Annotated in this window: 41 protein-coding genes and 2 pseudogenes; 20 read left to right on the top strand and 23 right to left on the bottom strand. The window is 38.8% G+C overall.

Features of this window, described 5'->3' with window-relative positions:
* A partial coding sequence (locus L1272_RS15855; RefSeq protein ID WP_235373829.1) for an IS30 family transposase occupies positions 1–457 on the top strand: 457 nt, incomplete at its 5' end.
* A 222-nt stretch (positions 458–679) separates the two neighbouring features.
* Here the strand turns inward: L1272_RS15855 and L1272_RS15850 are convergent.
* The 7 genes from L1272_RS15850 to L1272_RS15820 all read right to left on the bottom strand — a co-directional run bounded on the left by L1272_RS15850 (position 680) and on the right by L1272_RS15820 (position 7,812).
* Positions 680–1,114, bottom strand: coding sequence for a hypothetical protein (locus tag L1272_RS15850; RefSeq protein WP_235373828.1), 435 nt, complete (start codon positions 1,112–1,114; stop codon positions 680–682).
* Between the two features lie 3 nt (positions 1,115–1,117).
* Positions 1,118–2,506 (bottom strand): TraB/VirB10 family protein, encoded by a 1,389-nt coding sequence (locus L1272_RS15845; RefSeq protein ID WP_138534003.1) that lies wholly within the window; start codon positions 2,504–2,506, stop codon positions 1,118–1,120.
* Positions 2,507–2,517: 11 nt separating this feature from the next.
* Positions 2,518–3,651: a TraK domain-containing protein gene (locus L1272_RS15840; RefSeq protein ID WP_235373827.1), complete on the bottom strand. Its 1,134-nt coding sequence runs from the start codon at positions 3,649–3,651 to the stop codon at positions 2,518–2,520.
* The gene (locus tag L1272_RS15835; protein WP_036973924.1) at positions 3,652–4,362 is read right to left on the bottom strand and encodes a TraE/TraK family type IV conjugative transfer system protein; all 711 of its coding nucleotides are present in this window, start codon (positions 4,360–4,362) and stop codon (positions 3,652–3,654) included. It lies immediately after the preceding gene.
* A 9-nt stretch (positions 4,363–4,371) separates the two neighbouring features.
* Positions 4,372–4,668 (bottom strand): type IV conjugative transfer system protein TraL, encoded by a 297-nt coding sequence (locus tag L1272_RS15830; RefSeq protein WP_036973922.1) that lies wholly within the window; start codon positions 4,666–4,668, stop codon positions 4,372–4,374.
* A 3-nt stretch (positions 4,669–4,671) separates the two neighbouring features.
* On the bottom strand, positions 4,672–5,037 hold the full coding sequence (locus tag L1272_RS15825) for a hypothetical protein (RefSeq protein WP_036973921.1): 366 nt from the start codon (positions 5,035–5,037) through the stop codon (positions 4,672–4,674).
* Positions 5,038–5,289: 252 nt separating this feature from the next.
* Positions 5,290–7,812 (bottom strand): putative bifunctional diguanylate cyclase/phosphodiesterase, encoded by a 2,523-nt coding sequence (locus L1272_RS15820; RefSeq protein WP_235373826.1) that lies wholly within the window; start codon positions 7,810–7,812, stop codon positions 5,290–5,292.
* A gap of 306 nt (positions 7,813–8,118) precedes the next feature.
* Here L1272_RS15820 and L1272_RS15815 point away from each other — a divergent pair, with 306 nt between their 5' ends.
* Complete coding sequence (locus L1272_RS15815) at positions 8,119–10,566, top strand: PAS domain-containing hybrid sensor histidine kinase/response regulator (RefSeq protein ID WP_235373825.1); 2,448 nt, start codon at positions 8,119–8,121, stop codon at positions 10,564–10,566.
* A 496-nt stretch (positions 10,567–11,062) separates the two neighbouring features.
* On the opposite strand, the pseudogene L1272_RS15810 reads toward L1272_RS15815, so the two are convergent.
* The 9 genes and pseudogenes from L1272_RS15810 to L1272_RS15770 all read right to left on the bottom strand — a co-directional run bounded on the left by L1272_RS15810 (position 11,063) and on the right by L1272_RS15770 (position 22,716).
* Positions 11,063–11,485 (bottom strand): annotated as a pseudogene (locus L1272_RS15810) (class I tRNA ligase family protein).
* Between the two features lie 474 nt (positions 11,486–11,959).
* Positions 11,960–12,646 carry a DUF4400 domain-containing protein gene (locus tag L1272_RS15805; protein ID WP_235373824.1) on the bottom strand — a complete coding sequence of 229 codons (687 nt, stop codon included), beginning with the start codon at positions 12,644–12,646 and terminating at the stop codon, positions 11,960–11,962.
* Positions 12,643–13,230: a hypothetical protein gene (locus L1272_RS15800; protein ID WP_235373823.1), complete on the bottom strand. Its 588-nt coding sequence runs from the start codon at positions 13,228–13,230 to the stop codon at positions 12,643–12,645. The genes L1272_RS15805 and L1272_RS15800 overlap by 4 nt, the downstream gene beginning before the upstream one ends.
* Positions 13,227–15,248 (bottom strand): type IV secretion system DNA-binding domain-containing protein, encoded by a 2,022-nt coding sequence (locus L1272_RS15795; protein ID WP_063528343.1) that lies wholly within the window; start codon positions 15,246–15,248, stop codon positions 13,227–13,229. Before L1272_RS15795 ends, L1272_RS15800 begins: the two co-directional genes overlap by 4 nt.
* Positions 15,232–17,475 carry a MobH family relaxase gene (gene mobH / locus L1272_RS15790; protein ID WP_235373822.1) on the bottom strand — a complete coding sequence of 748 codons (2,244 nt, stop codon included), beginning with the start codon at positions 17,473–17,475 and terminating at the stop codon, positions 15,232–15,234. The genes L1272_RS15795 and mobH overlap by 17 nt, the downstream gene beginning before the upstream one ends.
* Before the next feature lie 42 nt (positions 17,476–17,517).
* Positions 17,518–18,261, bottom strand: a complete 744-nt coding sequence (locus tag L1272_RS15785) for a hypothetical protein (RefSeq protein WP_063528494.1) — start codon at positions 18,259–18,261, stop codon at positions 17,518–17,520.
* Complete coding sequence (gene mobI, locus L1272_RS15780; protein ID WP_118845363.1) at positions 18,251–18,742, bottom strand: conjugative transfer protein MobI(A/C); 492 nt, start codon at positions 18,740–18,742, stop codon at positions 18,251–18,253. The genes L1272_RS15785 and mobI overlap by 11 nt, the downstream gene beginning before the upstream one ends.
* 2,083 nt (positions 18,743–20,825) lie before the next feature.
* Positions 20,826–21,599 (bottom strand): hypothetical protein, encoded by a 774-nt coding sequence (locus L1272_RS15775; RefSeq protein ID WP_199524914.1) that lies wholly within the window; start codon positions 21,597–21,599, stop codon positions 20,826–20,828.
* A 103-nt stretch (positions 21,600–21,702) separates the two neighbouring features.
* Entirely contained in the window at positions 21,703–22,716 is a 1,014-nt protein-coding gene (locus L1272_RS15770) for a hypothetical protein (protein WP_199524913.1), read from the bottom strand.
* A gap of 300 nt (positions 22,717–23,016) precedes the next feature.
* On the opposite strand from L1272_RS15770, the gene L1272_RS15765 reads away from it, so the two are divergent.
* The 5 genes from L1272_RS15765 (at position 23,017) to L1272_RS15745 (ending at position 26,841) form a co-directional block, all read left to right on the top strand.
* A complete protein-coding gene (locus L1272_RS15765) occupies positions 23,017–23,349 on the top strand; it encodes a hypothetical protein (protein ID WP_138558826.1) in 333 nt (110 codons plus the stop codon).
* A gap of 2 nt (positions 23,350–23,351) precedes the next feature.
* Entirely contained in the window at positions 23,352–24,005 is a 654-nt protein-coding gene (locus L1272_RS15760) for a hypothetical protein (protein WP_138558825.1), read from the top strand.
* A gap of 10 nt (positions 24,006–24,015) precedes the next feature.
* Positions 24,016–24,999 (top strand): conjugal transfer protein TraF, encoded by a 984-nt coding sequence (gene traF, locus L1272_RS15755; protein WP_235373821.1) that lies wholly within the window; start codon positions 24,016–24,018, stop codon positions 24,997–24,999.
* Complete coding sequence (locus L1272_RS15750) at positions 24,999–26,357, top strand: conjugal transfer protein TraH (RefSeq protein WP_235373820.1); 1,359 nt, start codon at positions 24,999–25,001, stop codon at positions 26,355–26,357. The genes traF and L1272_RS15750 overlap by 1 nt, the downstream gene beginning before the upstream one ends.
* A 181-nt stretch (positions 26,358–26,538) precedes the next feature.
* Entirely contained in the window at positions 26,539–26,841 is a 303-nt protein-coding gene (locus L1272_RS15745) for a hypothetical protein (protein ID WP_036973894.1), read from the top strand.
* 34 nt (positions 26,842–26,875) lie between these two features.
* Here L1272_RS15745 and L1272_RS15740 read toward each other — a convergent pair whose 3' ends face one another.
* Both L1272_RS15740 and L1272_RS15735 read right to left on the bottom strand, forming a co-directional pair.
* The gene (locus L1272_RS15740; RefSeq protein WP_036973893.1) at positions 26,876–27,298 is read right to left on the bottom strand and encodes a hypothetical protein; all 423 of its coding nucleotides are present in this window, start codon (positions 27,296–27,298) and stop codon (positions 26,876–26,878) included.
* Positions 27,299–27,544: 246 nt separating this feature from the next.
* Positions 27,545–28,307, bottom strand: a protein-coding gene (locus L1272_RS15735; RefSeq protein ID WP_235373819.1) for an IS5 family transposase whose coding sequence is annotated in 2 segments (ribosomal slippage) — positions 27,545–27,838 and positions 27,840–28,307 — 762 coding nt in all. Because the reading frame shifts where the segments join, the coding sequence is not laid out codon by codon here.
* Between the two features lie 355 nt (positions 28,308–28,662).
* Between L1272_RS15735 and L1272_RS15730 the strand changes: the two genes are divergently transcribed.
* The 9 genes from L1272_RS15730 (at position 28,663) to L1272_RS15690 (ending at position 37,485) form a co-directional block, all read left to right on the top strand.
* Positions 28,663–29,388, top strand: a complete 726-nt coding sequence (locus tag L1272_RS15730) for a hypothetical protein (protein WP_036973892.1) — start codon at positions 28,663–28,665, stop codon at positions 29,386–29,388.
* Positions 29,385–30,287 carry an LPP20 family lipoprotein gene (locus tag L1272_RS15725; RefSeq protein ID WP_235373818.1) on the top strand — a complete coding sequence of 301 codons (903 nt, stop codon included), beginning with the start codon at positions 29,385–29,387 and terminating at the stop codon, positions 30,285–30,287. The genes L1272_RS15730 and L1272_RS15725 overlap by 4 nt, the downstream gene beginning before the upstream one ends.
* Positions 30,288–30,295: 8 nt before the next feature.
* The gene (locus L1272_RS15720; RefSeq protein ID WP_036973889.1) at positions 30,296–31,426 is read left to right on the top strand and encodes a hypothetical protein; all 1,131 of its coding nucleotides are present in this window, start codon (positions 30,296–30,298) and stop codon (positions 31,424–31,426) included.
* Positions 31,423–32,790: a hypothetical protein gene (locus tag L1272_RS15715; protein WP_235373817.1), complete on the top strand. Its 1,368-nt coding sequence runs from the start codon at positions 31,423–31,425 to the stop codon at positions 32,788–32,790. The genes L1272_RS15720 and L1272_RS15715 overlap by 4 nt, the downstream gene beginning before the upstream one ends.
* Positions 32,791–32,799: 9 nt before the next feature.
* Entirely contained in the window at positions 32,800–34,095 is a 1,296-nt protein-coding gene (locus tag L1272_RS15710) for a hypothetical protein (protein WP_036973886.1), read from the top strand.
* Positions 34,095–34,808: a hypothetical protein gene (locus L1272_RS15705; RefSeq protein ID WP_036973884.1), complete on the top strand. Its 714-nt coding sequence runs from the start codon at positions 34,095–34,097 to the stop codon at positions 34,806–34,808. Before L1272_RS15710 ends, L1272_RS15705 begins: the two co-directional genes overlap by 1 nt.
* A gap of 18 nt (positions 34,809–34,826) precedes the next feature.
* The gene (locus L1272_RS15700) at positions 34,827–36,044 is read left to right on the top strand and encodes a murein transglycosylase domain-containing protein (RefSeq protein ID WP_036973883.1); all 1,218 of its coding nucleotides are present in this window, start codon (positions 34,827–34,829) and stop codon (positions 36,042–36,044) included.
* 1 nt (position 36,045) lies between these two features.
* Positions 36,046–36,615: a hypothetical protein gene (locus L1272_RS15695; protein ID WP_036973882.1), complete on the top strand. Its 570-nt coding sequence runs from the start codon at positions 36,046–36,048 to the stop codon at positions 36,613–36,615.
* A gap of 108 nt (positions 36,616–36,723) precedes the next feature.
* Positions 36,724–37,485 carry an IS5 family transposase gene (locus tag L1272_RS15690; protein ID WP_036973881.1) on the top strand — a complete coding sequence of 254 codons (762 nt, stop codon included), beginning with the start codon at positions 36,724–36,726 and terminating at the stop codon, positions 37,483–37,485.
* Between the two features lie 46 nt (positions 37,486–37,531).
* Here L1272_RS15690 and L1272_RS15685 read toward each other — a convergent pair.
* From L1272_RS15685 to L1272_RS15670, 4 genes and pseudogenes are all read right to left on the bottom strand, one after another.
* Positions 37,532–37,960: pseudogene (locus L1272_RS15685) on the bottom strand (transposase); the annotation flags it as partial.
* Positions 37,961–38,139: 179 nt separating this feature from the next.
* Positions 38,140–39,147, bottom strand: coding sequence for a zinc-dependent alcohol dehydrogenase family protein (locus L1272_RS15680; protein WP_036973880.1), 1,008 nt, complete (start codon positions 39,145–39,147; stop codon positions 38,140–38,142).
* Positions 39,148–39,169: 22 nt separating this feature from the next.
* Entirely contained in the window at positions 39,170–40,177 is a 1,008-nt protein-coding gene (locus L1272_RS15675; protein ID WP_235373816.1) for a zinc-dependent alcohol dehydrogenase family protein, read from the bottom strand.
* Positions 40,178–40,251: 74 nt separating this feature from the next.
* Positions 40,252–41,010 (bottom strand): SDR family oxidoreductase, encoded by a 759-nt coding sequence (locus L1272_RS15670; protein WP_235373815.1) that lies wholly within the window; start codon positions 41,008–41,010, stop codon positions 40,252–40,254.
* A gap of 155 nt (positions 41,011–41,165) precedes the next feature.
* On the opposite strand from L1272_RS15670, the gene L1272_RS15665 reads away from it, so the two are divergent.
* Positions 41,166–42,059 (top strand): LysR family transcriptional regulator, encoded by an 894-nt coding sequence (locus L1272_RS15665; RefSeq protein WP_235373814.1) that lies wholly within the window; start codon positions 41,166–41,168, stop codon positions 42,057–42,059.
* Positions 42,060–42,231: 172 nt separating this feature from the next.
* On the opposite strand, the gene L1272_RS15660 is transcribed toward L1272_RS15665, so the two are convergent.
* Complete coding sequence (locus tag L1272_RS15660; protein ID WP_062564760.1) at positions 42,232–42,741, bottom strand: helix-turn-helix transcriptional regulator; 510 nt, start codon at positions 42,739–42,741, stop codon at positions 42,232–42,234.
* Positions 42,742–42,938: 197 nt separating this feature from the next.
* Here L1272_RS15660 and L1272_RS15655 point away from each other — a divergent pair, with 197 nt between their 5' ends.
* The 3 genes from L1272_RS15655 to L1272_RS15645 form a co-directional block, all read left to right on the top strand.
* A complete protein-coding gene (locus L1272_RS15655; protein ID WP_055022336.1) occupies positions 42,939–43,928 on the top strand; it encodes a hypothetical protein in 990 nt (329 codons plus the stop codon).
* A 3-nt stretch (positions 43,929–43,931) separates the two neighbouring features.
* The gene (locus tag L1272_RS15650; RefSeq protein ID WP_235373813.1) at positions 43,932–46,325 is read left to right on the top strand and encodes an efflux RND transporter permease subunit; all 2,394 of its coding nucleotides are present in this window, start codon (positions 43,932–43,934) and stop codon (positions 46,323–46,325) included.
* 128 nt (positions 46,326–46,453) lie between these two features.
* On the top strand, positions 46,454–47,327 hold an 874-nt coding region (locus L1272_RS15645), incomplete at its 3' end, for a DUF4158 domain-containing protein (RefSeq protein WP_235373812.1).

Below are 47,327 nucleotides of genomic sequence, written 5' to 3'. Positions count from 1 at the left end.
CGGTGACTGGGAAGCTGATACCGTACTGGGTAAGCATGGAACGGGTGCCATAGTCAGCCTAGTTGAACGCCAAAGCAAGCTTTATTTAATACGTAAAGTGCCAGCAAAGAGCGCGGCAGACGTAAGCCGAGCTATGATAGGCATGTTGTGGCGATATCGCCGCCATGTGCATACGATAACCGCTGATAATGGCAGCGAATTCTGTAACCACGAGTTAGTTGCAGATAAGCTCAATACGGATATCTATTTCGCTAATCCGTATTCCTCATGGGAGCGCGGGTTGAATGAAAACTTCAACGGTTTACTGCGCCAGTACATACGCAAAGGCACGGATTTAAGAACGGTCACGGATAAGCAGGAGGCCGATGTAGAACGTGCGCTAAACGCCAGACCTAGAAAGTGCCTAGGTTACAAACAGCCTGTCGTTGTGTTTAACGAATTACGCAATGCGGCCTAATTTAGCGAGTGGTGCACTTCGGGGTTGAATTCGCGATTAGTGAATCATAATTATTTTTAGAATTAATATTATATATCAGTAGAGAAAGCTATCGCGTTGTTTTTTAAATTGCTCTCGTGGTTAATTAACACCTGATGTAAATCCAATGAATTTGATATTAAGAATAGGACATAGATCAAAAAAAACCGCCTACAAAATGATGAGGCGGTTTTTAGTTGGGATCTAATTTGTGTAATTCTTGGCGCTTTTAATTGTTTTATTGAATTCACTAAGGAGTGAGTCATAATCTATTTCAGTTTTAATATTGTACTTTTCACTAAGGTTATTTAGCTCGCTCATAGTAAGCGTAGCAGATGATGAGAAATTAGGCTTTGCAACTACATAACTTTCATCAATAAGCATTACCCCTTTGAGCTGATGGAGCTTAATATAACGCTCGATATAAGATGCCAGCTCTGCAGGTGTAGCCCCCTCTGATGTAATGCGCTTTGAAATTTCTTCTGGATTAAACGTTTGAACTTTCGCATAACCTGCAATTAAATCAGTTACTTCAATCATCGATTTTTCGCTTACTGCTTTTGTGTAAGATACACCAGCAAAAAATGCTAAGGCTGACATTACTAGGCTGATAAGAATCATTTTTATATAGTCATTCATTGTTTAATCACCTAATTTTAGTTTAGTGCCAGATAGCACAGCGAATGTAATTGAACGTCCCGGTGATATCTCAATTACTGGGTGAATCTGTTCTGCTAAAGCGATGTAGTATTCAGCTAGTCTATCCATAGCATCAGCTGAGCCTTGGAACACACCAGCGGAAGCAACGGAGCCTAAGTCTACTGATTCCCATACCGCTCTATCACCACCAGACGTATTGATTGATGTAGTTCGTTGAGGTGCAACAGCTTCAGAAATGCCACTCATAAATCCAGCTGCCATAGAGCCTGCTAAGAGGTTACCATTTTTGCTTACAAGTCTGCCGGCTATACCAAGTTTGCCATCAAAGTCAGAAACTGCATTCGCTTGAATCGCGCTTTCAACACTCTTACCGTCATTACGTACACATGTAATTGATTGTGCGCGTATATGCGCTCTTTCGCTTGATAAATCCCCGATTGCTTGGCCAATAACGTGACACTCGCGAATATCTAAAGTGAAATGGTTAGGCAAGATAGCTTCTTTTTTAACTCGGATAACAACCGGCATAGGAGAAGACTTGGCTGCAAGCTGTGTTGGAGCATCCAAACCAGTAAGTAAAACACCAGAGAAAAATGAGCCTGCAGGCAAGTAAACAACACCCTCGTCAGAATCAATTAGTCCACCTTCATTTGGATCGCTTTTCTTTTGGACCTCTTTTTCAGGTTTTAGACTTTGTTGTGTGATCAATAAATCTTTTTGCTGTTTTTCTTCAACAACACCCGAACTCTTAATACTTCGAACGCTGCGTTGGGTGATAGTTCTAATAACACGGCCTTCGATTTGTGGTTTTGCAGTAACAAGCTGAGTAGGGGTTCTGTCAAAGACCCTCTCATCGTACTGTTGTGGTGCATCAGCTATAGCTTGTTGCCCTTGCTCTGCACCAGAGTATGAAGTGTTGTAATTTGAGCGTGAGCCACCATTTGATTGTCTATTATGTTGGGTATTTGCATATGCTCTATCGCGAACTTCCAGTTGGCGCTCGTAATCTTTCAATTTTAGCGTCAGGTCATCGATGCTTTGCTGCTGTTGCTGAACCATCTCAAGTACACGCTCTTTTTCTGTATATACCTCACGCTCTTTTCTGCGAATTGAGTCTACAGACTTGTCATAGATTTCGTCGAATTCGTTTTTATCGATGTTAGCAATGCTTTCAGAATCAAATAGCCCGCGTACTTTACCCTTTCCATCAAGGCGGTCTTCAGCTTGTCTTGCTGCAATTCTGTCCTGCAGACTGGTTTTATTATCACTCGAAGACATCGACTTATAACCAAAGAACGCAATAGGAATAATCACCAGTATTGCTGCAAACTTTCTAACTTTGGGATTTTCCCATTGTTTTTTAATGCTCATTTCCACCAGCCTTAGTTGATTACACGAGGACGTTTAGAGTTAGTGTTAACAATGCTTTGGCGCAATTTGTGTCGCAGGATATAAACTTCTGTTGCTTCGCCAGGTTGAAGTAGTGATTTGTTGTAAATGGCAACGGCCATAACATCACGTGACTCGCACATTTGTTCACGAATTGTATAGGGGCGAGTAGTTGTATTTTGGACTCTGACTACATCAACAACTTCTCTTGGACCGACAATTCGCTGTAGTACTTGCTGACTAATGGTTAAGCCGCAAGGTTGGTGCATCGCTTTTGATACATCATGAGAAAGTGAGAAACCTTGTGGTATTTCACCTTTACCAACAGGTTTTAGAATTTGCTTAATACGCGCCACTCGATCTGTTTCAACATTTGCGACGTGGCCTTCAGTTAAAGACGCTTCAGTTAACGCTTCTTGCTCTTTTATTTCCGCTCTGTGATTTGCGCCTTTGTATTGCATCGTTTTTGAAAGATTCACATCGATATTTACAACAACGGGCATCGCTTCCATTGGTACCAATGTAAGATTAATCATTGACTCTGGCACACCTTCTTCAAACAACATTAAAGCAACAGGCTTAAGTGAGTTTAAAGTGATGTATAAACGGCCATCTTCTAATTCAATGACTGATTCTTCGTCGTGGGTTCTAGCGGCAACCATCTTAAAGTTAGTTATGATTGGGTTCGTCAAGCCGACGGCTACAGGTATAGCGATATTAGCACCCGGTTCAAGGTTGCTAAGGTTTTGGGTTGGCTTGTATTTTGATTTAACGATATCTAGGAATGAGTACCCATTTCCTGAGCGAATTGACTGTGCAGTTTGTGGCTGCTGGTATTGGTTAAAGTCAGCTTCATTCATCATTCCGTTTGGTTTTACGTTATCGGCAATTTGATTGATTTCATCTTGAGGTGAGACTGTTTTCATTGCAGGCTCACTTCGACTATCTAATTTAATGCCGCTTTTAGTCGCTTCAAATATGGCTTGTTTTGTAACCGGAATAGGTTGTTCATTTACTACTTCTGTTGGTAGCTTGAATGTATTGCTTGGATTTTCAGTTGCATCATTAGCGAAGATGAATGTACTAGACGCACAACCAATGGCTAAAAGTATTGATTTCATTTTCATCTAGTTGCTCTCCTGTTGTTCTTTCACTTTCAGTTCTTTTGCCGCTTCTAGTACCCCTATCTCCAGCTCACTGTCATAGTAAGGTTGCGACTCTAAAGTTCCCGGTTCAGCATCGCCACGCGCTTCCATCGCTTGTTTTCGCTTTCTTGGGGTGCCCGGATATTGATCTAAGTGGGTGATTTTAGGTCTTCCATTTCTTGCGGTGATCTTAAATTCGTAGCTCCACTTCGTATCTGCTTTGGGTTCTCCACCAATGAAAGTGATTTTTTGGCCCCAAATGGTGATTAAATCAGTTTCAGGTTCATGAATTAGGTCGTCGGCAATAAAAACTTGTCGTATATCACGCATTTTTATCATTTCAGCTTGTTTATCTAGCATTGGCTCGATTTCAACTTGTAGTTGTGGAGATAACATTTTCATCATTATCTTTTTTACAAAATCGATGTTTTGCGAGTTAATGTTGCCTATTAGAGTAGAAACGCTGTAGGCCCATGCTTGTTGGTAATTCTGGTTAGCTTTATCGCCTTGAATTGTAAGCTCACCAAAGTAATTCTGTTCTGGGATAACAACGACTTCACTGTCTTTGAAAAACAGTGTTAAAGCGCTTAGAGCAACTGTAATGGATAAAAATAGGTTAGCTACTCGGCTTATGTTGTTAGATGCAACCATCGATTTGAAGCTTCGAACTGAAGCGGATTTATCATCAAGCATTTTCTTGCCTTAGCGGTGGTATGTACGTTTAACTGGATCTGCAATTGATTTGCTTTGATTGGTTAAGATGAACCCATAAGACCAAAGCTTGTGTTTAACATAGGCTTTAGGGAATCGGCCTTTAACCTTTTGAGAGATATAAATGTATGCCATGGCTAGGCATACAAGGATAAAGGTCTGTTTGGTCACCATGCCAATCGCTACTGCGGCCATCAACGGTATTACTTGCTCTTTAGTAAATACAAACAAGATTAATAGCGGTTGGTTGATGTGGGTCTTGCAGCGGTAGCGATTGGGCGTTTCCATGGTTTAAAGCACTCCAACTGAAGCCGTTAGGAAGTACTCAACAGCATCTTGTGCATTTGCAAATAGCAGTGCTATAAGGAATGCGCCCACACAAGTAGCATAGTTCTGCTTCATAATGCCTTGGAAAGCAGCAAAGCCAAATGTGAAAATTGAAATGATGATGCCAGGTGCGCCGGTTAACCAGCCAACTACTTCATTGTAAACTCCGTATAGGAAGTCACCAGAAGTTGGGGCCGCAGCCATTACACCTTGTGAAATTAACAGAGCTAAAAAGAATACCATCAGTGCGATGGTCGCTTTTTTAGCTGTAGACATTTTTTTAGTGATTGTTGGTGCTTCAACAATGCTTGATTGGTTGGTTAGTTCCATTTTTAAACCTCTTAAGAGTTAATGTTCAACGTTAAAGTCGAATTAATCTTAAACTCTTAAAAACAGCATAAAGCCGGATTTTTATTTAAATTTGAATAAAAATAGTGGAAATTGATATTTAATTGGCGTGTTTTATTTTTACGTTAGTTGGTCTCACTTCATGAAAGAATGAGAGAAAGCTTAATTTTAAAATTAAGCTATGTGTTTAAGATTACGTGAAATTTGTAATTGTTGAAATAAATGGCTTGTTGCCTATAGTTTTTTTACTTTATGGTTGTGGATGTATTCGATTAATTCTTCCAAAGGTAAGGGCTTTGAATAAAAATATCCTTGGATCCTAATCTCTTTAAACTTTCTTAAATAACTAATCAATTCTCTACCTTCGACACCTTCCACTACGACAGCTTTATCTAAATCGATACAGGCATTGATTATTGTATCTAATAGGCGTTGCTCTTTTGAAGGTATCTCTGCGCCAAAGGTGAATTCTCGATCAATTTTAATGATGTTTGATGGCTGGTTCGCAAGAGATGATAAGCTAGAGTAACCAGTCCCAAAGTCATCAATAGCAATGTTAATTCCCTTGTTCATAGCAGCCTGAAGAGTTTGACTTACAAGTGATTTATCCTGAAGAGATGATTCAGTGACCTCTACTGTAAAGTTATTAAATTGAGCAGCGCTATTTGCTATTTGATCAATTAAGTTGTTTAGAAAATCAGGCTTAATAATTTGTTTAGCTGAAAAGTTTACAGCAACTTTGATTCTTTGAAGTGCAGGTGAGCGATTAATATCACTAATTACACGCTGTAAAACTAAATCTCCTATCTGGACTATTTGCTCGGTTGTTTCTGCGATAGGTATGAATTTTGCGGGTGAAATCCATTTATCATTGTGCTCCCAGCGAATTAAGGCTTCAACACCAACAACGCTTTCGTCCTCAAGCTTGTGGATTGGTTGATAAAAAACAGAGAACTGATTGTCTTTAATAGCCCCAAACAAAGCATTCCTTATGTCAACAGCCTCCTTGTATTCATCCTCCATTGCTGCTTGGAATAAAACGGGTTGATTTCCACCCCTTTGAATAGCTTGAGCCAAAGCTATATTAGCTTGATGGAGGTTATGTTTTATGTCTATATCAGCTGGAGTGGTATAACTAACGCAGCCTGCACTAGCTGTAAGATTAATTTTTAAATTATTGACTTCATATGTTCTAGATATTTCATTCAGTAATTGTGTTAAACATTCACTGTTCTTGTCACTCGGTTTTTCAAATAAGTAAATAACAAATGAATCCCCAAAGCCTTTAGATAAAACAAAGTTACCTCGCATGGTTGCTTTGATCCTACAGGCAACTACTCTTAAAATTTCATCGCAAACTTCATGTCCTAAGGAGCTGATAATTGATTCAAATAAATCTATTTTCAAAATAAATACTGAAAATTGCTCAATGCCTTTAAATTCTCGTAATTCATCGCGAAGAGAGTTCAATCTTAATAAGCCAGTGACTTCATCAAATTTAGCTCTTAAAGCGGATTCTCTTGATGCGTCGGCTATTAAAATAACTACAAATAGAAATAAAAACGTAAGCCATAGTGTCAGTTGAGTAATAACAGTATTGAAATGGATTGTTTGATAATTACTGATAAAGCTAAATACCCGGTGTGTGATAAGTTCCTTAATAGTAATCTTATCGGTAATGAAGTGATTATACTTCGCTTTGATATCCAGAAGTTTTTCTTTTGTGCTATTTTCAATGTCGATAGAGAAAAATAACTCTGGAGTTAATTCAATAAAAGTGTCGTATTTACTTAGGTAGTCTAGGTAATTCTTTTCGAATAGTAGATTCATGTCAACTAACATAATGATGTGTCTGACTTTATCCCCATCAAGATTAGTTATGGCATGAAACATTAGTACTGGCGTTTCAGTTTTAAGGGTCAGAGAGTTGGCCGCAAAATTTGTAACTTTTGACTTTTCTAACAACCAACTTTTTATAGTTGGCTTTTCAAGTTTACCCGTGTAGTAAAAATTTTCTGCAAATTCATTTCCGTAAACTAGTTTGAGATTATCATCTAAGACCAAGATCCCTTTTACCATTTCGTAGTCTGTAGTGTAATGGTGTGTGTCCGTTTTAATTAATTTGTTGAACTCAGTTGGATTTAAGTTTTCGGCTCTTGCTATTATTCTGCTTAAAGATTTTTGTTGATCTGTAAGTGTCTTATTTAACATTATTTCTATTAGCTTAACTTTCTCTCTTGCATTCGTTTCTTCTGTTTTAATGAGAGAAAAAGAGCTTTGATACCAAACAACTAACCCTAAAGTAAGTATGAAGAGAGATAGAGTTTGAATGCTTCTAAGTTCATTACTCCTTACGTTAGAAAACTTTAGCTTGATAAACACCCCAGAAGTAATAGCAAACATAAAGACTGGCGCTAGAGATAAAGTGAATGGACTTTTATCGATTGGGCCTAAGGGGATTGCTATATCCATATGCAGCCAAAAAGCAAGCTGAAGAAATGTAAAAACCAGGAAAAAAATTAGAGTTAGTGGTAATAAGGCTTTTAGGGCTTTTTCACTAAGCTTCGCATTTTTTAAGAGATGGAGCATTAAATAACATGTAGCAGATATAAGAGCTGTCATTGGCGTTGTAACATACATCAGCTCATTATTGCTTAAAATAGATTCCGTCAATCCTAGTACAGGCAGAATTAAGAAGAAATTCATAATGGCACTGTAAAACATGCTTGCTGCTGCCTGGGATATTTTCAATCTCATATTTTCAATAACTCATTTTGGTACTTAAGGGTTGTTTTTTATTTTAGTTTCACCCTAAATGATTATAGAGCGCATCGTTGTTGAAGTTAACCTTTTTGTTTTATTTATAGCGCCTTACTTTTAAAAAAAATCAGGAAATACTTAAATATATTTTTTACAAGCCAAGCGTTTTGAGTGTTGCATAATTTTTGCCTAGCATCATACCTGTCTTTGCAGTCGTTCGACTTAATATAGCATGTAGTTACAACTTAACTCTTATGCTTTATACATTTACATCGTACGGCTATACTGTTTTTGAACTTATCAATGAGTACAACAGGAATCAAAGTGGCTTCAAATAGATCTGATTTAGAGGCGGAAAATAAAGCGCTAAAAAAGATGCTCGATCAAATTACCAGTGAGCGTGATAAATATAAGAAGTTATTTGAAGTCTCGGGTGATGCGTTATCTATAATAGATTTGAAGACAGGTAAGTTTATAGAGTGTAATCAAGCGGCTATCGATATGCACGGTGTTGAAAGCTGCCACAATTTTATAAACTTAAGCCCATCAGAGTTATCACCTAAGTTTCAACCCTGCGGTAACTGTTCAGATGAGCTGGCTAACAAGTATATTATGAAGACAATGTCAGATGGACCACAACTATTCCAATGGACCCATGCTAGACTCGATGGCTCTACTTTCCCATGCTTAGTTTCATTAACTGCATTGTCAGTTAGGGATAAACAATTAATTCTAGCAATTGGTCGAGATATCTCTGAGCTGGTAAATACCCAAAATGAGTTACACGAAGCGTCAATCAAGAAAAGCGAGTTTGAGCTAGCTTATCTAGAAGAAAAGCAAAAGTTTGAGAAGTTCGTTAATCTTGCACCTATAGGCATTGCTATAAACTCAATTGAAGACGGTAGTTTTGAATTTGTAAACAAATCATTCAGTGATATCACAGGCTACAGTATCAATGAACTGAATCAAATGGATTATTGGCAACTCACTCCTAAAGAGTATGAAGAGCAAGAGTATTTGCAATTAGATTTGTTAAATGAGACTGGTCGTTATGGGCCTTACCCTAAAGAATACATACATAAATCAGGCGTAACTTATCCTATATTGTTATCAGGCATAAAAATTAGTCATAGCAACGGTGAAGCCTCTATTTGGTCAATTGTGCAAGATATGTCAGCACAAAAAGAAACTGAAGCACAGATACAACTTTCTAAAGAAAAAGCTGAGAGCTTGGCATTGAGGCTTCAACTTGCTAATGACTCCGCAGGGATTGTAGTTTGGGAATGGGATTTAATTTCAGGAGAGTTAGACTGGGATAAGTGGATGTATAGGCTTTATGGAACAACAGAAGCCAGTGTAAAAGAAATAGGTACTAAAGAAACTTGGATAAACAGAGTTCACCCCGACGACATCGAGTGCATTAAGTCAAAGTTAGAGGCTGTGATTGAGGGCGTTGAGGTGTATGAACCAGAATTTAGAGTGGTTCATCCAAATGGTGATATTAGGAATTTAAAAGCTTGTGCAGAAGTGCTAAGAGATAGTTTCGGTAATGCAATTAAAGTCGTTGGTGTTAATTATGATGTTACTGATAAAACCCTTGCCATGCAGATTTTATCAAGCGCTAAGGAAGCAGCTGAAAGTGCCGCAAGAGCTAAAAGCGATTTTTTAGCTAATATGAGTCATGAAATACGAACTCCAATGAATGCAATACTAGGTGGATTACAGCTACTTAAGGATGCTGAGTTACCATCTGATTTAAAGCTAGTGCTCAACAATGCTACTTTTTCAGCCCAGTCTTTATTAACTATAATCAATGACATTTTAGACTATTCAAAGATTGAATCTAATAATGTGATTCTTGAGCAGGAGCAATTTTCATTATCAGAAGTTTTAGATTCCGTAAAGTATGATATGGAAACACTTGTGATTAGTAAGGGAATTGAATTTTTAATCGAAAAGGATGATAGCTTCATTGATTATTGGGTAGGTGACTTGGTTAGGGTAAAACAAGTTCTCTTAAACCTTGTCTCCAATGCCGTTAAATTTACTAATGCCGGAGGCGTAAAAATAAGCGTTAGCAGTCATAGAGAAGGTCAACAGTCCGCATTTCTTGTTAAAGTGATAGATAGCGGCATTGGTATGAATGAAGAAGCTGTTTCCAAAATATTTGAGAGATTTACTCAGGCGGATACTTCTACAACAAGGAAGTATGGGGGGACAGGCCTAGGTATGTCTATCGCTTTAAGTCTGATAAAGATGATGGATGGTAATATTGAAATTACTAGCTCGGAGGGAGTTGGAACGAAGGTTGAAGTTACATTACCATTAAAGCCTGTTGATATGGTAAAGGTACCGAAAACACAAAAGTCACCATCAGCACCCAATTTAGCCGATAAAAAAATATTAATAGCAGAGGATAATCCTATTAATAAAATATTGATAGAGTCGATGCTGAAATCAACAAAGGCTCAATTAACAATAGTAGAAAATGGCCAATTGGCAGTGAATGCGGTTGAAAAAGGTACTTATGACTTAATTTTGATGGATATCCATATGCCTGTCATGGATGGTTCAGAAGCTCAAAGGCTTATCAGCGATCTAAAACCTAGCCTACCTGTAATAGCACTAACCGCAAATGTTATGAAACAAGATGTAGATGGCTATTTAGCTCAAGGCTTCATTTCCCACATCGCCAAGCCTATCGACATTAATGATTTGTATGGTTCGTTGAAGAATATCTTTGATAGTTGACCACTTCCTAGTTAAGAATTGGGAGAGTCTCAATACTTTGAGAACAAGTTAGGCTTTTTCAAACTAACTAAGAAAGGCATAAGATCTGAGAATTCATAAAAAATAATAAAATAAGTTTAACTTATTGATTTGCGTTGATAAAATTATAAATTCAAGCTTCGTGTAACTAAAGCGCTTTGCAAGGTAACATGAGTAATTTCTAGTAAATAACAATAATAGTCTTTTCGCTTAATTAAACAAATCTCCTCCACCTATTAAGAGTAAGTTTGTAGCAACTGCTACTACCTAAAACCAATACATTAAGACAATTTGTAGACATCTTATAAGTCATAATCGCCATATAGGTTTGATAGTGTCTGTAAATGAAACCAATTTTTCTGTATATAATGGAGGGGATTGTTGATGGTTGTTCTTCAACATCAATTACTAGTCGTTTGTGTACTGGACAGGTATTGTTATTGATCAGCTCACGTTCTGGATAATATTGTTCACATGCTTAGCAGTAGTTACCTGAATAGTGCCCTAGATATATATCATTTTGTTTTTGTAGAGTTTTCCATAAATCCTGAATATGCGCTTTGTGATCTTCAGATGTTGTACGTATAAAAACATCAGGCTTTATCCATAACTGTGGCCACAATATTTGAAAAGACTCCGAGGTCTCATCTACAAATTCTTGTATGGGTTGTTGTCGAGATAGAGCTGTGTTCGCGATTATCTACTCATGTTCATCAGTCCCTGTTATTAGTTTACTTTCAACTCCCAACAACAAAGAGAATCGGTTAAATATATCAGCGATAATTCCTGAATATGCATGCCCTAAATGTGGTTCCCCATTGGCATAAAAAATAGGGGGCGTTATAAAAGGTTTCTTGCTTGATACTGAGGAAAGAGTGTTAATTAATTGATTTAAGCTCATAATATAATCTCTTTAGATACCATCACAGTGGTCGAAAGGAGATCTTAATATCTGCTTAGTAACATCACCTTTCCAACAATATGTTCTGGAATGGTGATGCAGTGAATGAATAATTTAGAATACGCAACCCATCCCTCCCAGCATTCGCTGAGAAGGCATGTTCATCATGAAATTTTTTATAGAAAAATGAGTCATTGATTGTACTTTTTAGTGTTCACTTGCCCAAATTATCAGACTTTTTTTAACAGGCAACAGTTTCTTAGGCAAAATCGTATATATGAGGGGTTATAGCTCCAACAAGAAACTTCTGCGTTATAGTTGTGTTGCTTTGGTATCTGTTAAACAGCTGTTGAAGTTTCGCTTTAATCAGCGAGGGCGATGAAAAACTTCGCTGCTTAGAATACACCAGTAACACTAACTAAGCTGTTACATGCTCCGTTATATACAGGCTCCTTTAGAGTCCCACCCTTAGTTCTAAATATGCTTTTGCAGTGTTGCTATGTATCTAGATGTTAGGAATGATGCAAATAATAAAGCAATAAAAGGTATGTATGCCCCAGCTGTGGGGTAAAAGTTGGGTAGGGCGAAATAGACAATAATACCTACTAAAATACCTTTGATTAGTTTCTTAATAACTAACATACGAGTCTTAGTTTTGTTACCGAATGTATAAGCCCTAATTCTCCAGCTATAAAGACCAATAACTAGTTGAGCAAGTGCGAAAGGCACTAAAATATAAAGCCAAATCATTAAAAGGTTTGCTCTGTGTAAGATTTGGTATGTAAGCGTTTGTATGTTGTTTGTTACTCTTTTCACTAAAGGCAAAAGTTTTGCTGTTAGCCTGGCTAAAGGGTTTTTATCGTCTGTATCTCGATTTACTTTGTCTAAGAAATACTGCTTAAATCCTGACCTCACAATGATTGTGTTGTAGTGCCTATACGATGCATCTGTAAGGTTAAGCCAATTTTTTTCACCGATGGCCTTGTAGCTCGCTTTAACTTCATTTTCTAGCATTCTGTTAAAGCTGGTGGGGTTTAAAGCAAGAACCTGTGCTGCCAACGCAAATAGAATAAAGATGAATAACTTTGAGTATTCTTTTTTTCTATTTTGCTCTCCAGACTTATCCTTATATAGGTCTTCGCTGTCATTCTCATAAATCATGACGAAAACGCCTCCTTAAATGTAAGGGTTTTACTTTCATCGAAATTAGGAATGCCGAAATAGAACAGGTGTGAACGCTTCACAATCTTGCTCAGTAGAAAGTGTTGTATCATCAGTAATGAATCTTGATTTAACTCTTTTTCAATTAAGTTTGGTTTAGCGCGTATTGCTGAGTTCTTGTGCGTGATTAGAAACTGGCTGATTGTCTCTAAGAGTGGGTCCCATACTGCAATACACGAGCCTGACCCCCCTGTGTAGACCATAACATCGAGTACGGCTGTAAGTTCACTTGTAACCGTGAAGAGAAAGGCTTTAAAAAACTCTGCTCGGCTCAGATGTGAACTATGTACAAGAGAGTGCTGACCAGCTTTGTTAATGATGTGATTAAATAGATCTACATCTTGTTGTGGATGCTTCAATTCATCCCCAATAAAATCTAACAAATATCGAAGTGTTTCTTCCACAGCAGGTGCTTTCTTGTAGATGACCGAGTATATGTGCTTGTTATCTTCTGAAAGTGAATTATTCACATTGCTTTTTTTGTAGCATCTACTTTGAATTTTATATACTTTTTCTCTGCTCATCGTTGTATTACCGGTACTTTAGCTTTGATTGTTCTGCCGTCAGCAAGTCGTGCTACATATTGTAAAATAGGCAGCGAACCAAGTAGGCTTTCGTTAAATGCTTTGTCGTTTTGTTGTGTAAGCCTCTCAGCGTATGAAGAACCAAAGTCAGTCATGTCGTTTGTGTTCCCTGAACTTTGACCTAAAGTGATTTGTTGGCTGGTTATTGGCACTTCACCAAATTGGCTGGAAGCATATTCTTGAGTTGATGTGTCGTTTGCTCTCATAGAGAAGAAGTTGTTGCACAGACCTAATACACGGTTTGCAGTAGCTGGGTCTGTTTTAGCTTCAATATCAGCTTTAGTTTGGGTTGCAATAAACATTTGCATAAATGCTGCACGACCTTGAGCTAATAAGTTCAAAAGAGCATCATTCCCAGCAATCGCTGCATGTACTTCATCCACAAACACCGCTACTCGACGGCCTCTCCCTTCTGAGAAGTTGTATCGTGAACCTGCTACAGCAGCAATGTCAGCTAAAACAAGTTTACTTAAATAACCAGCTGTCTTTGTGTCGCTGAGAGAATCAAGCGCCATGTAAAGTAGTCCTCCATTTTCAACGATGTCTGAAGTGTCTACATAACGACTGTCTTTCTCTCTTATTTTCCCTGATTTCTTTGATACACCTTCAATGTGATTTGATGTGTAATATATATTTTCACTTTCAGCTGTATCGTATCTAGTATCCTCATCACGCGCATCTAAGCTTTCTGCTATCGCCTCTTCTGGTGATATAAGCTCATCCATAGGTGTAGATGTAAGGACGCTAAAAATAGGAAGTAAATTAGCTGTCATCTTTTGCATATGCTCGGCGTTGTGCGTAAGCAACTGAATTATGCCATCCACTTCTGGTGATTGATGTTGTTGAGATATAACTTGTTGATAGTAATTTAGCATTTGCTCTAAACGAGTTTTCCCGAAAGAGCTTATTTTGGTGCTAAGTTGAGTCTCCCAATCTTCCCCTAAGCATTTAGCGTAGTGTCTTTCAAGGCACTTTTGAGTTAAGGCGGTTTTGCCTGTTGTCACATAACGAGCAATCGATTTGATTTGTGGTTGTATGCCCGCATAAAGCATCGCGTTAACTGTTGAGTTTATGACGTTCCAGTTGAATCGAATGAAGCTATCTTCTTTACCCGACTCAACCATAATGGATGCGATACGTTCAGCTATCTCAGTCGGTCTATTCCAGTTTTTAATCGGATCTATTGTGCAAGATGTAGATGGTTTAGAAGGGTGAAAGTAGTGGAAGTGCTCGCCCTTACCAAAATGTTCCATTTCCGCTTGTAGGGCTTTGCGCCACGATGAGTCGTTTTTTGGGTCTAATACAATGACGGTATAGCCTTTGTGGATCATCGCGAGGCTAAGCAAAATGAACATTGTTGTTTTACCGGTACCAACATTGCCCATAATCATAGAGTGGCCAAAGAACGTTTCAGCATCTACGTATTGCCTTTCGGCATCCCCGACACCATCAATCCATGGCTTACCGCCAAGCTTTAACGTTTCTTTACGCCATTTTTTAACGAATGGTTTAAGAAATAGTGGAAGCTTCACTTCTTGTTTGTCAGAGTATAATCCTTGTATTTGATATGAACGATTTGCATGCTCCACGCCCCATTCAAATCCATTTCCAATGAATATCTTGTTATTTCCCTTCTTTTTGTTGTTTGGATTTAGGATATTCTCTTTAGCCATGTGCTCTTGACGTATTGCTTTTATATCCTCGAATTCAATCTTGTTGAAGAAGATTTTGCACTGGCGTTTGACTAGTGGAATTGCCTTTAAAGTATAGTGTCCACATTGAGCGGTGAGTATTGTAGTGATTCCAAAACCCACCATACCGATATGGCCTTCACTCTCAATAACGCTTGAAGTAAAGGTTACAACACCAGCGGCTAAAGAGGCGTAAGCCTTATTTAGTTCATATACAGGGCGGTATAAATTTTCGTGGAATAATGGGTTACTACGTTCCTGCGTCATGTTTCACCTTAATATGTATGTCATTCTTATCTTGTACGATTGAACTCGACAAGATATTTGTTTCGCTGGCTTTGCTGTTTGTGACGGCATTAACAAGAGTTTTCTTATCTCTTATAGGGGCAATTAAAAAGCCGTCTCTTAACTCAACTTTTTCGTGAATAATGTTTCCAAATAATAATTCAGCAGTCTTAGGGGTTAAGCCAATAGCAAGCAGAGATTCAATATCTAACTTTGCTTTCTGAGATGTATTATCAGCCGCGGTTACATCTGAACTATCCTGATTTTCATTTGATTTCGGCTTTTTTTCAGCTTTTTGGTTTTGACTTGATTCAAGCGACTTCGCTTTAACGTATTTACGCTTATTGATGATGAAGTAACGAATTAATGCTGGTGGCTTTCTTTCGATAAGCCCCGCTTTTTCAAGTTCGTTTTCTAGATTGTCGTCAAGGTTGTCTTTCCATTTATCATCAACAAGGTAGTAGTTTTGACCATCGATTAAAATCGGCTCTAAGGTCTTTATGAACTCAATGGCTTTGGTCGTTGAAGTCACCTTAATACCACTCTTAGGTTTTGGGGCTGCTTTTTTAAGTGTTGTTTCGTTAATTTGCTTTTCCGGTACCTTTGCGCTTTGTTGGTTGGTTGGAGCAAACAGCTCACCATTAGTGTTCTTTGGTTTTTCCTTTTTAGGTTTATCTTTGTTTGGGCTATCCTTTTGAGCTGCTTTTGCTTTTTCAAATGGGTTGTTAGGCTTAATGGGCTCTTCTGCAGTAGCTTCTCCTTTGGCTTTACTGGTATTAGGCTTGCCGTTTTTTTGCGGACTTTTTGTTGTCGAATGCTCAACTTTCATTTCTAGAGAATCACTATTAGCTTTTAAGTGAGCCGCAGCCTCATGAGCAATAACATTTTCTTCGCTTATGTATCGGTAACCCTCACTTGAGTAGATGACTGCGTTTAGCCCCATGTCGAGTTTTAATAGCCCGTAACGGTTTGGTGGAATAACTTCACCTTTAAGCAAAAATAAAGGCCACTCCAGACGAATAACGCCAATACCGCCCTTAAGATTTTTACTGATGAGTAAATCAATACCCTCAGACAGGTTAGTAACAGTTTCAAAAAAGAGCGCGTAATCAGTTTTTTCTTGCTTACGAAGAATGCCCCTATCCATCATTTTTTCACGCAAAAGACTTGGGTTGTTAGGAACAGTTGGATCTGATTGATGCATTTCCTTTGCTAACTCATTGAAGCATTCAGGCCACCGAAGGTATATCTCGTTATCAATAGCAATAGCTTTACCTTCTTTTAGCCATACTTTAGCTTTATCTTGCATTAGCTTGAGGATTTTCTCGTGTAATGCTGACTTCCTTGCGCCAAGGTCATTGTCCCAAGTTGTTTGAATGTCTTTCGCAGTTGAAACATAGTCAGCTGAGCGAACAGCTCTCTGTAAATAGCCATCTATACCTTGATAGTTTGCAAGCGTGGTGCTTATATCTTCAAGCAAATTGCCAGGGCATGTGCCTATGTACCTCTTTGCATCAGGTGTGAGGATTTGTTGAAATATGGGTTGCGGAGAAACTTCATGCCCCTTATGAATTCTGTCTTTTCTCCATCTAATGCCAACTTTTGTTATTTTGTTTTTTTCTTTCCAACTAACAAGGTCCTCTATAATTGGAATCCAGATATTATTTGGATTGCTTTTATCGTAAATATCCATATCAGTTTGCATCTTCCCTGCGTCGTGCACTAAGCCGCAAAGCCATGCGGCGTACTGATATCTTTTTGTTCTTTGTCTCTCGATGTCTAGAGGGAATTCTTGAGGGAGGAATTGAGACTTTGCTTGCCTTAATGCCAAATCAGCTACTTGTAAACTATGTTCAATTAAGCCGAACTCTTTAGCATGGTGATAACCCTCAGAAGCAGGAAGGTTGCCACAATATCTAGCGTAGTTTTTAATCGTATCTATAAATAGACCCTGAAAGGTTAGGTTCTCTTTTTCCCAATCATGGCAATTTCCAAAACAGTAGCGAGTTTGAGCAATTAAATATTTATTATCATCAATGATCTGATTAACTAACTCTGGGCTATTCGAACTATCAAGATCTACATTGCACTTCTTTGCGTCATCTCTCATCAAGCGAGCGGCATTTTCACTTTGAACGATTAGATACTTTTTCTGAACTTTAAAAAAAAGCTTAATTAAAATAGTAAAAGGAATAAGTAAAAGCTTCATATTTCTCTCTGGAAAAATTAGGCGGTTTCCCGCCTAGTCATTTTAAGCTGCGTTAACTTTTGAGTTGCTTGGCTGTTCGGTTTCGTTCTTAGAGTCTGCAGAAGTGCTATCCAATGAAGTGGATTTTGAGTCAGTCTTTTTTTCTGTGTTTTTAATTGAAGCTTTGGCTTTAATTTCTTCATTTTGTTTTAAAATAAGGCTGTCATCTACATATAACTCTAGGCCACCTCGAATTAACGAAATTAGTTGGGTGGATTTAAATCGACCCCCACTTCTGTCTTTACCAGGTGATGTAGCATTGCTAATTTTTGCTACTAATTTTCGTAATAGACCAATCGCTCTATTGCTGTTTTCATGACGACCTAAATCTGTAACAAAACCGGTTAACCAAAGATTTTCTAATTCTGCGATTTCATTATCTAAAGTTTGAATTAAATTTAGTAACTTCCAAGTGACTGGATAGCAAACTGGTACGCTTGATTCATAAGAGCTTGGTGTCATAACTTCTGGTGATTCTTCTAAACCGGCATTTTCCATAAATGCTTCTTTTTGTTTTTGTATACTTTCGATTTCTTGGTTAAACCAATCAGCAAGCTCTGACTCCCAAGCGCTTACTTTCGAATAGAGTTCATTTTCTGTTGTGGTTAACATTAATAATGAACCAATGCGTTCATAAATATTTAATGTCCGGTCACCTTCGTTTTTCCAAAAGTTATGGATGGTGTGTGATTTGAACTGGATATTAGTAACAAATGTTTTATGGATTAGTTGGTCATTATTGATCATGATTTTCTTCCTCAGCTGGAGCGGTAAATAGTGTTTTAGAAAGTTTGCAGATCTGCTTTTTCAAACTAACTCTGGATGAATGCAACACTTCAAGTGACTCCCTTAATGGAGCAAGTTGCATTTCAGTTTCCCAATTAATTTTTGCGTGGCCATCCTCGCAATTTTTACTCAGTTGTTTTTCGGTATATCCTTTTTTTGTTGGTGGAATTTCTTTCCCCCAATGCCTATTAATTTTCTTGATAGGTGAGTACTCATGAGAAACCCAAGTGATGTAAAATTTTTCAGAGTTTTTTCGCTGCCTAACTTTTACTTGTAATGTCGATTTTTTAAAATCGCCCGACTCACCATGAATTTGATCTAAAAGAACTCTCCTTTTTTTGTGTTGATCACAAATATCTTGCGCACTTTCTACAATTGGTTTTTCAGCATCCTCGATAGCCTCTAAAACTAATTTCAGCACTTCTATTTCTGTAGACAGCATCTTTAACCCCGAACTTTAATTGAGACTTAATTATGCTTTGCAAAAAGATAGCTAAAGCCGAATTTTCAAACGTATATTCAAAAAAATTAGCCAAAGCACGTTTTTAAGTGTGGCGAACAGAAAGTTGAAGTGAATTAAACCTCAAGGGTGTAACTGGGAAATAAATCTAGAGCAATAAAAAGGCTTGCTCTATTTAGACGCAAATAAAAGTTTTCTGCGTTGCGAAACTGCCAAGGAACACTGTGAAGGGAGATTGTTTTTTGCATCATAGATACGCAAAAACTTGTCATTGAATGACATTGGTTAAATAAACTATTTTCTGCATCATAACTACGCAGAAAACCCGTTTTTATGAATTGGAGAGCTATTGTGGCAGGTTTAACATGTAGTCAAACCGACTGTAAATGTTGAATGGTTGCATCATAATTTATGCAACAGAATAACTGTGAACGTTAAGTCACCTTGTTTTAAACGGTTCTAAAGAAGATAGTTCAGGAAAGAAATATCATTTACGGTTACTGCAATAAATTGAAATTTTGCATCATATATGTAGCAAACTAACTTATATTACTTGAAATCTAAAAGTTGAGAGCTTTGATGCTTACATCATCAATCTACTCTACGTCTCTTTTGTGTGTTGATTTATTTACTTAGAAAAACCCAGCCTTAGCTAACTGAGGGGTTACTCAAAATTTTATGAGCATGTGGCTATAGGCAGCTTTGGTGTCATGATGAGCAATTTTAGATTTTATAGAATGTGAAGGGTCATACCTAAAAACTAGAACTTGAATAACCCTCTTTTAAAGTTAAGTGCTCACAATCCGTATAGTGGATAGTGTTAGCCATTAAAAGATAACAATCACTTTCCGCAAAGCGGTTAAATTGTTCGCTATATGTTTAACTCATCCTTCATATGCATTTTATGAGTTGTAAGTTCTCTGAAGCTTCAGATAAGCTCATTTAAAGTCCGCCATATGAACCATAGTAAACTTAAGCTTATTCCTCTTAAAGGATGTCGTTGTTGTTTGGTAATTCCGCATTATGGAAAAACAGTTTCCAGTATTCTTCCGTATAATGAACCGAGGCTTTGTCTGGCGGTATTTTCAGAACAATAGCGCAATAAGTAATATTGTTAGTTTTGACCAAAATATATCACTCGATGACAAATCCGCATCATGGAGTCTGTAAGGTATGGGCGTCTTCCATAATTCGGAAAACAATGTTGATACATTTCCATTCACTTGGATTAGTAATTTAGAAGGGGAGGTGAGCAAGTGGTCTATGAATTGAACGGAGCTTACTCCGCAAAGCGGACGTGCATTCTAACCAGAATACTGCTTTTGCTTTCAAGCTCAAAATGAAATTAAGGCAACACATCTAACAAGTCTAAAGAATAAAACAAATGTGATTGCACTCCACACTACGGACAGTTGATTAGCATTAGCATTCCGTTTGGCGGATTAAATTTGATGTATTCAGCTTCCGTATTTTGGAAGGATTCAACTGATTACAAATTATGATATTCCATCGACAACAATGAATTTGGAAATATATCATCTTTAACCACCAGCTTAATGAAGTCCATTAAATGGATTTCGTCACACGAATTTACACTTCGTATAACGGACACACGATGCAACCGTATGCGTCCGAAGAATGAACAACATATAGTCCGTATAAAGGAGCTTCTTAGCTTTGAAGTGAATGTCTTGTTTGCTTTTCGGTGAAGTTTCTTTGCCCGACTTCTGAATTAAGCTTATAGCTAAAAGTTCAAATGTATTTACCAGCAGGTGGATTAGATGACTTGTTAAAGCATTCCGGTATTAGGATTCAATTGATTTGGTTACAGGCCAAATACCGGAATGAGTGATTGAATATGTAAAATGAAATGGGGCATCTAATTTAAACGTCTTAGTTGGTGGTTTTTAGGTGTTTTTGAAAATTTGAAACAGAATATCTGAATTATCATAAGTTACTTGGTATCCGTAATATGGTATCTGCTCCCTCCTAGCCAGCTCCGTTTTGTGAACTTGACCTATTTAGGCACCTATCCGCAACCCGAACCATTCTAGGTGGGGGCGGCTTACTTGAATTGTGAGGCATTTGTTTTTAAATTACATATTAAGTCCTCTGGAGTGATTACATTTACTGGGTAATTGCTTTCTAACTTCTTAAGGTTTTCATGATAAAAGATAGATGTTTGACCAGCACTACTGGCTCTGTCATTAGTACAGAAGTAATCAATACCATAACCATAACTTGCTGCCAGAGCATCACCATCAACCCACTCACCAACACTTTTTGCATATTTCTTATCAGATAAATTGTTATCGGCCTTAGTTCTCTGTATGAGGCCACCTTCAACCTTCGGTAATTGATTCATTAGATGGCTTCTTCCAGCTCCCAGGCTTTCAATAAACCTAAGGCACTCGAATGATCGTTCTAATCTATCGCCTAAATCATGTCTTACATCTGGTGCAAGATACTTTTTGTCAAACTCAAGCGCAGGTGCGCCAACTCTTGGTAGCTTAGTAAATCTAAATCCAAGTTCTAATGCTTTAGGTATCATACTTGCTAAATACTCAGTTAACTCTGGAGCTTTTGAGCCTTTAGAAGATGAAATTTCCTCCCCGTCTAATGTTATGGAATATGCACCTTTAAAATTTGCTATATAAGGTTTTCTTTCTGACTTTTTCATTGTCTCGATCGTTGCTATGCCCTCAAAGAAAAATGGAGTAATAATTTTCGACTGTATCAAATGGAACAACTGAGAATATACCTCGGCAGAGTTGGCCCTTTTATTTTCATCAACTATTGATTCCCATACATTTGAATCAAATGTAACCCAAACTTCCATAACTACTCCTTCATTATTAGTTCGCTGTCTTCGGATATTTCCGCCCTTACCTTGGGGTTTTTCAACATAAATACAATTTAAGAAAGTAAAATGAAATTATAACCTAATCAAAGTCAAAGCATGGGCCTTTGATTTGATAATACTCGATCGGCAAATTAAACTTGTTTTGCAGTTCATTCAGATAGGAATGTTCAACGCTTGTGCATTTTACAGGACCAGCAACAATTAACTTTTCAACGAAACCTGCTTTATAAAAGTACGCATACTCTAGAAGTTGCCCAATTGCTTGCCGTATGCATGATTTAGCACTAAATGCTGTTTTGATTTCATACAACCTGTACTTATCACCCAATTGGAGAGTCAGATCAACTCTTCCGCATCCTATAATGTTTTCAGTGCCTACGTTATCCCTGCCATAGACTTGCACTAATTCATCATACAAAGCCTGTTGAAGATCATTGTGTAATAGTCGTACATCTATTTGCTGATCTTTCTTATAGGAGGCTTTGGTAAATGACAGTTTTGCTCTGCAACCTGGTTTGAAAACAAAAGAGGGAGTAGAAGGGCTGTCATTATTTGATGCTATCTCTATGTGAAGATACAAAGGTAGTAAGCGATCTAACACATCACAAACTCGCTGATAATCAATTTTTTCACGATTTTGTTTTTCACCTAGGAAAATAAAAGCATTAGTTTTGCACCATTCTGACTTGATTATGGTTGGCTGAAAGTCTTCACTTCTAGAGCCGTCATGCTCAACATCATAGTGCCACATGCTTAAATCGTAAAACTCAGTTCCGAATTCATCGATGTATTCATTGAATAAATTAATTTTCTCTATTAGAGCATTAAGGTTTGGATGATCTCTACTAGGGCGAAGGGAGAATGCTACTCCGTATCGAAACGAATTATTTTCAAAGCCGATGTTAAATTGAAGCTCGGCTCGACCTCCGAAGTGAGCTCCCCAATCTTTTTTTACCCCCCTTTGGTCAAATACGTACTTTGAGGGAACTCGTGATAAAGAATGAATATTTTTCCTCAATTCTTGAAGGTTACCCAGCTCATATTCGGTGAGCATTTCATTAATTTTATTTGCAATGTGAAACAGAGATGTCATTTAAAAACCTAAAAGTTATTCCTGAGTTGAGTATTACATTTGGATTGTGAATGGCCAACTTTGATTTTTGATAACAGTACTCGACTTAAATGTCTGGTTATAAAGTATTAGTGATTGTGGTTGTGTTTATTTTTTAAATCATAATGTGGCGATTTATAAATAAATTAAAATTTACAAAATCAACCGTTTAAAATTTCTATAAATTTTAATTGTGAATTATACACTTTGTATAGTTGCCAATTTAGTGAGCTTCTGTTTAAAATGTAGCTTCATTGTTAATAATTTTTTATTGGTTGTGTTATGGAAAATCGAAGTCAATTTTTGGATGAAGCAATATCTATTCAAGTTAGTGCGTTGCTTCTAGTGAAACATGCTGCAGTTGTAGATATTCAATTGGCTGCGCACCTTTTCTGTATTCAATCTGAAGCTGATGTAGTTGCTATACGTGATGCAAGTACAATGGCATTGCAACGACTTGCTAGAGAAAAAACAGTTATTAACGCGGCATCGCTTGGTCTGAATGGAATTAAACAAATGCTAGATGCTATTAAAAGTGCTGAGAATAATGATTCAAAACTTGGCAAGCTTAAAAACTTAGCTGCAAGTACCTCAATCGCTGTGGTAGGGAATTAATTATGAATGCAGTTAGTTCAGAACTCATAGGTTTAGTGGATGGAAGAAGTGTTTCATATAATATAACAAGGGACATTTCACTGATTGTTTCGCTGATGTCTCTTAATGCAAGACCTGCTCTTGTTGCTGAGCTCTTTCCTTATATCAAAATTGGACGCTATAAAGAAATAAAAAGGGAAGTAGACACTATTTCTTCTAAGCCATTTGAGTTCAAGAAAATTGCAAATTCGGTTGGGTATGGATGGGTTGATTCAAACCGCGAAGGATTTTTGATAGCGAATCTACTATTTAATGAAGCTAAAGCTCTTTACCCTAATTTTGATTTTGATAATCAGAATGTTTTTGCCGATATGCTTGTTAATGTTTGTATAAGCTTTAATAAGCGATTCCAAGATTTGGTCGACCCAATTGACATTAATCAAGTTAATTCATTGTTTTGTGGAATTTCTAAGCAGGACTTATACCCAAATAGATGCTCATGTGGCCGCTTTTATTTAAGAACAACCCAAAGCTTCACTTCTTCTTGTCCTTGGTGCCGTTGTGGTGTTAATCCTAAATCAGTGAAAACAATAAAACTTAAAAAAGTAAATATCCATCATTTCGTTCAAGAGCAATCAGTTCGAGTACAACACACGCAAGTAGCTAAAATTTCGTAGGTTGAAAGGAATGAGATTCTATTTAAGTTTAACCATTGTAGCATTGGGAGTAATGAATGCTGGCTTTGTGTCTGCTAAAAGCTCACCGGTTTCTGGAACAGAAAAGCCTAGTAGAGGATGGCACTTTTACGAAGATCCTGAGCTTGTAGATGAGGAAAAGCAAGAAGTTCCAAAGGCGCAACCTCCTTCTGCACAGCCAAATGACAAGAAACAACCAGAAATGGTTGAAATTAATTCAGCATGGTTAAAAGAAAACCTTCCTAAATTACTCAATATAGCTATTGATGATCCTAGTACAGAGAACATTTCTAACTATTATTACGCACAACGTTTAGCTATCGACAAAGCGAATGCATTTAGCGATCAAACAAAAGAATTTTTTATGTTTGAAGAGCAACTTTCTGAAAGTAACCGCCGACCAAATTCAAGTAATGCGTTATTTGCTCATAAAGTAAAAACAAATAAAGATAAAGCCAAAGTGTTCAATTCTTTATTCGATAAAGTTGGGCTGTGGATGTTCTATCGTTCTGACTGCCCGTATTGTCACCAACAACTTCCTGCGATGGAGTCCTTAGCTAAGATAATGGGGGTTGATGTGTTAGCAATCTCAATGGATGGCATTCTTTTAGATAAAGAGTTCCCGGGAGTTAAGCATGTCATCGACCCTAACATGACTTTGTCTCGAAAGTTTCAAGTGAGCATTACCCCTACAACAATGCTTGTCTCAAATGATGGTCAGCACTTTCAAACAATTAAATATGGCATGGCATCAGGTAGTGAACTTGTTCAAAGAGCATTCTATGCAGCAAAACGGATGAACCTCATTAGTGAGGAGCAATTCGTTAAAACACAAGAAGTGAAAGACATTCTTGTGTCAAAGGAGCCTTTAGTAGTTGAAAAGCAAAAGTTAGAAGACAACCCTTCAATTCTATCTGATCTACTCAGAAAGCGGCTTAATGAGATTAACCTTTCAACGACATCAAAGGCTCAGTAATGTTTAAAATTAATAAATTAACAGTGCTAATTGCACTTAGCGCTTTGTCTCCATCAATTCATGCTTCAACTGTGATGGAAGATGTCTTTACTGAAGCTGTAACATTTCAAACGACAACTGCTACTTCATTCAGTACACCAACAAGAAACGGTATTAGTTTTGGTGGGGCTTCTTACAGAGTAAAAGGGGTAAGAGCGAATGTCGTTAATTTCCAACCTCCGAAAATATCTGGAGGCTGTGGTGGCATCGATTTTTTTGCTGGAAGCTTTAGCTTAATAAACTCCGACCAATTAGTGCAAATGGGAAGGGCGATTGCACAAGGTGTACCATCATACGCCTTTAACTTGGCTTTAACTTCAGTTTGTCCCTCATGTAGTAAGTTAATGTCAGACCTTCAAACAAAACTTGATGAATTTAATCAAATGACAGCTAATGGTTGCGAAAAGGCTGTTGGATATTTGGGAGATCTGAAATTAGATGACGGCACAAATGCAGTCGATACTTTCAAGAGCTCAGTGCAGTTTGGTGCTTTAGAAGGACTCGCAAATGATGCTTCAGGTTGGTTAACAGATAGAGGTGAGGCAAACGCTACAAAAGGCGATACAGATAATACAGCTGTTAAAGCAGAAAAAAATGGTGTCGAAGTAGAAGTTAATACAGCTCATCATATTCTAGTGAATGCAAATGTCAGTGCTTATACCCATTCCTCAATCTCAGGTTTGGGTGGTGCAAACTTAAAAGACCTGATCATGTCGTTAACCGGTACAACAATTTCTAGAAAGTCTGGAAGCACAAGCTCGACCGATACTGGGATTGATGTAATAACTAAACCTGCAACTGTCTCATTAAGAGATATTTTCGAAGAGTCTGATACAGGCTCAATTAGAGTAATGAAGTGTAAAAGCACAGATCCAAATTGCTTAAACCCTATTGAACAAACTATCTCAAGCAGAGGCTTAAAGTACATTTTTGATGATATAGCAGAAAAGCTCGTTGCCAAAATTGATAAAAGACTGAATGTAGCTCAGACGGCAGATGAAATAGCACTACAAGCTATTGCAGATTTAAATGCTACAGAGTTAGTTAGCGCTTTAAAAAGCCCTCGGTTGGCCGCAAAGACATTATCATTGACAGCGCAGGAAGCTGTAGCTCAGCAAATAATAACGGTACTTCAGGAAGTGCTTCATAACATCAAGTCAAATTCATCTGTAGGTGTATCACTAAAAGGGGCTGTTGCTAAACCATATATCGAATCACTGGATAAGCTCAATGATGATCTTGATAAAATGCGATACAAAATAGGTGAAGATTTGAAGTTGGTTGCTACGCCATATGCGGTTACCCAGGCAATGAAGTAATTTAAAATTAGCTGGTGGGTTTAATGCTCATGTATGATTAAGTTGTTGTGTCAAAGCGCCTTAACAAATATACGGAAAATTTGTTTGTTAAGACGCTTTTTATTGAAGATTGCAAAGAGGGTACTCATTAAAAGTACGCTTAGAATAATAGGTGAGTTAAATCAATAACTGAAGGCAAAATATGGCGGAATCTAGAGAACTTAGAAGCTTTTGGAAAATGGTGATAGCTGTTTTATATATAATTTATCTTTTGCATATCTACGTCACAAATAGGGTTGTTGCTCTTCTCAGTGATGGTACCCCAAATACGACATTAATTTTACGAGGTTGTACATCAGTTGAATGTCATATCAAAGGTACATTAAGAACAGATCCAATATCTTTGGAAAGCTACATTTTGAAAAGTGATGGAACAAAGCTTTATTTTAATCGCGATGAAATTTCAAGTTTGTCATGGCCAGTTATAGGTGCCAATTCTGAATAAGCTTTGTAATCTTGCTACTCTGGTTAGAGACAGGTTATAAACGATCTAACAAGATAATGCTAGCCGAGTTTGAATATTTTAATGATACTGTATTTTGTTTGGTGCTAAATGATCCAGTAATTCCAAGCAAGCTCTTTATTTCATTATGAGCCCATTCAATGAACTTTTGTGAGCCACTACACAAGCCAATACAAAAGCATTTATTATTTCTTTGGTAATATTTCCTAACCCATTCATCACCTTCAATATAGCCTGCAATAAATGCCAGTACATTAGTTGATTGAGATAATTTAGGTGGGCTTATAGTTAAACTTTTCTTACGTACAATGCCAAACTGTTTTAGTGGTTTAGCAATTACCTTAGAGGTAAATCTAACTTCAACCATAACCGCGTTACTTGCAGAAAACCGGTAACTTAAGGTGTTCCCAAAATCTAAATACTTAGCAAAATCGATCAAAATGAGCTCATTGTTAATGTGTTGAGAAAGGCCAATACGTTTATCACCATCAACCCATCCATCTGCAGCAATAAAGCCAGCCCAGAACGCACTTTAAATTGATCCGTCAGAAAAACATTCATCATTTACTGCAAAGCGGCCATAAGCGAGTTTTTTAATTTCAAACTTGGGGTTAAATCCATCTTTACTGGCTGGAAATTGTTGAAGAAAGCTAGGGCCTGTTGAACTTTACTGTACATATTTCAATCAGCAATACATAGGCAACCACATCATTGAAAATGCCAGTGAGACCATGCTGACATAGTTCCGTGCTAATTTTTCATATCTAGTTGATATTGCAAGATAATGTTTAATTCTCGCAAAGGCATTTTCAACTAAGTGGCGATATTTATAGAGACACCAATCGATACTGTTTTTGTCTATATCTTGACCATGATTCCGCTTGGGGATGACTGAAGCGCCTCCTTTGGCTTCAATATATTCCCTCAACATATCACTATCATACCCTTTGTCGCCGACGAAAATGTTCACTTCCCGCAAAATGGTCAACTAAGCTTTGAGCGCGAGTTATGTCATTTCTCTGGCCTTCCGATAGTTCAAAATAAATGGGAAGCCCTCCGCTATCCACGGCTAAATGGATTTTTGTAGAGTTACCACCTCGACTCTTTCCTATGCACTCATTGTCTGAGGTCGCTTCGCCAGTGCTATGTTGATGAGCTTTAACAATCGACCCGTCAGCAAAGACCCAATCGTAATCAGAAAGTTTTGCTAACTCATTGAATAACCGGTTTAATAACCCTTTCTTTGACCACAAATTGAAGCGTCTATAAATGGTGCTCCAACCACCAAACTCTGTGGGTAAATCTCGCCATGGGATACCCGTTCTCAGCCGGTAGAGTATCCCTTCAAACGTCATTCTGTGTTCTGGTTTGTTGTATATGCGGCCTGTATTTTTCATTACTTGAAGTAGCTTTAGCCACCGCGTATCAGTTAGCATTAGTCTAGGCATGGTATTGGGTTGTTATTTTACTTTTGGCGAAGCAAATTATAACGCTTTACCATGCCGCTCAAAAACTAATCACGAAAGTTCAACAGCCCCTAATTCTAAGCCTGTATATGCTATTTAAGTAAAAAAATTAAATTTTTTATAAAATGAGATAAAAGTATGAATGCTGGCTGAATGCCTTGTCAGCGTTACATTTGTAATAAAATGAAAGGTAAGTAAATAAAAAGTTCTTAATTTGTAGGGTTGCATTTTTTCATAATTTCGGTAATTTTAATAAAATATCCAAGGAAGAATGAACCAAGTCAACAGCTTAGCTTTGTGCTTTCTTGTGTTTTTATAAGTATAGGGAAATAACCTAATGAAAAAAGCTAGCTTATCTGCCATTATCTTCGCCCCCCTTTTCGCCGGTTGTGTATCTACAACCGACACAAGTACATCTGCTAATCTAGACAGAAGTGCAGCCGTTGCAGAGTTAACAACTCGCATGGACACTCTCGGCTATTTTCACCCAGTTGAAGTACAACCAGGGATAGATGAGTTTTTAAATATGTCCGCTATTATTTTAGAACGTCAACGCAAGGTTATGGCTGAGTATCGCACTCAAACTGATAACTATAGAGATGTGCAAGCATTTTTATATGCTCATAAGAATTCTACACCTGAACGATTACAAGCTGCCATTATTGAATTTGACGCAGGAGCTAAAAATAAAGACGAAGAAATTGGTCATAAAATTGCGGCTTATAATTTAGCTAATGAAGGTATTTACCAACAAAATGTAGAGCTTGCGACAGACTTAACAATTGAAATAGCTAAGTCTGCTTATATTTTGAGCCAGCACAGTAGTGCAGTAGCTAAAGTTACAGCTTTGCGAATGGGAGGTGATGTAGTTAGCTCTTGGTTATCAAGCGATGAAGAAAACGCCGAAAAAGAAGAAGATCCAAAAGATATAGGCACTGCACTTGTTAAAGCAAAAGATCAGCTTGCATTAGCACTTGAAGCAAACGAGATTATTGAACTTGAGCAAGCAACTATCACAGCTATAAATGAGCTTCAGCTTGAGCAAGAAGAGAAAGGCAGATGAAAACAAGCATTTTTGCTTTTTTAGTAGGATGTGTTTTTAATTGTTCAGCTCAAAGTTGGCCTGACTGGGTAACCAAATCCCATAAAAGTGATAAATACATTACTGCAGTCGGCATTGGTGAAAGTCGCTTAGCCGCAAAGCAAGCGGCTCTAGCCGACATTACGACTCAGTTAAGCGTTAATGTAAATACACAGCAATTACAAACGCTAAAAAAGCAAAATAATCGAGTAAATAACTATTTTGAACAAACAACGAGCTTAACTAGTTTACCTATTACATTAACGGGGCTTGAAGAGCTTAATTCGATTAACCAAAATAATTTATTTGCTTTAAAAGTGGGCATAAAAAAAGCGACTTTAATCGCTAATCTTAAATCTGATTTAGAGGGACTAGAGCGTATAGCCATCCCCAAAAATAATGTAGAACAGCGATTTATATGGGCTCTTCAAAAAAGTGAAGAGCTTAATCTTGCCTCAAAAAAAGTCGCTTTGTTAGAGCACCTATCTGGCCCTAAGCCATTTATAAAACAAATTTTAAATAAACTTTTAAATGAACAGTCAATAGGGTTAGGCGCTATCGCTTGCGATGTGATAGGCGCTAATAACATTAGCCAAATAAAGTCCGCTCTAAATGATGCGTTACCGCATAGTGGTTCAACTCGCTTATGGGTAAGGCCACAATTACGATGGCAGTATGCTCAAAGCGATAATGCCTACCTCGCTAAAGCAAATCTAACCATTGTACTTACTCGAAGCGTGAGTCCATTTAAAGTACTGTTACAGCACAACATATCCGCCCAAGAAAGTGCCAGCACTCAAGAAATCGCAAAACAAAACGCGATTAATCATTTAGTAAAACAAATTAAAGCGCCTGCTAGTCAGTGGCTGTTTGATAATTAGGAATAGCAATGAAATTAGTCAAAAATTTAACTCTTTCTGCACTAACTATTGCCTTATTGGCTGGTTGTAACACAAGCCCAAAACAGGGAAGCACGACTCAATCTGGCACAGTGAGCAACAACGCTTCGAATACAGTAATCGCCAAAAGTGCTTATGAATTTAAAGATGCTGATATTGTAATGCCAGCCTATTTTGATACTCAAGGTTTAGAGCGTTGTACCTTCGATATTAATAGTGAAATCGATAGTTGCCCACTCAAAAAACCTATTGTACGTATGTATTTTGACTTAGCTGGTGTAAGCGGAAGTGGTATTGGTGTTGATGCAATGCGTGAGTTTGATAATCAAAATTTATTGCTTATGCTCGAAAACCAATTTGCTGGTATTAATCGATTTAGAATTGTTACGCGTGATGATGATGCTATTTCAAAAGAACAACAGTTAATTTTACAACAACAAGGTGTAGCAACAGCAGCTAAACGCGCTGAAGTTAAAGCATTAATTCCCGATTTTGTCGTGAAAATTGATTCACTAAGGACACTAAAAACTGAAGGGGCGATCACGGATTGGGCCGACTACACATTAGAGCTGACAACTGGTGTTATAAACCCGCAAACACGTGAAAAGCTATCGCACCCAAATTTAGGAAAGATTCGTGTTAAATCGGAAGATGTACGTGATCGCTCAGAGTTGAAATTTACAACTGTAAGCGGACGCTATGCAGCGGGTTTCCATTTTGATCAAAGTGCTCATGTAAATGCAGTACTTAGCGACATGGGATCGCGTGGTATTGATATTTTACTTACTCGTATGTTGAGTGAAATGCCAGCAACAGCGCAAGTGTTAGGTATTAAAGGTAATAAGATTAGCTTAGACAGAGGCCAAAATGCAGGTGTGCTGCCTAACGAAACGATGATCATTTTTAGCTATGAGGCTGGATTTGTTGAGCCACTTGGCGTTGCAAATGTAAACCCTTCGCGAAGTAGCGCTAATGGTGAAATTATTCGTTGGAAAGACTCTCGTGCAGCTGATGATGTTAAAAACAAAGCTGAAAATGGCATTTACCGTCCATCAAATGTTGCCAAAATATTTGCTGTATCGGTTGGCACGCCAGCAGACTTTTTGGAGAATAGGACATGATCAAAAAGCTTGGCCTATTAGCTTTGTGTTCTTTAAGTGCACAAGCCCAGGTTGATGTCTTGGCTGATGGCACACTGCAAACACAGGCGTGTGCTTATGGTCGAGGTAGCACGGCTATTTCTGGTGCAAAAGCTCAGGCAAGTGCCGAGCTTATAAGTTTTATTAAAGGTAACAAAAGCCTAACAACACAAGGTGCACAGCAACATTTAACATCCAGATTAGATGATGATGCGGCCAGCTTATATGAGCAGCAACGAACTACGATGATGGAAGGGTTGAGTGCCGGTGCTGTTCCTTTAAACTACTCAACGCCTACGCTTAGCGGTAACGACACGTGCATGACTGTAAGCCTCAATCCACAGGAATTAGGAGAGCCACTACAGCAAAACTGGCAGCAAACCACGCAAAATTTTAGTGTGACAGTAATAGGCCAAGGCTGGAAAAAAGAAGGTAAAACAGCACTAACCATAGCAGAGCAAGATGCTTTACAACGTGCTGTATCGCAAGTGGTAGGTGTATGGCTTACTCAGCAACATACCCAATCTTCAAGCACGAGTATGAGTATTGCTGAGGGTAATGAGTCAACAAGTATGCAAGAGCTGATAGGTCAACAGCTTTCGAGTCACAGTGAAGGGCTTGTTAAAGAGTGGCAAACGCTGCAAACCAAAGAGCTCAAAAATGGGGGGGTAGAAGTTACTATTTTGGCTGTGGTAGAAAAAGCACCTCTCATTCAAAAAGCATCTAAATTACTGAGCATGATTGGTTCGCCTAGAGTCCAAGTTGTTGCGCCAGAGCCATTAAAAACAGAGCTTAAAGTTTGGCTAAACGAGCAGGGTATTGAGGTTGGTAACGTAGCGAGTTTAGCTATTTATGCGAAGTCTACAGTGATTAGCCGAGGGAACAACAGGCAGCTTTATTTAACTGCTGACGTTAGAGACTTAGCTGGAAATATTTATGGTCAATGGAAAAACGACCCTTCATTTATGTCATTGCCTAAAGGCCCATACGTTGAAAAAGATTTAATGGCTGTACATTTAGCAAGTGAGTCACAATCAAAAGCACTTCATAGCACGCTTAATAATGCATTTACTCAAGTTGTTGCAAGGGGGGGGTTAGTTCGTGAAGTCATGTTGCCAAGTAATAAGTTAACCCAACCAGAAAAACTGCATGATGTATTAAGTACATTAGGTGGCGTAAGCGACGTATCTATACACAGACAACAAAAATATACTGTAGCAAGCCTTAGGTTTAAAGGTGATACCGGTGAGCTTGCTAATGCGCTCGATCAAGCATTAATGACAATAACAGCAAAAAACCTTTCGAAAATTACAGTCGAAGACGATTTTACACTCAGGTACAAATAAGGATGGATGATGAAATTTAAAATATTAACATTAGCAATGGTTTTAGCTATGCCTGCAATTGCAACTGAAGAGTTTAGCCTAACAGACATGATACCTGCTCGCCCTGGAGCGCAAGTAGCGGGAGCTGAACAAGCACAAGTTTCTGGCGATGTAGTGGTTGCAAAAGATACAAATGTGGCAGTGGCTGTTGCGCATCAGGCACTAATTGATGATAACGAAGATGGCATAAAAATGATTCAGGTTGGCAGTGGTACCGGTATTTTATCAATCGGTAGTGCTAGCTATAACACTTACGACAATATGAATGCATCGTTACTTTCTAAACGCGGGGCTTATAATCAAGCGTATCTAATTGCTAAAAAACAATTAATTGAAAATATGAAGGGAGTGGAGCATCAGTGCAGCAATGTCGTGTCTGCAATTATGGATTCTATCGATACAGGCGTCGAAAGTACTGTAAATGAACAGACTAATATGATGGAAGCGTGTAAAGAGTCTGTATCTGGTTCGCTAGCGGGTTTTGTTACCTATGATGTATACGACAACGTTGATGAAAAAGGTGTACGAGTAAGCCTGATTTCAACACCAAAAACACGTGCTCAAATTAAAGAAAACCGCGGTGCCGTAGCGGTGACTACTGAGCCAAATGCTATTTTTCAACAAGTAATTGGTGATGTTAAAAGCGGTGTTTTACCTCCTGTAGGCGCTAAAGTACTAACTAATGCAGAAACGGGAGAAGTAATTGTATTAGGTTACGGCTCAGCCATTGCCCGTCAAAACCGAAATAAAACGGTTGCACGTAAGCTTAAAGGTGTTGCTAAATCTCAATCACAAACGCGTGCCCGTTCAGCGTTGCTTGCCACCATTCAAGGTGAACAAGTGTATTGGCAAGGTAGCTTTAATGAAAAGCAAATGGAAGGCACTAAGCAGTTTGAATACGAAGACCCATATTTAAATGATCCACAGCAAGTAAAAATTCTTGAAGAAGACCGCAGTACTTTTTTAAATCAATTAAAAACATCAGATGAATACTCAACTGTTGCAAAGGGTAAATTACCACCGGGAGTGAGCGTCAAAAGTTTTGCAAGTGATGATGGTTTCTGGCAGTACAGTGTTGCTGTTTACGCGCCAAGTTTAGAGGCAACAGCGCGCCAAGCTGCAAAAGAAATGGCTGGTAATAATGGACAAACAGTAAACGGCGTCAGTCGTTATGGTCATAAAATTAAAGCTCATGGTGGGTTAAATGATAAAGCGGCTAATCCTCAGGGGGCATCAGGTAAAGTAGCGAGTGAAAAGGAGCTTTAATGTTAGCACCTATTTTAGCGCTTACATTGGTGGCTTCGGGCACCTTTGACTCAGAGCAAACAATTGAAAAGCAAACTGCTTATTTTAAAAGCCAGGCTAATGGTCAATACGCCCGAGTAATGGCGTTAAAAACGAGTGCAAAAAATGCGCTTGAGCAGGCATGTCGAAATGCGTTGACCCTGCCCCAGCGCAGTATTATTAAAAATACTTTAGCTAAAAAGCTCAATATTACTTTGCCAGTATCGGTAAGCTTTATTGACGCTGAGATTGCGGGCTATAAGCAAGAAAAACAGCAAGAATGGTTAACTTGTACTGGCGTTGTAATACCTGCTGCGCATGATATTAACGAAGCAGGTCTTGCCGTTAGAGCTGCTTGGCAGATTGGTAGCCAAAAAGATAAAACAAACTTACGTTCTTTATTGCAAATAGCATTAAACCACCCTACAACAATGTCTGATGCGGTGGCATTAGTTGCAGATCAATCACCAGAAGAGCAACGCTTAAGCTATCTCGATAAATATTTAAAAGTGAGTGAGTTAATACTCGATGAAGCTAAAGCGTCAGTTGCACAAACGTGGTTTGTTAATAGGCGCTACAAGCAAGTTATTTCACTAACCCAGCAATGCAAAAGTTTAGATTGTAAGCGTTTAAATTTAGCTGCTCAAACTGCTTTTGATAACCTACCAGCTGATGATTTAAGTAGCTACTTTTAATTTTATTGGGATATAAAAATGCATCCAATAGCTAAAATTCTTCTAAAAATAGGCGTATTCGCTAATTTAACAATGGGTTTTACCAGCATAGCTCAAACGAATAATGAGGCTGAATTTGAGGCTTTTCTAAAAAAGCGCCAGAGTGAGTTTAGCCAGTTTGAGCAACAACAAAAGCAAGAATTTGAAGCGTTTGTAAGTGCTTGGCATGATGCGCAAAATGCATATTTAAAACAAGTAACTACAAAATGGCAAGACCCAAATCTGCCAAGTTCAAAAGTATGGGTCAAATACAGTGATGACTTAAATAAACGCACCAGTGTAAATTTTGAAAGTGGTGAAGTGGTGGTTGAGCTATTAAATAGCCGAAACAACGAGCAAGCTGTTGAATATGCAAAAGAGCAATTAAATGAACTTGCTCAAGTCTCGGTTGATAAAACACTTGCAAAGGATCCGGTATATATTGCAGCTAATAATACCATTAACAATAAGAGCTTCACTTCTGCGGGTCAGTCTTTAAATAGAAAAATTGAAAGAAATAAGCCATTAACAACGATTCAACCTAAAAAAATAGCCGAGCAAACGGTGCTTTCTACCGAGATTGTAGAAAAGGTACTTTCTGCCAAGGCGCCTAAAATAATTAAGCAAAAAGACAGAGTAACAATTAGTTATAAGCTGCCTGCTAATACGCTCTCTAATCAAGCAAAACGTTACTTACCTGAGGTTCAGCAACAAGCAAGGCGCTACAATATAGAGCCGGCATTGTTATTAGCCATAATTCATACTGAATCAAGTTTTAACCCATTAGCTCGCTCACCCATACCTGCCTTTGGTTTGATGCAAATAGTTCCTACATCAGCGGGTAAAGACGTGAGTAACTTTTTGCAAGGTAAACCATTACTACTAAGCCCTGAGTATTTATTCCAGGCAGATAATAACGTAGAGGCAGGGAGTACTTATGTGCATATTTTAAGTAATCGTTACTTTAAAAATGTACGTAACGAGCAATCAAGAATTTACATGAGTATAGCTGCTTATAATACTGGCCCTGGCAACGTAGCCAAAACGCTAAGTGGCTCTAAATCACTTAATCAGGCAAGTATTGCAGCTAATTCAATGTCTGCAGAGAAAATTTATACCTTAATGGTTAACAATTTACCTGCGCAAGAAACCCGTAATTACTTACAAAAAGTGGTAAAACGCACCGCTTATTATCAAAAGCAATTGAAAGGAATTTAAAATGAAAAAGTTATTACCTGTTATAGCCGCTTTAGCTTTAGGTGCGTGTTCAAGCACTCAACAAACACAGTCTGAGCCGTTAGCAAAAAATGATTCAGTGCCAAGCTGGGTATTATTACCTGTGTCGGATAAAGGGTTAGCTTCATCATCATGCGTACCTTGGTCTGGCAGTATGTCTACCGACAGAGCACAAGCTATTGCAGCAGCTCGCGCCGATTTATCACAACAGATACAGGTTAAAGCAAGCGTTATGGACAAGCTATATCGACGTAAAGCGCAAAGTAATGATGAGCTAAATGTTGGTGGAACGTTTGAGCAAGTAAGTAAGCAAGTTGCACAGCAAAGCCTTGTGGGTGCTGTGCCGCAAGAAGTTGCTTTTGCTAAATTAGATGGTGTAAAACAGCTTTGTACATTCGTTGTAATGAGCAATACACAAGAAACGTTTAATAACCTGGTCGCTCAATCTGGTAAGCGTTTAGATCCAAGTTCACGCGAAGCTCTTTACGAAGAGTTTAAAGCCCAAAAAGCAATGAAAGATCTTGAAAAAGAGTTAGATAATTTAAATAAATAATAGAAAATTCTTTATTACTAGGGCGTGTTGATCTTTGTGGTATGAAGAACAAACAGCATGAAGATAAAGTATAATTGAATTCGCCAGAAAACTTTACACCGAACCTACATGCCAAGATTAATGTTAACAGACGGGACATGGAATGTCTTATCAAAAGTAATGTACTTAAGTGGTCGAATTTATAATAAGCCCGACCAAAGAAAAACGCTCGAAGGCATACTGTATAAGATGCGCACAGGTATTCCATGGCGAGATTTACCTTCTGATTTTGGCCGTTGGAGTGCTATCTACAGACGGTTTAATTTATGGTCCAAAAAAGGGATTTTGAATGAACTGTTTCGCGCATTATCTCGTGATGCGGACATGGATTGGGTCTTCATTGATGGCAGTATTGTCAGGGCTCATCAACATAGTTGCGGTGCAAGAACTGCTGACAATGAATCAATTGGAAAGAGCCGAGGTGGAAATTCTACGAAAATTCATCTTGCAGTCGATAGCGGAGGATTGCCTGTTTATTATGAATTATCCTGTGGAAATACGCATGATATCGTCCATGCAGAGTCACTCGTAGCTAATTGCCCAACAAGTAATATGGTTGTCGCAGATAAAGGCTACGACAGTGAAAAACTGAGAGCGTTTATTCGTGATAATAACGCTACTCTCGTTATTCCACGTAAGGGCAACCGTTTAGTAGGCAATGAAGATATTGACTGGTGCATGTACAAATATCGGCACTTGGTTGAGAATGCATTTGGCCGTATTAAGCAATATAAAGGGATAGCCACGCGGTATGAAAAGCTTGAACGAAATTATCATTCAATGCTCGCTTTAGCATTTACTATGATGTGGCTACCAATGTGGGCTGATTGATATATGTACTACAAAGATCAACAGCCCTAGCAAAATCGTTTGCATTTTAAACGATATACTGAGTTTCGGGCATACCTATCCCTGTTAGCTTGTTGAGTGCTTTGAGCATGGCGTATGTCTCCCCAACTTGTGCATTGTAATTTCGAAGCGTGAGTGAAGCGCCTAGTAGTTGTTTTGCGCGATACTTAGCGGTCTCCGACAATGAACGCCTGTGGTAACCATATTTTCGTTTCCACTTTTTGTTCGAACCATAGAGCTTTTGGCAACCAACCGCCAGATTACGTGGATGACCTTTTTCCCAGAAGGCGGCTCCTTCACGTGGAGGGATTAGTAGAGGTATCGCTTTCTTAACCCTAATCGCCCTGTGGCACTCCCTTGTATCGTAGGCGCCTTCTCCCGAAATTTCCTTGATGGATCGGCGTGTTCGTTTGAGTAAATTTGGGAGTACTTCCGCATCTGTCACGCCTGAAATATTGTACTTGCGCCAGTTAGTGGTTTTTAGCGAGGCTTCGGCATGTAATCAAAGTTAGTGAATGAATATCCCTGATCTGATCGTAAGATTCTGATTTAGTTCATTCGATTTCCGCAAAAAAGCCCACGCTAATTATAATCAGGCACTGACTGAGTTGAGAGACTAGCGTAAGCTACGAACTGTTAATCAAGTTCGACCACTATTTTACCAATCTGCTGATTGGACTCCAGATAGTGATGCGCTGCTACTATCTCTTCAAATTTAAAGCTTCGATCAATGACAGGATTGAGTGTTCCCTCGGATAAACCCGAGAGGATAAATTGCTTTGCTCTGCGAAAACGCTCGATGTCTTTTATAACTTCAGTAAACACATACCCCCTAACTGTCAGACTTTTACGAAGTGCTATTTTTAAGGGAAAAGGAGTTGTTTCGGGACTTAATGCTCCGTGAACTATTATTGTTCCTTCAGGGCTCATTGCTTCAGCAATTTCAGCTATCTGCGGCCCACTGACAGCATCAAATGCGATTTTTAAATTGTTTTCTCCCAAGATACTTCTCAAGCTATCCAGCAGCGGTTCTTCTTGGGTTGCAATCACATGGGCCGCGCCAGCCTTGAGCACAGCAGCCTTTTTAGCTCCTGTTAGAGTTGTAGCGATTGGGATACCCCCCAGAGCATTCACAATTTGAATCGCAGCCAATCCAACACTGCTCGATGCGGCGGTTATCAGTACTGCATCGCCTTTTTGCACGTTAGCAATTTCGACCAAAGCGCCATAAGCTGTCATGTACTGCATCCAAGCTGCTGCGCCTTCAGCAAAGGTTAGCCCTGCTGGTTTGAGTGCCACATATTCACTTGGTACGACAATCTCTTCTGCGTAGCAGCCGTTCTGAGAAAGCCCCATCTGAGGGACAATACAAACCTCGTCCCCAAGGCGTAAATGATTTACCTCTTCCCCGACTTCAATGACTATCCCGGATGCTTCATAGCCGATTCGCGAAGGGAAGTCAGCCTTTTCTATATAGCTGCCTCGCCTAAACATGGCATCAGCACGATTGAGCCCAACAACTTTGACCGCAATACGTACATCAGTGGCCTGCAAACTTTGACTCGCCAGCGAGTCAATAGTTAATACCTCGGGGCCACCTAATTCATGGAAACGAACAGTTCGAATTAGTTTTCTTGGGCTCATATGCATCCTCAACAATGACTTTTTAAGTAATTACATCAATAACGACTTTACCCATGGCTCCCAACTCTACGGCATTATGTGCATCCATTGCCGTGTCTAGGGAAAAGCGTAACGGATCGAGTAGTGGCTTAATTTGTCCAGCTTCAACAAGAGCCGTAATTTGCCGCAGAATGTCACCATGATGTTTGCGCCCCTCTCCGCTGAGCTGTGGATGTAACACAAAAATCGCTGACAATGTTGCAGAGCGTAATGACGACGGTGCCAGGTTATGTGAACTGAATGCAGCACAGCTTAAAATATGTCCATAATGTGCAATGATATCTAATGAAGCATCGAGTACAGAGCCACCGACAGTGTCGTAAATGATATCGAATCCTTTGCCTTGGGTGTATGCGTCCACGTACTCAGCAGGGCTTGCAGTGTGATAATCAATTGGCGTGGCACCTAGCGCCTTGAGCAGTTGTTGTTTTCCAGTCGACGCAGTGGCATAAACGTCGGCACCTAAGGCCTTAGCAATTTGCACAGCTACATGCCCAACTCCGCCAACTCCACCTTGGATAAGGACTTTCTGGCCCGCTTTAACATTCGCCTTGTCAACCAAACCTTCCCAAGCGGTAAGTGCAACCAGAGGTAAAGCCGCAGCTTCACGCATGGACAAATTTTTCGGTTTGAGAGCAAGTAACTCAGCATCTACGTTGGCATATTCAGCCAATGATCCTTGCAATCCTCGCACTCCGCCAGTCAGACCATAAACGGCATCGCCTATTGCAAAGTCGGTGACGCCGTCGCCGACAGCAACAATTTCTCCAGTTAAATCGGTGCCAAGTACTGCGGGCAATTCCGGCATGGCGTAAGGAGCGATACCTTGGCGGATCTTGTAATCAATAGGATTGACTCCACTTGCAAATATTTTTACTTGCACCTGACCTGCTGATGGAGAGGGTAAGTTAATCAGGGCATCCCGGAATACTGTATCCTCTTCATAGCTATCTAATACCAAACCACGCATTTGTCTGTTTAACGCTGTCATCAATAACCTCACAAACTGAATATTCAGCGGGTGGTTAAATCACCCGCTGGTTAATCGGTCTTTTATTAAACGAATTAAAACTCTTGAACAGTTGGGCGCAGAACAATCTCGTTGATATCCACATCCGCAGGCTGCTCAATTGCGTATGCGATAGCACGAGCAACAGATTCAGATGGAATTTCATTTTGCTGATAAAAATCTTTTACAAAGGCTGCACCTTGAGTATCTGAACTTCCATGTTTTAATTCAGATTCGACTGCACCTGGTGAAATGATTGTTGAACGAATTTTACCGCCAACTTCATGGCGTAAGCCTTCGGCAATAGCGCGAACAGCGAATTTGGTTCCGCTGTAAACCGTGCCGCCGGGACTGAATACTTTGATACCCGCTACGGAAGAAATATTGATAAAGTGGCCTGCTCCCTGAGCCTGAAAGATCGGAAGCGCTGCGGCTACTCCATACAGCAGACCTTTAACGTTGATGTCAATCATGCGATCCCATTCGTCAACTCGAGTCTCAGCTAACGGTGCAATCGCCATTAACCCTGCATTATTGATAACCACATCAACTTTACCGAAGCGCTCTTGTGCAAGATTTACAAGGGCCTTCACTTCGTCCTGGCTAGTCACATCTGTCGCTTGAACCGCAACTTCTCCGCCCGCTGCACGTATGTCAGCAGCAATAGCTTCAAGCTTCTCAATGCGTCGGGCACCTAAAACAACAGATGCGCCAAGGCTGGCTAAATGTCTTGCCGTGGTCTCGCCTAAACCGCTGCTACCACCAGTGATAACAACGACCTTACCGCTGATGTTATTTGCTAAAACACTGCTCATAGTTAATATCCTCAAATAAGTTGAATGACGTTGTCTAAATAACAAGCAAAGTATCTCTTACCTTCAAAAATCAATAAATGGAAATATTTTAATTTCACAATTCCATATTTTGGAATAATATTTATGTATTTATTTCAAACCTGAATGTGACTGTGATGCTTAACAGATTGGAAATGCTCCGGATATTTTGTACTGCTGCTGAGTCTCGCAGCTTTAAAGAAGCGGCTAACCGTCTGGGAATTTCTCCTCAGGCAGTGACGCGAGCAGTGAAGGAGTTAGAGCGATTGCAAGGGGAGCTTTTATTTCATCGAAATACTCGACACATACAAGTGACCCTAGTTGGAGAAAAATTTGCTTTGATAGCAAAAGAACGCCTGCGCGCTGTAGATGAATTGTTTCAAACAAGCGCCCCTAACTCGGGTAATGAATTACAAGGGCGTGTTCGTATCGCAGCGCCTGTTGGTTTTGGTCATAAGTGCTTAATGCCTGTGTTACTGGAACTTTCAACAATACATCCTCAACTAGATATAGACCTGACACTCAGTGACGAGCGCGTGGATGTAGTTGACGAAAAAATAGATATTGGGATTCGTATCGGCTTCATGAGAGATAGTCGATTTATTGCCCGCCAGCTCACCAAAATTAATATGTATGTCGTGGCTTCGCCTGACTTAATAAATAGAGTGGGAAGGCCTGCGTCTATTGAAGAACTAAACCACTTGCCGGTTACAGGGTTAGTAGATCGCAATACGGGAAAGCTTTGGCCATGGGTTTTTTCCATGGACAGACAGTGGACGCCATCCATAACACGTTTTCGAAGTGCCGACACCGAAGCTGAATTAATGGCTATACAAAATGGGCTGGGGTTTGCTCAAATTCCTGACTTTTTGGCCCAAGACTTATTACGCCAAGAGAAACTTGTGAGAGTGTTAGAAGAGATCGAGCCTGTGCCTTGGGATTTATATATTTATCGCCCTCAACGTGGTCCAGTACCACAACGTATTCGATTGGTTTTTGATCACTTGGTGTCAAGATTGAGTGTCCGCTAATGGGGATGTAACACGTTTCTGGACAAAAACGTTTCAGAGGCGAATTGCGGCTCTTTGTCAAAAACGGCCATTATTTCAAGTTAAGCCTATGCCTTTTAGATTATTCAACTTTACATAAGCTAAAGTGTTCTTATCTTCTAGATAATAGTAGGTAAGATAAAGGATGACTACTCTACTCTAGTGTACTGTCTGGCTCCATGAAGTCTTCTAAAAACCAAGCTGAAAACTCATGCCGACCCTCTACATCCGCTTTGACATATATACTAGAAGCCTGCTGACGAACTGTTTTTTCTTTGGTATCTCTTACACCACTAATTTCTCTAAAACTCAATCCCTTCAGCATTAACATAGCAACTTCTTGTTCACTTTTTGTCAGTCTCCACTGATTAAACTGTTCATTTATGACTTCACTGTACTTTATACGAGCGCGCTTCATTTCTTCCGAAATATTTTTTAGTTGAATGCCCGATTTATCTAATTCACTTTTCAACTGTTTAATACGCTTTGTGCGGTTTGAAATATCTCGAACCAAAAAAACAAAACCAATCGCTGAAGCTAAAACAATCAAGCTTTCTTCGACAATATGCCAAGTTGGAACACCTAAAGAAATATCAGTAATTACATCAAAAAAATTGAGTACCATTATTATAGCTAGAAGCACCGCTATCGATTTATCTTTCATTTAAAATCAACCAGTTAAAAAGTCTATGGGACATTTGTCTCATGAATCTACAACACATGCCTGACGTAAAAACTAAACATTATTTGTAAGGTAACTTCACTTTACAAACCATTCAAGGCAACTATCCCAGTTAGCCTAACAAGAGTCAGTAACAAATGATAGCAACCTCATATCGATTATTCTCATTAATAGCGTCAATGTTGTTAACTGTTTTAAGCATGCATATTCAAGCTGAACAAGTCACCAATTCAGTGATCGCCATTTCACAATTGGGAAATTTTAAACATAAGTTCCAAACCGTACATCGGGTTGACAGTATGGAGATAGAGCAAGTGCTTGGAGAAGTATCCTTCAAACCTAAATCCAGTTTCAAAGTACAACTGCCTTTTACACCGCAACAAATATCTTTTTTATACAATCCGGGTGTTAAGGTAAGTAAAGGACAAAAAGTAGCTAGAATAGAAGGGCCAGAAGTAAATCACTTCTTAGAAGAAATAGATGCCAGTAAATCAATACTTTTAAAAAGTAAGAAGCATCTTGAGTCTGTTAAAAATTATGCAAATTCGAAAACGATAAAAAGTGCTGAATGGTTAGACATCAACAAAACCTATCTTCAAGCAAAGTTAAGTTTTGAACACTTAAGCCATGCACTACAACAATTAGCCATCGATAAGAACGGCGATATTTTTATAATCAGTCCTTCTAATGGTCAACTTGAGTATACGAACGAACAATCACCATACCTTTTTGAAATAATTCCTTCCCATAATGTTTTTGTAAAATCTTCGCTATTAGCTAGCAATGTAAAAAATGTTAACTCATTTAAAACTGAAGATAATTGCATACTAAAAGTAGAAAATGTTGACGAAACAATCAGCCGTTATAAGCAAACAGTATGGAGTAGTTTCGACTCATCGTGTGAGCTTAAACTCGGGCAACAACTGTTACTAACACCTATCGTTTTAATTGAAGGTATTAAAGTCCCTCACCAGTCATTATTCGAACTCAATAACAAAAGCTATGTTGCAGTAAAACGAGGACAAGAAATAAACTTAGTTAAGGTCATTATTATTGGCAATGAGAATGATAGCTACATTGTTCAATCTGACAATCTAACACCTCAAGCCGAAGTACTTAGCTCCTTTGTTAGCATTGCCCAAGGTCTATTTCTCGGGCTGGGAGAATAAACGATGATAAGTGCGGTGATCAGGTTTTCTCTTATTCAACGAATTTTTATTACTATTTTGACTTTGCTCGTGACTGCTGCAGGAGTCAACGCTTGGTTTAATTTGCCAATTGATGCTTTTCCCGACATTTCTCCTACCCAAGTAAAAATCGTCTTAAAAGCACCGGGAATGACAACTTCGGAAATAGAAACTCAAATTACACGTATTGTCGAAACAGAGTTACTCGGTATTCCATCTCAAAAGATTCTTCGTTCAACCACAAAATATTCTATTACTGATATTACACTTGATTTTGAAGAAGGCACTGATATTTATTGGGCGAGACAACAAGTAAATGAAAGGCTGATGAATATTTGGGCTGAACTCCCAGAGGGTATTTCTGGTGGTCTTGCTCCTATGAGTACGCCTCTAAGTGAAATTTTTATGTTTACAGTTGATAATCCAAACTTAAGCCTTCAACAGCGACGTGATATTTTGGACTGGCAGATCAGACCGATTCTTCGAACAGTTGAAGGCGTCGCAGATGTAAACAGTTTAGGCGGCTATGTAAAAACATATGAAATAACACCAACTACTTTGAAAATGAAATCACTAGACGTTTCTTTTAGTGATATTGAACAAGCCGTAATAGCTAACAATTTAAATGGAGGACTTGGCCGAATAAACAAAGGTAACGACAATTTTGTTGTTCGAACACAAGGACAATTTGAAAAAATTGATGATATACGTCAGTTAGTTATAAAAAACAACCAACAAGGAATAATCAGGTTAGCCGATGTTGCAGCAATCAACGAAGGAAGTTTAATACGTTATGGTGCAGTGACACATAATGGTGAAGAGGCCGTACAAGGCTTAGTTATTGCGCTAAAAAACAGTAATACCGACCAAGTAGTAAGTTCAGTTAAAGAAAAACTTTTAGAACTAGAGCGCTCACTACCTAGTGGCACTACTATCAATGTCTTTTATGACAGATCTAATTTGATTAGTACTGCTATTGAAACCATCACAAATGCATTAGTTCAAGCTGTAGTGCTCGTTATCATATTGCTAGCCTTATTTCTTGGCAACTTTAGAGCGGCACTAATTGTCTCTATATCCTTGCCGGTGGCAGCTCTTGCTACTTTTATATTAATGAGCCATTTTTCCATATCAGCAAATTTAATGAGTTTAGGAGGCTTAGTTATTGCTATTGGTATGCTTGTTGATTCATCTGTTGTCGTTGTTGAAAATACTGTAAATAGGCTTTCAGAAAACAGCAAACTTCCTAAGCTGCATGTTATTTATAGAGCATGTAAAGAAGTTTCTGTGCCAACTGTATCAGGAACATTAATTGTCGTTATTGTTTTTTCCCCTCTATTAACTCTTTCAGGGTTAGAAGGGAAGCTGTTTACGCCTGTTGCATTGACGATTGTTTTTGCGATGTTATCTGCGCTAGTTTTAGCGTTTACTTGCATCCCGGTGCTAGCTTCAATGATACTGAAATCAAATGAAGCGAGTGAGCCTAGCTTCATCAAATCATTACAAATACAGTACAAAAAGTCGCTATTAAGCGTTATTAATTCACCTAAATCAGCATCATCGATAGCTTTTTTGGTGTTGATCACAAGCATTTTTGCCTTTGTAAGTTTGGGGAAAAGTTTTATGCCTACGTTGGATGAAGGAGACATCATTGTTCAACTAGAAAAGTCGCCATCTATTACCCTGCAATCCTCTCTAAATATTGATACCCAAGTAGAGAAAGCACTACTAAAACAAGTACCTGAAATACTTCAAATTGTAGCCAGAACTGGATCAGATGAGCTTGGCCTAGATCCTATGGGCCTAAATGAAACGGATATATTCATGGAGTTGAAGCCTCAAAATGAGTGGCGCTTTGATACCAAGCAACAGCTAATCGAAGATATACGCAACGTATTATCAAATTACCCCGGTATGAACACGAATTTTACTCAACCTATTCAAATGCGGGTAACTGAAATGCTAACTGGCACTACAGGCGATGTATCAATAAAAGTTTTTGGGGATAAAGTCCAAGAATTAGCAAATATCGCTGAAAAAATGAAAGTGTTAGTAAGCCAAGTATCTGGTAGTCAAGACATACAAACAGCATTGATAGAGGGTGGAAAATACATTCGCATTTCATTAAAACCTGAAATAGCTCATCAATTTGGTTTAACCACTAAAGCATTAACTGATTTTCTAAAGCCACAACTTGAAGGCTCACAAATATCTAAACTAGTTACCGTTAATAAATTTACGCCTATTGTTTTCGGTGCTTCGTCGAAGCACAAAGCAAGTCAGATTGGCTCAATAAATGATTTGAAACAAGTATCTGTTTTAATGCCTGATAATACCATTTTACCTCTAGAGAGCGTCGCTGACATTAAGGGGTTCTAGGGATTTTCCCCTCTAAAGTAACATAGAACGCTACAGGTATTATATTATATGGTCTGTGGCGGTGGGTTACCTTCCAATATTCTGCCATCTTATATAAACACCATCAATCATATTGGCGTTTATTCATCATGGCAATTAGTAATGAACTCTCGATTCTGACTCAGGCAGAACAACGAGACTTGTATTCAGCACCTCAGTTTTCTATTGAGGAACAACGTTTGTATTTTTCGCTAAACGATGTAGAACAGGCCGAATGCCGTACTATCAGGCTTACTAAACATCGTTGTTATTTCGTGGCGCTTCTGGGCTATTTTAAATCTAAGCCAGTGATCATTGCTCCGAGTTTCCGTGATATCAGTATCGACATGCAGTTTATTGCCTCCCAAATTCAAAGAGGTAAAGGGATCAGGCCTTTCAGTGTCAGTAAAATGCAGCGTGACCGTATTTACTCAAGGATACTGCGTCTACTAAATTACAATAAGTGGAATGAAAAACAGCACCTCAATGCTCTGTGCCACCACCTGGTTTACATTGGTCATGCCTGGCTGGAGCCTCGACACCTCTTTGATGCGGCCATTGAATACCTTGCCAGCCATAACATTGCCATTCCTAAGTACTCCGTGCTTCAAAGACTGATAAGCCGCACAATGCAACAGGTCAGAAAAGACCTGACGCTCCAACTGAATCAACTTACCAGTAATGAACTTAACGTCTTTCTGGACAACATAATCACTACTAAAGACGACGGGCTGAGTCTGAGCCATCTCAGGGGTGGTGCCAAAAGTCTGACCGTGCCTGAGCTTAAAAAAGAGCTCGCCATTTACCACCGGTTAGCACCATGGCACACGCAAATAAATGACGTTGTGGACAGGCTCAATCTGTCGCTAAAAAATCGACAACACTTCAGCGGCCTTATTGATTACTACGGCAGTAAAGTGCGGCGCTTCAAACGCTCACAGCAGCACCTGTGGTTACTGTGTCATCTGACAGAGCGCATGCAAC

Origin of the sequence: Pseudoalteromonas sp. PAST1 (assembly GCF_021532515.1) — a bacterium.
GTDB lineage: Bacteria > Pseudomonadota > Gammaproteobacteria > Enterobacterales > Alteromonadaceae > Pseudoalteromonas > Pseudoalteromonas simplex.
This window is presented reverse-complemented; position numbering and strand designations above follow the sequence as displayed.

Bases quoted from the DNA above. Each gene is read 5' to 3' on its own strand.
- L1272_RS15850 (WP_235373828.1), bottom strand. From the start codon at position 1,114: ATGAATGACTATATAAAAATGATTCTTATCAGCCTAGTAATGTCAGCC.
- L1272_RS15845 (WP_138534003.1), bottom strand. From the start codon at position 2,506: ATGAGCATTAAAAAACAATGGGAAAATCCCAAAGTTAGAAAGTTTGCA.
- L1272_RS15840 (WP_235373827.1), bottom strand. From the start codon at position 3,651: ATGAAAATGAAATCAATACTTTTAGCCATTGGTTGTGCGTCTAGTACA.
- L1272_RS15835 (WP_036973924.1), bottom strand. From the start codon at position 4,362: ATGCTTGATGATAAATCCGCTTCAGTTCGAAGCTTCAAATCGATGGTT.
- L1272_RS15830 (WP_036973922.1), bottom strand. From the start codon at position 4,668: ATGGAAACGCCCAATCGCTACCGCTGCAAGACCCACATCAACCAACCG.
- L1272_RS15825 (WP_036973921.1), bottom strand. From the start codon at position 5,037: ATGGAACTAACCAACCAATCAAGCATTGTTGAAGCACCAACAATCACT.
- L1272_RS15820 (WP_235373826.1), bottom strand. From the start codon at position 7,812: ATGAGATTGAAAATATCCCAGGCAGCAGCAAGCATGTTTTACAGTGCC.
- L1272_RS15815 (WP_235373825.1), top strand. From the start codon at position 8,119: ATGAGTACAACAGGAATCAAAGTGGCTTCAAATAGATCTGATTTAGAG.
- L1272_RS15805 (WP_235373824.1), bottom strand. From the start codon at position 12,646: ATGATTTATGAGAATGACAGCGAAGACCTATATAAGGATAAGTCTGGA.
- L1272_RS15800 (WP_235373823.1), bottom strand. From the start codon at position 13,230: ATGAGCAGAGAAAAAGTATATAAAATTCAAAGTAGATGCTACAAAAAA.
- L1272_RS15795 (WP_063528343.1), bottom strand. From the start codon at position 15,248: ATGACGCAGGAACGTAGTAACCCATTATTCCACGAAAATTTATACCGC.
- mobH (WP_235373822.1), bottom strand. From the start codon at position 17,475: ATGAAGCTTTTACTTATTCCTTTTACTATTTTAATTAAGCTTTTTTTT.
- L1272_RS15785 (WP_063528494.1), bottom strand. From the start codon at position 18,261: ATGATCAATAATGACCAACTAATCCATAAAACATTTGTTACTAATATC.
- mobI (WP_118845363.1), bottom strand. From the start codon at position 18,742: ATGCTGTCTACAGAAATAGAAGTGCTGAAATTAGTTTTAGAGGCTATC.
- L1272_RS15775 (WP_199524914.1), bottom strand. From the start codon at position 21,599: ATGGAAGTTTGGGTTACATTTGATTCAAATGTATGGGAATCAATAGTT.
- L1272_RS15770 (WP_199524913.1), bottom strand. From the start codon at position 22,716: ATGACATCTCTGTTTCACATTGCAAATAAAATTAATGAAATGCTCACC.
- L1272_RS15765 (WP_138558826.1), top strand. From the start codon at position 23,017: ATGGAAAATCGAAGTCAATTTTTGGATGAAGCAATATCTATTCAAGTT.
- L1272_RS15760 (WP_138558825.1), top strand. From the start codon at position 23,352: ATGAATGCAGTTAGTTCAGAACTCATAGGTTTAGTGGATGGAAGAAGT.
- traF (WP_235373821.1), top strand. From the start codon at position 24,016: ATGAGATTCTATTTAAGTTTAACCATTGTAGCATTGGGAGTAATGAAT.
- L1272_RS15750 (WP_235373820.1), top strand. From the start codon at position 24,999: ATGTTTAAAATTAATAAATTAACAGTGCTAATTGCACTTAGCGCTTTG.
- L1272_RS15745 (WP_036973894.1), top strand. From the start codon at position 26,539: ATGGCGGAATCTAGAGAACTTAGAAGCTTTTGGAAAATGGTGATAGCT.
- L1272_RS15730 (WP_036973892.1), top strand. From the start codon at position 28,663: ATGAAAAAAGCTAGCTTATCTGCCATTATCTTCGCCCCCCTTTTCGCC.
- L1272_RS15725 (WP_235373818.1), top strand. From the start codon at position 29,385: ATGAAAACAAGCATTTTTGCTTTTTTAGTAGGATGTGTTTTTAATTGT.
- L1272_RS15720 (WP_036973889.1), top strand. From the start codon at position 30,296: ATGAAATTAGTCAAAAATTTAACTCTTTCTGCACTAACTATTGCCTTA.
- L1272_RS15715 (WP_235373817.1), top strand. From the start codon at position 31,423: ATGATCAAAAAGCTTGGCCTATTAGCTTTGTGTTCTTTAAGTGCACAA.
- L1272_RS15710 (WP_036973886.1), top strand. From the start codon at position 32,800: ATGAAATTTAAAATATTAACATTAGCAATGGTTTTAGCTATGCCTGCA.
- L1272_RS15705 (WP_036973884.1), top strand. From the start codon at position 34,095: ATGTTAGCACCTATTTTAGCGCTTACATTGGTGGCTTCGGGCACCTTT.
- L1272_RS15700 (WP_036973883.1), top strand. From the start codon at position 34,827: ATGCATCCAATAGCTAAAATTCTTCTAAAAATAGGCGTATTCGCTAAT.
- L1272_RS15695 (WP_036973882.1), top strand. From the start codon at position 36,046: ATGAAAAAGTTATTACCTGTTATAGCCGCTTTAGCTTTAGGTGCGTGT.
- L1272_RS15690 (WP_036973881.1), top strand. From the start codon at position 36,724: ATGCCAAGATTAATGTTAACAGACGGGACATGGAATGTCTTATCAAAA.
- L1272_RS15680 (WP_036973880.1), bottom strand. From the start codon at position 39,147: ATGAGCCCAAGAAAACTAATTCGAACTGTTCGTTTCCATGAATTAGGT.
- L1272_RS15675 (WP_235373816.1), bottom strand. From the start codon at position 40,177: ATGACAGCGTTAAACAGACAAATGCGTGGTTTGGTATTAGATAGCTAT.
- L1272_RS15670 (WP_235373815.1), bottom strand. From the start codon at position 41,010: ATGAGCAGTGTTTTAGCAAATAACATCAGCGGTAAGGTCGTTGTTATC.
- L1272_RS15665 (WP_235373814.1), top strand. From the start codon at position 41,166: ATGCTTAACAGATTGGAAATGCTCCGGATATTTTGTACTGCTGCTGAG.
- L1272_RS15660 (WP_062564760.1), bottom strand. From the start codon at position 42,741: ATGAAAGATAAATCGATAGCGGTGCTTCTAGCTATAATAATGGTACTC.
- L1272_RS15655 (WP_055022336.1), top strand. From the start codon at position 42,939: ATGTTGTTAACTGTTTTAAGCATGCATATTCAAGCTGAACAAGTCACC.
- L1272_RS15650 (WP_235373813.1), top strand. From the start codon at position 43,932: ATGATAAGTGCGGTGATCAGGTTTTCTCTTATTCAACGAATTTTTATT.